General features: G+C 33.9%; 28 protein-coding genes (1 of these 28 running past the window's edge). All 28 read right to left on the minus strand.

From position 1 onward, the window contains the following. Positions 1–327 precede the first annotated feature (327 nt). Complete coding sequence (locus HNP35_RS22650; RefSeq protein WP_184167813.1) at positions 328–2,262, minus strand: family 43 glycosylhydrolase; 1,935 nt, start codon at positions 2,260–2,262, stop codon at positions 328–330. Between the two features lie 49 nt (positions 2,263–2,311). Then, positions 2,312–4,870, minus strand: coding sequence for an alpha-L-arabinofuranosidase C-terminal domain-containing protein (locus HNP35_RS22655; protein ID WP_184167815.1), 2,559 nt, complete (start codon positions 4,868–4,870; stop codon positions 2,312–2,314). Then, positions 4,870–6,240, minus strand: coding sequence for a glycoside hydrolase family 27 protein (locus HNP35_RS22660; RefSeq protein WP_184167817.1), 1,371 nt, complete (start codon positions 6,238–6,240; stop codon positions 4,870–4,872). The genes HNP35_RS22655 and HNP35_RS22660 overlap by 1 nt, the downstream gene beginning before the upstream one ends. A 179-nt stretch (positions 6,241–6,419) precedes the next feature. Beyond that, positions 6,420–8,888, minus strand: coding sequence for a glycoside hydrolase family 95 protein (locus HNP35_RS22665; RefSeq protein ID WP_184167819.1), 2,469 nt, complete (start codon positions 8,886–8,888; stop codon positions 6,420–6,422). Positions 8,889–8,902: 14 nt separating this feature from the next. After that, positions 8,903–10,882 (minus strand): alpha-L-arabinofuranosidase C-terminal domain-containing protein, encoded by a 1,980-nt coding sequence (locus tag HNP35_RS22670; protein WP_184167821.1) that lies wholly within the window; start codon positions 10,880–10,882, stop codon positions 8,903–8,905. A 127-nt stretch (positions 10,883–11,009) separates the two neighbouring features. Continuing rightward, positions 11,010–12,449, minus strand: coding sequence for a glycoside hydrolase family 28 protein (locus HNP35_RS22675; RefSeq protein ID WP_184167823.1), 1,440 nt, complete (start codon positions 12,447–12,449; stop codon positions 11,010–11,012). A 202-nt stretch (positions 12,450–12,651) separates the two neighbouring features. Beyond that, positions 12,652–14,181: a glycoside hydrolase family 28 protein gene (locus HNP35_RS22680; protein ID WP_184167825.1), complete on the minus strand. Its 1,530-nt coding sequence runs from the start codon at positions 14,179–14,181 to the stop codon at positions 12,652–12,654. A 139-nt stretch (positions 14,182–14,320) separates the two neighbouring features. Next, positions 14,321–15,958 carry a sodium/sugar symporter gene (locus HNP35_RS22685; protein ID WP_184167827.1) on the minus strand — a complete coding sequence of 546 codons (1,638 nt, stop codon included), beginning with the start codon at positions 15,956–15,958 and terminating at the stop codon, positions 14,321–14,323. A 57-nt stretch (positions 15,959–16,015) separates the two neighbouring features. Next, complete coding sequence (locus tag HNP35_RS22690) at positions 16,016–17,158, minus strand: acyltransferase family protein (RefSeq protein ID WP_184167829.1); 1,143 nt, start codon at positions 17,156–17,158, stop codon at positions 16,016–16,018. Positions 17,159–17,369: 211 nt separating this feature from the next. Next, positions 17,370–20,510: a glycoside hydrolase family 2 TIM barrel-domain containing protein gene (locus tag HNP35_RS22695; RefSeq protein ID WP_184167831.1), complete on the minus strand. Its 3,141-nt coding sequence runs from the start codon at positions 20,508–20,510 to the stop codon at positions 17,370–17,372. A gap of 182 nt (positions 20,511–20,692) precedes the next feature. Then, complete coding sequence (locus HNP35_RS22700) at positions 20,693–21,580, minus strand: inositol oxygenase family protein (RefSeq protein WP_184167833.1); 888 nt, start codon at positions 21,578–21,580, stop codon at positions 20,693–20,695. 461 nt (positions 21,581–22,041) lie between these two features. Beyond that, positions 22,042–26,076, minus strand: coding sequence for a hybrid sensor histidine kinase/response regulator transcription factor (locus HNP35_RS22705; protein ID WP_184167835.1), 4,035 nt, complete (start codon positions 26,074–26,076; stop codon positions 22,042–22,044). A gap of 52 nt (positions 26,077–26,128) precedes the next feature. Next, positions 26,129–27,958 carry a metallophosphoesterase family protein gene (locus HNP35_RS22710; RefSeq protein WP_184167837.1) on the minus strand — a complete coding sequence of 610 codons (1,830 nt, stop codon included), beginning with the start codon at positions 27,956–27,958 and terminating at the stop codon, positions 26,129–26,131. A 223-nt stretch (positions 27,959–28,181) separates the two neighbouring features. After that, positions 28,182–29,033: a DUF4861 family protein gene (locus HNP35_RS22715; RefSeq protein ID WP_184167839.1), complete on the minus strand. Its 852-nt coding sequence runs from the start codon at positions 29,031–29,033 to the stop codon at positions 28,182–28,184. 322 nt (positions 29,034–29,355) lie between these two features. Further along, on the minus strand, positions 29,356–29,919 hold the full coding sequence (locus tag HNP35_RS22720) for a hypothetical protein (protein ID WP_184167841.1): 564 nt from the start codon (positions 29,917–29,919) through the stop codon (positions 29,356–29,358). A gap of 13 nt (positions 29,920–29,932) precedes the next feature. Continuing rightward, positions 29,933–32,206 carry a GH92 family glycosyl hydrolase gene (locus tag HNP35_RS22725; RefSeq protein ID WP_184167843.1) on the minus strand — a complete coding sequence of 758 codons (2,274 nt, stop codon included), beginning with the start codon at positions 32,204–32,206 and terminating at the stop codon, positions 29,933–29,935. Positions 32,207–32,225: 19 nt separating this feature from the next. Continuing rightward, complete coding sequence (locus HNP35_RS22730; protein WP_184167845.1) at positions 32,226–34,538, minus strand: GH92 family glycosyl hydrolase; 2,313 nt, start codon at positions 34,536–34,538, stop codon at positions 32,226–32,228. 334 nt (positions 34,539–34,872) lie between these two features. Beyond that, positions 34,873–36,480: a RagB/SusD family nutrient uptake outer membrane protein gene (locus HNP35_RS22735; RefSeq protein WP_184167847.1), complete on the minus strand. Its 1,608-nt coding sequence runs from the start codon at positions 36,478–36,480 to the stop codon at positions 34,873–34,875. Positions 36,481–36,498: 18 nt separating this feature from the next. Next, entirely contained in the window at positions 36,499–39,510 is a 3,012-nt protein-coding gene (locus tag HNP35_RS22740; RefSeq protein ID WP_184167849.1) for a SusC/RagA family TonB-linked outer membrane protein, read from the minus strand. A gap of 278 nt (positions 39,511–39,788) precedes the next feature. Beyond that, on the minus strand, positions 39,789–41,915 hold the full coding sequence (locus tag HNP35_RS22745) for an alpha-N-acetylglucosaminidase (protein WP_246453655.1): 2,127 nt from the start codon (positions 41,913–41,915) through the stop codon (positions 39,789–39,791). 443 nt (positions 41,916–42,358) lie between these two features. Next, a complete protein-coding gene (locus HNP35_RS22750) occupies positions 42,359–43,009 on the minus strand; it encodes a hypothetical protein (protein WP_184167853.1) in 651 nt (216 codons plus the stop codon). A 78-nt stretch (positions 43,010–43,087) separates the two neighbouring features. After that, a complete protein-coding gene (locus tag HNP35_RS22755) occupies positions 43,088–50,374 on the minus strand; it encodes a pectinesterase family protein (RefSeq protein ID WP_184167855.1) in 7,287 nt (2,428 codons plus the stop codon). Between the two features lie 86 nt (positions 50,375–50,460). Continuing rightward, positions 50,461–51,258: a rhamnogalacturonan acetylesterase gene (locus HNP35_RS22760; RefSeq protein ID WP_184167857.1), complete on the minus strand. Its 798-nt coding sequence runs from the start codon at positions 51,256–51,258 to the stop codon at positions 50,461–50,463. After that, a complete protein-coding gene (locus HNP35_RS22765) occupies positions 51,255–52,253 on the minus strand; it encodes an alpha/beta hydrolase (protein ID WP_246453657.1) in 999 nt (332 codons plus the stop codon). The genes HNP35_RS22760 and HNP35_RS22765 overlap by 4 nt, the downstream gene beginning before the upstream one ends. 168 nt (positions 52,254–52,421) lie before the next feature. Continuing rightward, positions 52,422–53,420 carry a pectinesterase family protein gene (locus tag HNP35_RS22770; protein WP_221433489.1) on the minus strand — a complete coding sequence of 333 codons (999 nt, stop codon included), beginning with the start codon at positions 53,418–53,420 and terminating at the stop codon, positions 52,422–52,424. Between the two features lie 11 nt (positions 53,421–53,431). After that, entirely contained in the window at positions 53,432–55,126 is a 1,695-nt protein-coding gene (locus HNP35_RS22775; protein ID WP_184167859.1) for a glycoside hydrolase family 28 protein, read from the minus strand. 21 nt (positions 55,127–55,147) lie between these two features. Next, on the minus strand, positions 55,148–56,350 hold the full coding sequence (locus HNP35_RS22780) for a glycoside hydrolase family 88/105 protein (protein WP_184167861.1): 1,203 nt from the start codon (positions 56,348–56,350) through the stop codon (positions 55,148–55,150). 6 nt (positions 56,351–56,356) lie between these two features. After that, positions 56,357–57,671, minus strand: the 3' portion of a protein-coding gene (locus HNP35_RS22785; RefSeq protein ID WP_184167863.1) for a glycoside hydrolase family 43 protein. The gene runs 329 nt beyond the window's last position; the window shows 1,315 of its 1,644 coding nt (coding positions 330–1,644); its start codon lies beyond the right edge, outside the window; its stop codon occupies positions 56,357–56,359.

A 57,671-nucleotide genomic window follows, 5' to 3' on the forward strand; every position in this document is an offset into this window, starting at 1 on the left:
TTTCTTCTTCTCTATTTCCTGCCCAAACCTGCCTGCTTCCCAGAATTTCTTCTGAAAACCGGTGCCCTAGCCCCGATAGGAGCGGAAATCCTTTTGCTTTTTTCTTTAAAAAGCAAAAGATTGGAGCGGATAGCGGGATAAAGCTCCTTAATAAGATTACAAATTTAAATAATAGCCTACATCATGCGCATAAGACGCACTGCGCTGCGCCTCTACAGACAAATTAGATTTTAACTGCATACTATTATATATATGTATAAAAAACAAACCCGACAGGTTTTGAAATCTGTCGGGTTTTATACTATTATATATATGTGTAATTATTGCTTACTTTATTGCTTTTATTCCTTCGAGAGTTGGAACAACTTGTTTTATCGTACCGTCGGAATTGAATTCTAATTTATCGATACAAACTTCTCGATGAAAACCGCCTGCATTTCCCATTTTAATTCCAGTCGGATATGAAAAACGGTGATAGGTAATATACCATTCATCTTTATTTGGAATTTGCAAAACAGAATTATGTCCAGTTGCATAAATACCAAGTTCCGGTTTTCCTTGAATAACTATATTGTTTTCTGGTATTTCTAATGGTCCAGTTGGTGAATTTGATATTCCGTATCTGACTTTATAGTTTGGACTTCTGGTATCGTCTTCACTCCAAAAGAAATAATATTTTCCATTTCTGTAAATTACGTAGGTTCCTTCACGAAAAGATGGATTTACAGCTATAATTTTCTGGGTATTTGGTTTTAAAGAAATCATATCTGAATTTAATTCGGCTACAGCCATATACATATTTCCCCAATACAAATAGCTTTTACCTGTTTTAGGATCTGTAAAAACATCTGGATCAATTTCCTGTCCGTCGTTAATGCCTTCTGGTCTTTGGGCTACAATTGCTTTTCCACTATCTTTAAAAGGACCTGTCGGATTATCTGAAACTGCTACTCCTATTTTTTGTGCTGCTGTAAAATAGTAGAAATATTTATATTTTCCTTTTATCTTTTTTTCTACAATACAAGGTGCCCAAGCATTTCTAGTTCCCCATGGCACATCTTTCTTAAGATCTAAAATAATACCTTCGTCTTTCCAATCTACTAGGTTATCTGAAGAGAATGTTTTGAAATAATATCCAGACCAATCGTTAAATCCGTCACTAGTTGGATAAATGTAATATTTCTTAGTTTTATTGGAATACAGAATTTCAGGATCTGCATAATATCCCTCTAAAACTGGATTATGATTTACTTTTGAAAATTTCTCTGGCGTTCCCCATTTGTCTGTTATTCTCTTTAATTCAGAACGTGTAATTGGCAAAATGGTTCCGTGACGCGGGTTAAAATCCATAGAGATGTCGTTATCTATGACTTTAAAGTTTTCTAAATCTTTTGTTTTAGTAAACTGATATTTTCCTTTTGAATAGACATCATACATTAAAATATAATCTTCTGAATTATTAAGCTTGAAAATACTTGATCCTTCCACTTTTTCTTTGGTCTGCTGTAAATAATTGTCGTTTTCTTTCCAATTTCCAGAAGTCAAATCAGTTGTCGTTGCAGTTTTTATTCCAGCAGTTTCGGATTCGGTTTTATAGAAAAGATGATAAACTCCATCTTTTTGAATTATATCACCATCAATACAAGCTCCTTTAGATTTTGGGACAAATAATAATTTCGGATTGCTTTCTAAACCTGTAAAATCTTTATTCGCATAAGCGTAATAAATTTTATCTGGTTCTGGACCATGCTGCATACTAAAGTAAATCATGTATTTTCCTGCTTTGGCATCATAAATAGTTTGAGGCGCCCAAACTCTTTTTAAATTTTCATTACCAGGAAATGTAGTTTGGATATTTACAACTGTACTTTTCCAGTTAACTAAATCTGTACTTTTAAGTAAGATCATTGCACGATTGCTGTCCCAGCCTTTTGAAGAAGTCATGTCTGTTAAAACCATATAAAAAGTTTTACCATCCTCTCCACGCAATATATGTGGATCACGAACTCCTCCAGTTGAACTGATAATTTTACTATCGATAACCGGTTTGTTTCCATTAAGGCTATAGTAATGATAACCATCTTGGCTTACGGCATAATTTACGGCTTCTTCTTCGACTTTATTTCCAATAAAATAAACGAATAGATAGGCAGTTAAATCTTTGTCTGCAACTGTTGGCGGAATCCCATTTGTTTTATCCTGCGCTTGTAAAAAAGTTGAAATTAACAATAATATTACAAGACTGATTTTTGTTTTTTTCATTTTATAATAAATTAAATCCTGCTGCATATTTTTAAAACAATGAAACAGCTTATTTTTTAGTTTTAATACGAATCACAGTAAAAGAATAAGGTGGCAATTCTTTAGAAATTGCTTCTTTTAAAGTAATATTTTGAGTTATTGGTCTGGCATCTGTTTTTTCTGGATTTCCGCTTAATACAGTGTAACTCGTATTTTCTGTGGTTGCCAAATTAGCTATTTCAATTGATGGCATAACGCTTACGGGAAGCACATTGACCAATTTTACAATCAAATCTCCCGAAATGCTTTCTTTTACAGCAGAAACTCCAATTCGTTTATTTACATCGCTATTATCCGAAGCTTTGACACTTCTCTCTATATAAATATCTCCTGGATTTTGACCGTAAAGTTTTTGAACAAAATAATTTACTGTCGGTTTTACTTCATTTCCATTAAAATAAATAAGATCTGGATTCCATTGTGTATGTTTTTCTCTTGCCAATAAAGGCGCGTAAGAAGCCATTGAAACTACATCGCCATTTCGTTCAACTCCTGTAAGATATAATGCCTCCGCTAAAGCATTGTAAAACATATTGCCCCACGATGCATATTCTCCCAGATAAACTTTAGACTTTGAACGATCATAGCTATCATAAAAATCGTGATTATTAATAAACCAGCCCGGAGATTGGTAATAATGTTCATCTACAAGTGGAAGTTTCAAATCATCGGCTATTTTCCAGCCTTCTCTATAATCGGTTCCTTCAAAAAAAGGTCCTACCGTACCAATAATTTTAATCTCTGGATGTTTTTGCTGTATTGCTTTAACAATCATTCGGTAACGTTCTTCAAAAACATCGCTGATTAAATCTTCATTTCCAATTCCAATATATTTTAAATTGAAAGGCTTTGGATGTCCTGCTTCAGCTCGTTTTTTGCCCCAAACTGTATTAATGCTTCCGTTGGCATATTCAATTAAATCTAAAACATCTTGAACATATTCGTCCATATCTTCCATCGGAATTCCGAATTGCTGTCCGGAACCTCCATCAGAAGAATTTTGACAAGGAACTCCAGCAGCTAAAACTGGAACAGCTTCTGCCCCTAAATCTTCACAAAACTGGAAATATTCAAAATAACCCAATCCCATTGATTGATGATATCCCCAAATATTTCTTGATCCAATTCGGCTTTCAAGTGGACCGATTGTATTTTTCCATTTGTAAATATTATGCAATCCATCTCCATGAGCTACACATCCGCCAGGAAAACGAACAAATTTTGGATGCATGTCGGCAATCGTTTCTGCTAAATCTGCACGAAGTCCGTTTTTACGATTTTTAAATGTTTTCTGCGGAAAAAGCGAAACCATATCAACAGCGGTTTCTCCGTTGGTGCTAATTTCCAAATGAGCATCATTTACTGTTTTAGAAGATTTTAAAACCAAATTAAACTTCTTCCATGTATTTGACGGAGTAAATTCCGCTTCCGCTAAAGTTTCTCCGCTTGCTGTTTTCAGACGAACAATTGCTTTTGTTCCTTTAGCAAAAACACTAAAATCGTATTTTTCATTCGCTTTAAGCGCAATTCCTTCAAAACCAGAATTCGAAATACTTCCGTTTTTGATTACGGCATAATTTGGATTATTAGCGTGAATTGGATTTACATTTTCAATTTTAAAATCACCGCTCCAAGCCATTGACGAATTCCATTTTTCGTCACTTCCTTTTCTATCATGAAGAGTATATTCGAAATCACGATTCTGAATCAATTCTCCATACAAGCCACCATCAGCCGCATAATTGATGTCTTCAAAGAAAACACCCGTAAGCATATTGCTTATCTTTTTTGAATTCTGACCGTTTATTTTAATTGTAACATTAATAGGCTTTAAACCCAAAAACAACAAACTATCACTTTTTGGAGAAGTATTATTCTGTTTATCTCTAAACTTAACCGACTCCATATTTTTAATCATGTTTTCGACTAAACTCCAATCAACTTTATGCATTGTTCCTTGTAAAATCTCATCTTGCAGTTGAATTTCGCTTCTTAATTTTAATGCAGAAGCATTCGCATCAATTATTGTTGAAGTGTACTGTTTAAAATCTTTTGTAGCACAGGAATAATTATTACCGCTTTCGCTAAAGTGAATCAGATATTGTCCCTCATTTTTACTGACCTGAACATTTAAAATGATCGATTTATCTTGCTCTTTTCCAACAAAATTTTTCATTCCCTGAATATAATTTTGCCTTCCCCAATTGACCAAATCTTTACTTTCTGAATGCGCAAAAACGTTGTCTCTCACGCTCCAAAAGCAATGAAAAATTCCACTATTATCTTGAATCAGAAAAACTTCAGACATACTTTTTCCCGTTGGTCCCCAGCTTCCAAAATCTGATTTCAGAAAACTGAACTCTGGACCAATCGCAAACCAGTTTTTCTGATCTGTACTCCAAGCAAAATGAAGTCCGTTTTTGCCATTATTTTTTAAAGTGGAATAGGCGAACAAATATACCTTTCCAGGATTCTCTTCTTTTATTTTGATACTAAATCCCGATAATCCAAAAAGAATTGAGAAAACTAAAAACAGCTTTAAAGTATTTCGAAGCAAAAAAACTTTCATTATTTTTTACTTTTTAATTGATATAGAACAGAACTGTGCGGTTTTAAGTCTGCTCCGATTTCTTTTGAAGTTATTTTTGATTTTTCGCCAGTCCACATATTTAAAATTTCGGCAGAACTAGAAATACCAAGATCTGAAAGATTTACTGAAACTTTCTGTGAATCTTTATCTGAAATATTAAACAAAGCCAGATAAATACTTCCGTCTTTAGCATTTTTTGAAGTCACTGCAATCTTTCCGTCTTTTTGAAAAAGCTGTTTTACAGCTGTACTTTCGTTATGCATTTTTACAACATCTTTATTTGTCAACAATGATAAAGTAAAAGCATCATTACTTGGCAAATCTCCTCCAAAAAACAATGGCGATTTAAAAATGTTAAAAAATGTAATTAAAGTATATTGCTCGTCTTTTGTTAAACGAGTCATTCTGTCGTTGCCACGTTCACCTCTTATTGAAATACGTCCTAACGGAATCATATCACAATCTGGCCATGTTCCTGGAGCAATGTGCGGATACCACTTTTGAGCAACATCCATTAAATGTGTAATATGCGGCCAAGTATCCCAAACATCATCAACCATACGCCACATATTAGCGTGTGAAGTAACGTGAGAAGCAGCTGAAATTGGTGTTTCTCCAGGCGAAGTGCTTAAAACAATTTTACGACCGCATTTATCAATCGCATTTCTTATCAAATTGATTTCTCCTTCGTGATATGGTCTTGATAAATCATCAATTTTAATAAAATCTACTCCCCATTGTGCATAGAGTTCAAATATAGAATCGTAATATTCCTGCGCTCCCGGTTTATCTGCCAAAATCGTATAGTTATCTCTTAACCATTCGCATTGTAAAGCTGTTGTATAAATTTGATCTGCCGTAATTCCTTTAGTTCCTTTAATCGGCATTTTGTCTTCAACCGCTTTTTTAGGAATACCACGCATGATATGAATTCCGAATTTTAATCCTTTATTATGAATATAATCTGCTAATGGTTTAAAACCTTTACCATCTTTTGCTGAAGGAAATCTATTTACAGCAGGCAAATATCTTCCGTACTGATCTATAACATAACGCGGGTCTGTTTGGTTGTAACCTCCTGCTTTATCATTTTCAACAAACCATCTGATATCAACAACTATATATTCCCAACCGAACTTTTTGAGTTCTTTTGCCATATAGTCAGCATTGGCTTTTACTTCATGTTCTTCTACAGTTGGACCATAACAATCCCAGCTGTTCCAACCCATTGGAGGTGTTTGCGCCCATTGTTTAAATTCTTCTTTTTGAAATGTTTTGGTTTGTGCATTGGATAAGACAGATATAAAAAATGTTCCTATCACAATAGTAAGTAAGTTTGTTTTTTTCATTGTGGTTAATTTTATGTGTAAAATTTACATTTAAAAATAATAAAAAAAAATCCCTTCCCTATATTTTTTTAAATTAATAGTCTTACATGATGGGATTTAATATATTATCAAGTTTTTTTCTCGATAATCCGATATAACATTTGTATGCTATATCTGGTTTAAACTATGATTTCTATCCTTTATAAAGATTGAACAACATAAGAAGTTCCTTTTTTCGTTTCAAATTCTGCAACATAACCTATTGAAGATTTTTTGCTTTCAATGTTTAATTTTTGAACTCTAAATGGTTTTTCTGATCTAATTTGACACTTTCCGCCTAGATTAGATACAATTTTACTTTGAGTCATTTTACCGTCTTTCCATTCTATATCTACAGTAAAATTTCCTTTTGCACTAAGCCCTTTAATTTCCCCATCTTTCCAAGCGTCTGGAAGAGCGGGAAGCAAATGAATTTCTTTATTCTGGCTTTGCATTAACATCTCGATTACGCCGGCAGTTCCCGCAAAATTTCCATCAATTTGAAAAGGCGGATGCGCATCGAAAAGATTTGGATAGCAGCCTCCATGCCCGCTGTATTCTGTATTGTTATCTTTGGTTAATCTTAATTGGTTCTTGAATAATTGATAAGCGTGATTTCCATCCAAAAGTCTTGCCCACATGTTTACTTTCCATGCTAAACTCCAACCAGTTCCATCGTCGCCTCTTAATTCTAAAGTTTTCTTTGCTGCATTAGCTAATTCTGGAGTTTTAAGCGGTGAAATTAAATTGGCAGGATGCAACGCATAAAGATGTGAAGTATGCCTGTGATGCGGATCTTCTTCTTCAAATTCTTTATACCATTCTAATAATTGTCCTTTACTTCCAATTTGAAAAGGTAGCAATTCGTTTGCTGCTTTATTTACTTTTTCTCTGAAATCTGAATCGGTATGTAAAATTTTAGAAGCTTCGGCAGTATTTTCAAACAAATCTTTTATGATTCCAATATCCATTGTAGAAGCAGTTGTAACAGTACCTTGCTTTTTCCCATCATAGAAATATTTATTTTCTGGAGAAGTCGAAGGCATTGTAACCAAATAACCATTTTTATCTTTCTGAAGCCAGTCTAAACTAAATTCTGCCGCTCCTTTTATAATTGGATACACTTTCTTTAAATAGGCAACATCTCCTGTATATTCGTAATGTTCCCATAAATGTCTGCTCAGCCAGTTAGCTCCCATATACCAGTTGGCCCACATAGGATCTCCTTTTCCAAAATCGCCTACAGGATTTGTCATTGCCCAGATATCAGAGTTATGATGCAACACCCATCCGTTGGCATGATAATAGCTTTTGGCTGTTTCCGCTCCCGTTACCGAAACATTTTTAATGAATTCGTCAAGCGGAAAAAATAACTCAGACAAACTAGCTGATTCAACCGGCCAGTAATTCATCTGTAAATTGATATTTGTGGTGTAATTACTGCTCCAAGGTGCGCGAAGTTTGTTGTTCCAAATTCCTTGCAAATTAGCTGGCGCATTATGAGTTCGTGACGAAGAAATCAATAAATAACGACCGTACTGAAAAAATAAAGCTTCAAGTCCAGAATCTTTTTCTCCTTTTGCATATTTTTCTAATCTTAAATCTGTCGGTATATTTGATTTATCACTTTCTTTTTCATTCAGTTTGAATGAAACTCGCTTGAAGAAATTTTGAAAATCTGCAATATGTTCTTTTAATAAACTATCATAATTTTTAGAGGTAACTTTTTTAATTGGAGCTTCAGCCAATTTATGTTCGTCTTTTCCTTCACTATCAGGACATTTATTAAATCCGTTGAAACTAGTTGCTGCCGAAACAAAGAGTAAAATCTCCGATGCATTTTTAATGACTAATTTATTTCCTTCAGAAGTTATTTCTCCATCTTTTACGATTGGTTTAATAATCAATTCAAAACGCATTCCTCTACAACCAGTTGCGTCTTCATAAACGATTGGTTCTTTGTTGTAATCAATATAGTTTGGATCTGAATGTGATGGCGCTTTTCCTTTTAAAACTAAAGACTGATTCTGTATTGTTTTTTCATTTTTTAAAAGACTCGCCGCATCAAGTGATATAGAAAGTTTCTTTGATTGATCTGCCGAAAGTTTGATTACAATACATTGCGCAGGTGCCGAAGCAAATATTTCTCTTTTGTAATTTACGCCGCCAACGCTAAAATTAGTCAACGCTAATCCAGTTTGTATATCAAGACTTCTATTGTAAGAATCAGGTTTTAACCCATTAAAATCTTGTTTCAAAATAAGATCTCCCAAAGGCATAAAACTTTCGCTGTATGGTCCCTGCATATTTTTAGTCAGCTTGTAAGCTTTCTCGAAATCTTCTTTTGATAGTGCTTCTCTGATAAGAGCTAAATTTTGAAAAGCATCTGGATTTACATTTTTCTTAACTGGTCCACCGCTCCACAAAGTAGCTTCATTAAGCTGAATCAATTCAGAATCCACTCTTCCAAAAACCATTGCTCCAAGCGTACCATTCCCTATTGGCAGCGCTTCTGTCCATTCGACAGCAGGCTGTTTGTAATGCAGTTTTAAATCTTGTTGTGCAAAAACAGAAAATCCTGTCAAGGTTAGCAATAATAAAAGGCTTTTTTGAAGAGAATGATACGGCATGTATTTATTTTTATTTAAATCGTTTTTAATTTCAAAACAGTAACAGAATAGGCAGGAAGACTCAATTGTTGTTTTCCTTTTGTTACTTTATATTCACTTTGTTTTGGAGTAATTTTTTTAGGATCTGCAAAAGTGTTTTCATCTTGCAAATTGGCGCTTACTAAACTAATTATACTTCCTTTTGATCCTAGTTTTGCTCCTTTCAAATCAATACTTACATCTGATGCTGTTGCGGCTGTATTTACCAATTTCACAATAATTTCTTTACTGTTTGCATCTTTTACAGCCGATGCATATAAATTATTCTGTCCAATTAAAGCTTTTCCATCTTGGGTAATATTCAACAAATCTGTTCCTTTATTGGTTGAAAATAATTGTTGAACGTAATAATTAGCAGAACCATAAGATTGTAAGTTATTAAACCAAATCATATCTGGTGTCCATTGCCAAGCATCTTCGTGAGCCATTAAAGGTGCGTACGAAGTCAAATGAACAACTTCTGCATTTCTTTCTAAACCAGTCATAAATGCGGCTTCAGAGAAAGCACATTCCCAGTTGTTTCTATTATTTGGGTTAGCTCCCGAAACACTCTGCGCTGCATATTCTCCTGCAAATATTTTAGGTCCTTTTCGGTCATAATTATCATAGCGTCCTGCATTTTCTCTAAACCATTGCGGACTTCTGTAATAATGCTCGTCTACCAATTCTGCGTTTAGTTTTTTAAGTTCTTTCATTGCATAATCAAAATGCTCACCATCTGGCGAAGGACCGGCTCCAGAAACAATAATAATATTTGGATATTTTGCTTTTATGGCTTTTTCAAAAACTTTAAATCTTTCAATATAATCTTGTCCCCATTGCTCATTTCCCACTCCAATAAATTTTAGATTGAATGGTTTTGGATGTCCCATATCAGAACGGATTTTCCCCCAAGTCGTTGTAACTGCTCCATTCGCAAATTCAATTAAATCTAAAGCATCTTGTACATAAGGATCTAATTCGTCCATTGAAGCTAATTCTCCTGTATTGTATTGACACGCCATTCCACAGCTTAAAATTGGAAGAGGTTCTGCACCAATATCTTCTGAAAGCAGGAAATATTCAAAAAATCCTAAACCAAAACTTTGAAAATAATCTGGTGTTAATTTGTGATTGAATTCCACGTTCCATCTGTTCATCATCGTTTTTCTATCCTCAACATTTCCAACCGATTTTTTCCATTGATAACGATCTGATAAAGTTCTTCCTTCAACAATACAACCACCAGGAAAACGTAAAAATCCTGGTTTAACATCGTATAAAAGCTGTACTAAATCTTTACGAAGTCCGTTCTTTCTATTCTTCCACGTGTCTTCAGGAAATAGCGAAATCATATCCAAATCGATTGTTCCTGTTCCTTCAAAAGTGATTTTCAATTTAGCCTTAGCTTCGGTTTGAGTCCCCATAATCTGTGACACGTAAGTAGTCCATTGCTTTGATTTTGGAACAATACTCGTTTCACCAATTACTTTTTGGTCTTTATCAATAAATTGGAAAATAATTTTCTTAACGTCTCCATTATGATTAAAAGCCTTTAATGAAAGATTGTATTTTGCATCTTTCTTTACTCCCATTCCTCTAAATCCTTCATTTATTAGGGAATAACCTTTATCATTATTGATTTCAACTCTGCAAAAATTAGTGTTATTTGCCGCAACGTTTACAGGAAGTGCCATTCCAGATTCTTTATTCATAGAAGATCTGTTTGTTTTCGGCTGTTCCCATCCCATTAAAGGTTTTTCAAATTCAAAAGATCTGTTTTTAATCATTTCCGCATATAATCCTCCGTCTGCAGCAAAATTGATATCTTCGAAAAATAACCCAAACATAGTTGGTTCTATTTTAGTAATGGATTTGGAAGCATCAACTTCTAAAACTGCTTTTTGTGCATTTCCAGAAATACTGCTAAATAGCAAACTTCCTATGAATAATGTTGAAATTACGTTTATTTTCATTGTATTATTTTTATATTAAGAATATACTTGCAATATATTAATTAATCTTTTTAAAGTCTATAGAAAGTATCACGCTAGAAAGATTTATTGTGACTTTTACACTTATATTTTTACTAAAAAGAATAAATTACTTTTTAACTGCTTCATACTTATTTGGAAAAGCTGCTTCTCCATCTAAATTCACCACTTTCAAAACATCCACATTTTTACTTTCTACAGCATGTTTAAAATACTCAGGTTTGTTTTTTCCCCATTGAACTGTACAATTTTGAACTTTTATGCTTTCGGCAGTATCAAAATAAAATCCTGAAGTACTTCCTTTTACAAAACCTTCTACATTTGCTGGACGTCTATCATATAATCCGCCAGGAAAAGAAGTAGTTTTGTCCATAAAGACACTCACATTCTCAAAAACAATATTCTTGATTTTATCTTTGGATTCTCCGCTTACAAAAACACCGTTTTCTCCTGTACATTGAATATTTGTAAAATAAATATTTTTGATTTCTCCCACTTTTCCTTCTGTCGCTCCTTTTGGAAAACGCCAGTTCGCATCTTTATGATTCCCTTTTGCTCTACTAAAAGCCGTTACATAAATTGGCTCTGCTTTCCCCCACCAAGTGTCGGTGTTTAATTTACTTTCGATAATGATATTGGAGAAAATAACATCGCTCACCGTTCCTTCATCGCGATTCTGAATTCCTAAAGCGCGATTGCTATTTTTGATAATACAATTATTGAACACCACTTGTCGAATAGCATCCATATTTTCTGAACCAATTTTAATGGCACAGCTGCTGCTTGTCATCGTGCAATTGGTCACTGTAATATTTTCACAAGCACCAAATTCTTCGAACTCTCTTCTGTTTTTCAAGCAGATACAATCGTCTCCACTTTCTATATAACAATCACTGATTCTCACATTTTTAGAATGATCTAAATCGATTCCGTCACTGTTACGAACTTTTAAGCTATTTAATAAAGTAATTCCGCTGATTACAACATCATTACAACCAATCAAATGCACTGTCCAATAGGCCGAATTTCCAATGTGAACATCTTTAATTCTAATGTTTTTTCCGCCAATAATTGTCAATACATGAGGTCTTGGATCTAATACATTAAATGGTTTTAAAATATAAGCGTCTTCCTCTTCTGCTCCCATAAAAGAAATTCCGTTTCCATCTATTTTTCCGCTTCCGCTAATGGTAAAATCTTCTATATTTTCTCCTCCAATCCAAATTGTCCCTTCTCCCGGATTGGTTCTGAAAGCGCTTTTAGTATACAGTTTTTCATCTGGACTTGCTAATAATTTAGCACCAGCTTCAATATGTAAATCAACTTTTGATTTTACATCTATTGGCCCAGCCAAAAAGGTAAAAGGCGCAGGGATTAGAACCCTTCCACCAGTTTTACTGCATTCATCAATTGCTTTTTGAATGGCTGCCGCATCATTGGTTTTTCCGTCTCCTTTTGCTCCGTATTTTTTAATGTCGTAAATCTTTTGTGCATTAGTCATCAGGGAAATACAGAAAATTAGGATTGCGATTATAGATTTCTTTTTCATGTTTTTTATTTTTTTTATGCCGCAAAGGCTCAAAGACACTAAGTTTTTTTGTTTCACGCAGATCTGGCAGATTTAGGCAGATTTTATTAGATTTTTTTTTTGATATCTGCAGAATCTGCTTAAATCTTTTTAAATCTGCGTGAAACAAAATTTTACAATCGAGTTAAAAAACTTTGCGCCTTTGCAGCTTTGTGGCCAACCATTAATGTGCTGGTAATTCAAATTTATTTTGCTCTGGTTCTATTTTTCTTTTTGCAGCTTCGCTATCCAAATTACTTGATGGAACATCTTTAAAAATAATTTGATTGATTTTATCTGATGGAATATCAATAGTTTTCATCGTCAGATTTTTTACATCATCAAAAACAAAGGCTGGACGAAAATCTTCTTTATCCAAAACCAATTTTATGTTTTTCATTTCGATTCCGTTTACGTGACGAACGTAAAATCCCCAAGAAGGCAATTCTCCAAACATGGTAAATTCAGGATATCCGTTGATATTTTCTTTTACATCTTTTAATCGGCTTAACGGATGATACGCCATTCCTTTTGAAGCTCTTCCCGGATAAACGATTTCTATGTTTTCTAAAGTTACATTCTCGATTGAATGCCCCGGAATTCCAGCAATTGAAGATGGAAACGGATTATGGAAATAATCAACTTCCGGGCCTCTCATATCGTAATCAATATCAGGACGACCAAACGGAATCTGCGCTTTTACATTTTTAACTGATACGTTTTTGATGTAACCTGGTTTATCACCATTTCTGTGACCTAAACGAATCAAGATTGCATTTCCAGTATTCACAGCCGTAATATCAGAAACTTTGATGTTCTCAATTTCAGCTCCATCAACAGATTCAATGGCAACCGCTGATCTGAATGTATCAAAAACTTTAATATTTTCGATTGTTACGTTTTTAAAACTTCCATAAGAACCCGTTCCGAATTTTACAGCATTCGCACTTGATCTAATCGTACAATTTCCAATGTAAATATTGTTATTATGCAATCCTGGTATTTCCGATTTTAAACAGATTCCGTCATCGGCAGCGTTTACATTGCAATTCGTAATTCGGGCATTTTCACAGCCGTCAAGATCAATTCCGTCATTATTCCAATATGCACGGCTTTCTACTTTCATAAAATCAATTACAATGTTTTTGCATGCTCTGAAACACATTGTCCAGCCCGGACTGTTTTTCAAGGTAATTTGAGTCATGGTAATCGAATCACATTTTACAAACGAAATCAGTTTTCCTCTTCCGTCTTCAGGACGCATTCTTCTGTAATTGTATTTTGGATCAATTCGAACTCCTGTATGATGCAGAGAATCTATTGCCAAAGCCAATTCTCTTCCTTGCCCGTCTATAATTCCTTTTCCGTTTACAGCAATATTTTTCGATTCATTTGCAATAATAAAAGCTCTAATTCCTTCGTATTTTGGATAATCATCTGGATTAGTACTTCCTAATAATGTTGCACCTTCTTCAAAAAATAATTCTACATCATTTTTCAAAATAATACTTCCAGATAAAAATGTTCCTTTAGAAAAAACAACTTTCCCGCCTTTATTTTTGTTTGCTGCATCAATTGCTTTCTGGATTGCTTTTGTATTCAACGTTTTTCCGTCTCCAACAGCGCCGTATTTTTTGACATCAAATACTTTCTGTGCCGAAACAGTTATGGAAATACAAAAAATAAAAAGTACGATTACTAAATTTCTTTTCATTTCTTTTCTTTTTTTGCCACAAAGACACTAAGTCGCAAAGTTCTTTATAAACTTTGCGCTTTTGCGTCTTTGCGAGCAATTTTAAATTCAATCTTTTAAATAAACTTTGAGCCTTAGCGCCTTCGTGGCAAAATAAAATTTACCAGAAAACAGTATACAAAGCCACTAATATTCCACTGATTATAAATGAGCCAACAATAAATTCTGATGATACTTTAAACATCGATTTATCTACCGTTATTTCATGATTTTTAGATTCTTCTTCTGAAACTGGACTTGCCAAACTAATTCCGATCATTATAAATACAATTATAAAGAAAACAATAGTCATTCTGTCTAAGAAAGGATAATCTGGGAAAGCGCCTTCTGTCCACATTGGCAAAAATTTCAGTATTGCAGCCAATGGCACAGTTAATAAAGCTCCCGCAAGTCCCGCTGCTGGAGTTGTTTTTTTCCAGAACATTCCCAATAAGAAAATGGCTAGAACTCCCGGAGAAAAGAAACCAACATATTCCTGAATAAATTGATATGCTTGATCTAATGATTTTAAAGCTGGAGCTACAAAAGCCGCAATAATCATACAAACCACAACGCACCATCTTCCTGTACGAACCAATTTCTTTTCTGATGCTTGAGAATTGAAATATTTTTTATAAATATCTAAAGAAAAAATGGTCGAAATACTATTGGCTTTTCCTGCCAAAGAAGCCACAATTGCTGCCGTTAAAGCTGCCAAAGCTACACCTTTTAATCCTGCAGGAAGTAAATTCATTAAAGTCGGATACGCATGATCTGGTTTTAAAACTCCTGCTGCATCCACCATTTCTTGTTGAAACATACCATTTTCGTGCATTACAAACATGGCAATACCCGGAAGAACAGCAATAATTGGAACTAATAATTTCAAGAAAGCCGCAAATAAAATTCCTTTACGTGCAGTTTTTAAATCGGCTCCTAAAGCTCTTTGAACAATATATTGATTACAACCCCAATAAGCTAAATTGTTGATTAACATTCCGCCCACTAAAACTGACATACCTGGCAATTCATTATAATGTGGATTGGATTCGTCTAAAATCATATGTAAATGTCCGGGCGCTTCTTGAGCAATTATTGAAAGTCCTTTTAGAATATCATTTCCAAATCCGAATTGATCTGAAAGCAATGTCAAAGCCAAATAAGTTGTTACTAATCCTCCTAAAATTAGCACAATAACCTGAAACATATCTGTATATCCGATTACTTTCATTCCTCCTAAAGTTACAATTACAGAGAACAAACTCAACCCAATTACACAAAACTGAAAACTTATCGGTGCTATCGAAGAAATAGCCAGAGCACCTAAATAAATAATTGAAGTAAGGTTAACAAATACATAGATTAACAGCCAAATAATAGCCATAATTGTACTTACAGTTCCGCTATATCTTTTAGCTAAAAACTGTGGCATTGTGAATATTTTGTTCTTTAAATAAACTGGCAAAATAAACATTGCGACAATGATCAATGTTGCGGCCGACATCCATTCGTAAGATGCAATGGCTAGACCGATTGCAAAGCCCGAACCGCTCATGCCGATAAAGTGTTCCGCCGAAATATTAGACGCAATTAATGACGCTCCAATTGCCCACCAAGTAAGCGATCCTTCGGCCAAAAAATATTCGTTGGAACTAGTTGCTGCAGTTTTTTTGCTTCTATAAATATACATTCCATAGCTGGTAACTATGACAAAGTAGATAAAGAAAACAATATAATCTGCGGTTTGTAATACATTCATAATAGTGTGGTTATTGTGTGGTTAGATAGTAAGATGTATTTTAAAATTTAATCGATGCTAAATTTTAAGAAACCATTTCTTTTTATAGAGAAAATAAAGCAATAAAAGCTGAATTATCGTAACAGATAGAGCGGCAAAAAACGGTTGCCATATTAAAGGCGTAAAATTTATAAGTCCGCCAAAAACGTAATCTGCAGTATGTTTAAAATCGACTAAACCTTCTGCGGCAATGTAAATTAAAATCGAATTTGAACCGATTAAGATTAACGGAAAAGCCCATTTTTGAAAACCGAAATAATCAATTATTAAATAGAAAAAGACAAAAAATAAAATGCTAAATCCGCCAACAAAACATACAAAAGAACTTGTCCATAAATGTTTGTTTATTGGAAAATTTATATCCCAAATTAAACCTGCAATTATCAGAACTATAGCCGTTAAAGCCATCAAAAGCAATTTTACTTTTATTGAAAATGGGCATTTTGCTTTTAAAAATGTTCCTATAAAAACTCCTAATAAAGCAGTTGCAATGGCTGGTATCGTAGAAAATATTCCTTCTGGATCGTATACCGTACTGTGCAATCTTCCAGGCAAAAGCAATCTATCAATATAGCCTTCCAGCGAACCTTCTTTGGTTAAAACTCCTTCTCCAAATCCGGGAACGGGAATCCATTTCATCGCAATGTAATAGCCAATCAAAATACCAAAGAACCAGATTAATTGCTTTTTAAAATCAAAATTCAAATAAAGAACTCCAGCAAAAAACCACGCTAATCCAATTCTGCCTAAAACACTTGCAAAACGTGTCTGATCGAAACCATCAAATCGCAATAATCCATTTACAACAAATCCTAAAACCAGTAAAATACAGGTTCTTTTTAGCATTGATAAATATATTTTTCGCTTTTCACTTGTAGGCAAATCTTTTGGCGATTTCACTCCAGCCTGTTGCATTTTCTTTTCAAAAGAAAAAGGCATCGAAACTCCAGCAACAAATAAAAAGACAGGAAAAATCATATCATAGAATGTAATTCCATTCCATTCCGCATGATGCAATTGCGATGACATCCAAATAAAAATCGGAATTGGAGCTGCTTTGGCTAGAGCATGAACGATGTGTTCTCCGCTCATAATCCAAAACATAACAAATCCTCGAAGCACATCTAAAGAGATTAGTCTTCCATTTGTAGGGTTACTCATTTTTTTAATGTTCAGTGGTCGGTTGATAGTTTTTTTTAGAATTCTTTTCAGTATTCAGTTACAGTCGCAGTTTTCAGTGCTAATTGCGACTGAAAACCGAGACTGAAAACTGAAACCGAACTTATTTAAGTTAAAGTGGTTTAATAATAAATTTTTAATTTTCAGTCGCAGTCTCAGTATTCAGTGTAAACTGAGACTGCAAACTGAAAACTTATTCAATTGGTTTAATAATAAATCCGTAGCTGTATTCGCTTTTTGTTAATAGATACTGTTCATGTGGCGGTGCGCCCCAACTGTTGTCACCTCCTACACCACGCTGCGTTAAGTCTACACAAACTACTACTTCGTTTCTTGGAGTGATATCGCTAGAATGAATATTCTTTTTAGAAATTCCTCCATCAAAATCACTCGGATAATTGTTCAAAGTACTTATACCTAAAGGTTGCAGACCTTTTATTTCCAAGCCATTTCCTTTATTGCTTGACAATTTAAACCAGCGTATATCTGTCTTGTATCCATTTTCTTGTGGGCGTGTATAAGGCACATATTGGTCTGCAACTTTACTAGTATAAATTCCTTTGAATGATGCTGTTTTTCTATCTGGATAATTTTCTAATGGACCTCTTCCATAATAATCCAAGTTTTCTAAGCTATTTTTTAAAGTGAAAATCATTCCGAAACGCGGTAATTCTGGCAACGGATTATTTCCTTTTTTATAAGCAACTTGAATTTCTAAAGATCCATCATTTCCTAATCCATACTTAATTGTATAATCAGAAGCAACATCGTTTAATTTTAATTTCGCAACGATATATTTTTTTCCGTTTTCTTCAGTTTGCTGAAGGCTTTCTAACGAAGTATTTTTTCCTGCCGTTCTCCAAACATTCGTTCTAATCTGCATTTTGTTTCCGATGTCATTATCGGTTGGAGCTCTCCAGAAATTTGGCTCTGGATATTGTTTGAAATATTCTTCTCCTTTTAAACTATAGTATGAAATTAATCCTGACGATTTACTGATTTTGACCGTAACATTATCAGAAGTCAACACAAACTGATCTTTTTCGTCTTGAACTTTTGAAGAACTTGCTTTTTCAGATTTTTCGAAATATTTACCATCTTCAATCACAAATTGTTCTTTTGCAATTTCAAAATTGTCAGGTAATAATTCAGAACTTGTTTTGGTGTAAGCAAAAACATTTAATAAATATTCTGTTCCTTCTTTAGATTCTATTTTTGGTAAATCAAGCTTAAATTGCTTTTTTGTTTTTGAATCTAAAGCGACACTAAAAGTTCCTTCTTTTATTACTTTTCCATTTTCTAAAACCTCGTATCTAAAGCCATATTTATTCAGATTGGTAAATCCAAAATCATTATTAATTTCGATTACACCATTTTTAATATCTACCGCTTTGAACAAAATATCTTGATATACTTTTTTTACTTCGAATGCTCCTACGTGCGGTGTTCTATCTGGATAAACTAATCCGTTATGTGAGAAATTCTCATCATTCAGATAATTTTGGCTTCCCATATCACCTCCATAAGTCCAGTATTTACGACCTACTTCATCAATACCCTCAAAACCTTGATCTACCCAATCCCAGATAAATCCGCCTTGCATATTTTTGCTTCCTCGAATAATGTCCCAATATTCTTGAAAATTTCCGCTGCTGTTTCCCATCGCATGCGAATACTCACACATGATGAACGGGCGACTCACTTCTTTTCTTGCCGCATATTCTTTCATGTATTCAATTGATGGATACATCGGACAAACGATATCAGTATTTTCGTTTTCTTTTGCCTGTTCAAACTGAACCAAGCGCGAATTATCTCTTTTTTTAATCCATTTGTATGCCTCATGAAATACAGGTCCGTTGGCACTTTCATTACCTAAAGACCAGATAATTACCGATGGAGCGTTTTTATCTCTTTCAACAAGACTATAAATTCGATCTAAATGAGCTTCTCTCCATTCTGGAAGATGTCCCGGATTCGTTTTTGGATTCATCCACATTAAAGGCTGTCCTTCCACTCCCATTCCGTGACTTTCAATATTGGCTTCATCTACCAAAAACAAACCGTATTTATTACAAAGTTTTACCCACAAAATATTGTTCGGATAATGACTGCAACGAACTGAATTAATATTCAGCTGTTTCATCATTTTAATATCTTTCATCATCGTAGCTTCATCCTGATAATGCCCTGTTTTTGCATTATGTTCATGAATGTTTACGCCATGAACCATTAATCGAACTCCGTTTACCAATAATTGCCCGCCTTTCACTTCTACTTTTCTGAATCCGATTTGAGTAGAAACCGTTTCTATAATATCACCTTTCGTATTTTTCAAGGTTAAAACTAAAGTGTATAAATTTGGTGTTTCACTGCTCCATAATTTAGGACTTGAAACACTTTGAGAAAAATTAACGTTCTGAATTTTTGAAGCTTCAAAATTTACATTAAACTCTTTACTGAAAACATTCTTTCCAGAGGCATCAACTAATTTTGCCACTAGCTTCTGATTATTTACAGCCTTTGATGTCAGATTTTTTAAACTCACATCAACATTTAAACTTCCGTTTTTATATTTCGTATCTAAATCTGGTTTTGCAAAGAAATCAGAAATACGAACATCATTTGTACTATATAAATACACATTTCTGTCAATTCCAGAAAGCCTCCACATATCTTGATCTTCTAGATAGGAACCATCACTCCATCTGTACACTTCTACAGCCAGATTATTTTTTCCAGGTTTTAAATATTTAGAAATATCAAATTCTGCTGGGCTTTTGGTGTTTTCGGTGTAACCGACTTTTTCACCATTCACCCAAATATACATAGCCGATGTTCCTGCTTCAAAATGAAGAAAAACATGTCGGTTTTTCCAATTTTCAGGCAACACAAAATCTTTTTTATAAGACCCAACTGGATTATCCCAATGATTAATAAACGGCGGATTTTTCTCAAACGGATACGTAATATTGGTATAAATTGGCACACCATATCCGTTCAATTCCCAATTGGAAGGCACTTGAAGATCTTTCCAATGAAGAGTGCTAAAATCTGTTTTATAAAAATCTTTCGGACGTTGATCTGGAGTTGGTGACCAAGAAAATTTCCATTTACCATTTAAAGAAAAATACCAAGGTGAGTTTTCATATTTATCGATTATCGCAGAATTTTCATCTGCATACGGAAGAAAAGCAGCGCGAGCTGGTTCTCTATTAATTTGAAAAACTTGAGGATTTTCCCAATCGTTATGGTCTTTTTCCTGAGCCAAAACAATGGTTCCGCAAAGCAGTAATAGGCTTAATAAAAATATTTTGGTTTTGATTTTCTGCATTATTTTGGTTTTAGATAGCTGGCAGTTATTTTTTTTAACACATAGAAACATAGTTTTTCTTTGTACAAAAAGGCATTTCATTTATTACAAAAAACATAGCTATGTGTGGAAAACTAGTTTCTTTTAATTAGTACTCTTAAATTCAAATAAAAATCTATGTTTCTATGTGTTTATGTAAACTTTTAAAACTTCAATTTCTCTGGCAAATATTTAGCAACTAATTCTTTATAATAAGGAAGCAAAGCTTTTACATCTGGCTTAACTGGCGCTTTTGTATACAAATCATACGGATTGAACTTTCTTACCCAGTCAAACATTTCAATGTCTTTTTCATTCATTAAATGCGAATAAGCATTTTCTTTATGCTGAGAATAAAAAGAATGGTAACGAATCATATATAAAGCTGGATCTGGAAGATAATCTTTCATAATCTGATACAGATATTCGTCGTGACCCCAACTCATTTTTACATTTTCTAATCCGCAGTTTTCTGTGTAGACACCAAATTTGGTATTGAATCTTTCGTCTGTGTAATCTGGATTTTCTTTGAAAAATTCAGAATAAACAATTTTATCCGAATACGCACAACCGACAGGAAATGTATCTCCAACAACTGCCCATTGTGGTTCTCCAAACAAACATAAAACTTTACCTAAATCATGAATAAAACCTGTCAGTACAAACCAATCTGGATGACCGTCGGCACGAATGGCTTCCGAAGTTTGCAAAAGGTGTTGTGTCTGATCTAAGTCAATATCTGGGTCGCTGTCGTCTACAAGCGTGTTTAAAAACTCAACAGCTTCCCAGATTGACATTTCTTTTCTATTAAATTGCAGAAAATCTTGTTCTTTACTGCATACGAAGTCATAAGTTTGATAGGTGTGGTTAATCCTGTAAAACTCTTTAACTGTTTCTACTCTTTCCGAATCGACATAATTTCTGAACTCTTCTTTCTGCTTTTCTTTTACTTCTTCATTTTCTTCAGAAGGATCAGGATATCGCATTAACAAATCATCTTCCCACTCATCTAAATTATTCAACGGATTGTCTGTGTCTATATGCTTTTTCATAATGATAAATAGTTAATAGTTATAAGACAAAAATAGAATTACATATACGTTTCAAAATGGATTAATACATCAAAAACATGGATAATTTCGAATATCGTAAGATTTTTACCTTAAAAACGGAATAAAAAAGCTTTTTTTGTCATTTCGACCGAAGGGAGAAATCACATTAGAATTTTCACAAAGTTAATCACCAATCTTTGTCGATTCTCGAGTGTGATTTCTCCCTTCGGTCGAAATGACAAAACAGTGTATGTAAAACATAGCCCGTGGTTTCAAACACGGGGACATGATGGAAAAATACAGCAGAAAAATTAGATTGTCGACAATCTTTGCGATCCCGTGGTTGAAACCACGGGCTATGTTTACTAAAAACGTAAAAAATCTTTGTCAAAGTTTTAAACTTTGACAAAGACTAATCTCATATAAATTCGCGAAAATTAGTGCAATTCGTGGCAAAAAAACTAATTAATCAGTTTACTTGGTGGGAAACCAAACTGTTTTTTAAAGCATCGGCTAAAATATAACGGATCATTAAACCCAACTAAATTGGTTACTTCAGAAACATTGTATTTCTTCGTTTTGAGCAATTCAGCCGATTTTTTCAAACGGATTGTTCTAATGAATTCGTTCGGAGCCAAATCTGTCAATTCTTTGATTTTTCTGTATAATTTAGAAGAACTTACTCCCAATTTATCGCATAAAAAATCTGTAGAAAGATCTACTTCGCTCAAATTATCATTAATCAGATTGGTGATTTTCTCCATAAATTCCTCATCAATAGGCGAATGTGTCAGCATACTAATTTTACTTTCAACTTCTCCAGAGAACTTTTGTTTGAGCTCTAATCGTGATTTGATAATATTTTCAATAACCGTTTTTAATAATAAAGGTTCAAAAGGTTTTGCCAAATAGCCATCTGCGCCCATTTCATAACCTTTGACTTTGTCATTATTCTCACCAAGTGCTGTTAACATAACAACCGGAATATGACTGATAAACTCATCATTTTTAAGTTCATGAACAAATTCTAAGCCATCCATAACCGGCATCATAACATCGGCAACACAAAGAATTGGTTTGATTTGACGGCAGATTCTCAGACCTTCTTCTCCATTTTCTGCATCATAAACTTTGTAATAATCAGACAGATAATCAACTAAATATTTTCTAAGTTCGCTATTATCCTCAATAACCAATATTTTTTCTTTCATATCGGTATTCTGAATAATTTTCTTAGCTGCTTTTTCTGGAATAAGCATACTTAAATTATCATTTTTCAGAGCATATTCGAACACTTCTTTATGTTCATAAGCAGAACGGTCAATCGGAATTTCAACTCTAAAAGTACTTCCTTTTCCTGCAATACTTTCTACAGAAATAGTTCCTTTATGAATTGCAACCAATGATTTTACCAATGATAAACCAATTCCAGATCCAGTATTATTGTCTTTACTATTTGAAGCCTGATAAAAACGTTTGAAGATTTTATCCATACTTTTTAACGGAATACCAATTCCATCATCCGTTACTTCAATCACTAAGACATCTTCAACAGTATCTTTCAATCTAATAAACAAATCGACATTACCATTTTTATTGGTAAACTTTAAAGCATTGGATAAAAGATTATAAAGAATTTTATCGTATTTGTCATTATCCAACCAACCGTTTATTTCATCATCTTCAACAATAAAATTGAGCTTAATCTTTTTGTTGTAAGCCATTTCTTTAAACGAATCGAAAATATTTTTAGAATACGATAAAACATCGGTTTTAGTCACTTTTAGTTTCAACTCGCCCGATTGTGCTTTTCTAAAATCTAATACCTGATTTACTAGATTTAATAATCTACTGGCATTTTGATATATTAAATTGTATCTGCTTTTCTCGTAATCTGTTGCATGGCTATTTTCGTCTAATAACTGTTTTGCTGGACCTAAAATAAGCGTTAATGGTGTTCTTAATTCGTGTGAAATATTAGTAAAGAAACGTAGTTTTTCATTGTTTAATTTAACATCGTGCTCTCTATTAACTTTCTCTGTAAGAAGCTCTTGTTTCAAACGAATACGGTTTTTTATTTCTTTTCTAATGAAGTAGAAAATTCCAAACAAAAGAGCAAAAAACAATAAAAATGAAGTTGGAGTTAACCAAAATGGAGGCAGAATTTTTATCTTATAAGAAACCGTTTTACTCCAATATCCGTCACTATTGCTTGATCTGATTTTAAATGTATAATTTCCTGGATAAAGGTTTGTGTACTGAACAATTCTAGAAGTACTATTGGCTGTAATCCAATGTTTATCAAAACCTTCCAGCATGTATTGAAACTTATTCAATTTTTCATTTGCGAAAGATGGAGCCGAGAACTGAATTGAAAAGTTGCGATTTTTATGTGTTAATTCAATTTCTTTTCCATAATTCAAATCTGTTGAAAGCGGAATTTCTCCATTGATTTCCATTTCTGGAAAAACTTCTTCGTTCTGAATTTTAAACTCAGAAATCACAGGCAATGGCGACCAATTATTTCTTTTCATTGCTGGAGGCGAAAAAGAGATAATTCCGTTCTTACCTCCTAGAAAAATATTAGAATTATTAAAATAGAAGAAACCGCTCGAGCTAAAAACGTCTAATCTGTTTCCGCTATTAACATGATAAATGCTAATGTCTTTCAAATTTGACTTAACAAAAGCAATATTATTATTGTTGATATTCAGCCAAAGATTTCCGTTTGCATCAGACAAAATATCGGTAATCCATTTTCCAGAAAGTTCTTTTAGATTTTTAACGGGGTCAAATTCATTCTTTTTCGGATTGTACAAACACAATCCAAAACGTGTTGAAGCCCAAATTTTACCTTTAACATCTACTAAAACATCACTCACATTTTCATCGTGAGGCACTCCTTTTTCTTTTATAAAAAGTGACGAATAAGTCTCTATTTTTCCTGAAGCAATATTGTATTTTACGACTCCTGTTTCGGTCGCAAACCAAACATTATTTTTAGCATCTCTTTCGATAGCATTGATCTGAAAACCAGGTAAAAGTTCACTTGAAGTCTGTACTTGCAATGTTTTCGTATTTAAAATAACGGCACCTTCACCAAAAGAACCAACAATCATCAAATCATTTCCAATTTTACTGAAAGCAAAAACTGGAGATTTTTCAAATCCAACTTTGATTTCTCTTGAAGAATTTGTGCTGTAATTATAGACCAAAACATTTCCATCCCAAAGACCGCAATAAAAAATTCTTCCATCATCAGAATAAATACTCGCAATATCTTTTCCAGTATTATGCAACGGAGTTGAACCTTTTGTATTAGAAATAAAAAGTCCGTTATGATAAGTCGCAACAATTATTTTTTCATCGTAGGTTTTGGCAAAACCTCTAATTCGAGGCGCTTGATTGCCAATAGAACGCGAAATATCTTTGTTTAAAGTAAACTGATTTTCGAACGGATCGTATTTATCCAATCCATCTTCTGTACCAATCCATAAAACCCCAGATTTATCAAAATAAAGTGAAGAAATTAAGTTATCGACAAGCGAAGTATCATCAGATAAAATAGAATAATACCATTTGTAATTTCCTTTCTGAATGTCTTCTAATTGATCACAAACCAATAATCCGCCCAAAGTTCCAACCCAATATTTACCGTCTGGAGCACGTGCAACCGATAAGAAATATGGACCTAAAGCTCCTCTAACCTGTTTATTTTCAACATATAAATTAACAAATTGATTGCTTGCTTTATCTAGTTTGTACAGGCCTTCACGAGTTCCTACGAAAATATCTTGTTTGGCATCTTCATAAATAAAATTGATGTACGGATTTTTTACATTTGAATTCGGAACAGAAAGTGTATAATTGTTGATTCTAACAATCGCTCCTTTTGCATCCATCGTAATTTTTGCAACACCCGATTTCTCGTAACTTCCAATCCAGACATTTCCTTTTTTATCTTCAAAAATCTCTTTTACGTACTCAAATCCTTTCAACGGAATTTTTTCGAATCGGTTTTCTTTCAAAAAGAATAAATAAATTCCCTTTGTTTTTGTACCAACCCAAACTCTTTTAAATTTATCTACATAAACCGCACGAACTTCATCATCTGGCAAACTGTTTGGATCTTCTTTTTTATGAAAAAAAGTAGTAAAAACATGCGTATCCATTTTAAAAAGAGTCAGACCTTTTCTTGTACCGATCCACAAATGGTTAGAATCTTCATCTAGTTCTAAAGCAGTAATATCATCATTGTATAGCTTATTTTTCCCAGGAGTAGAACTCATGTAATTTTTGAACTGATAACCGTCAAAACGATTTAATCCAGAGAATGTTCCAAACCACATGAAACCTTTTTTATCCTGTACAATATGGCGTACCGAATTATGAGACAATCCGTTATTGTCATTATAATGCGCAAATTTTATATTCTGTGAATAAGAACTACAAAAAGCAACAAACAATAAGTATAGTAAAAGGAATTTTGGTCTCATGGAAATAAATTATAACTGCAATTTAAACTTTTTGATTTAATAAATACCGAAATTATTTAACAGATAAATTATCAATTTTGTTATTTTTTAAATCAATTTTAAAATGGTCGGAAGGTTCACCATTCATTGTTTTCCAAAATATTTCTGCCCACAAAACCAACTTTGGATCATTTGATTTTTTAAAGTACTTACAGATCAATTCATATTGTTTTAATCTCTCTTTTCCTATTTCAGAAAAAGCGAGTTCGTCGGCACTTTTTAGGCGATAAAAATCGAAAATCATATCAAAACCAGTCCAAGATTCAAAATCAGAAAGAGTCAAAGAGTTTGCTTTTAAATCTTTATTGATTTCAGATGTATTTTTATTCAATTCTAATAAATCTTTCCCTGAAATTTTTTCAATTGATTTTAATAAATCTGCTGGAAAATCTTCAGGTAAAAATCTCAAACGAACCAATTCTTTTAAATGCCAATTTGTAAATTCTTTGTAATTTTTAGCATTTAAAATTTCTTTATTCCAAATATGATCATCTTTAATACTTTGTAAATAAGCATATTCTTCTTCGTAAAAAGGAAATAAACTATCAAATTTATCAACTTTACCAATTACAATAGTTTCTACTTCAAATTCAGAATTAGAATGAATCGTCAATATTTTGTACGCTGGCATATATGCGGCAAGTGAAGGAGTTTGAATATTAAACAAAGTATTTCCTTTTGCCGTTGTTCTTACGCCTGTATCGTTAATATGCATATGTCCTCCAAAATGAATCTGAATTCCGGCATCTGCAAATTGCTGAGCTACTTCTTCATCTGGAACTCGCTGTAATTGCATTTTGTTTGCTCCAAAAAGCTGTTTTAATTCTGGCGAAGCGTCATCATTAAATTCAACCATCGGATAATGGCTAAAAGCAATTAGAATTTTTCCTTTTTGTTTCGCTTCCGCGGAAACTTTCTTAACCCAATTTATCAAATGGCTTTTATAAATCAGAACGTTATTATAACCTGTATTGGCTCCAGAAAAATCATGCGGATTATTAGGTTCTCCAGATAATTTTTCGTTTGGAACATAAGCATTCGCATCTATTGCCAAAAGCCAAATTCCTTTTACAGGTTCAACTAAATAACTGGCATCTGGAAGATACAAATTCGTGTTTTTAATTACATACGTTCTTTTTTCTAAATCAGATTCTTTTTGCGCTTTTTCAAAATTATATTGTTCGTAAGTGTAGTTTGAAAAAGGTGTTTCCCAATATAAATCAGTTTTTTTCGGAAAAAAACCAAAATCGCGCATTTCGTTAATGGTTTCTTTGTAACCCCAATTTTTTATATCTGTAGTAATAATGGGTTCTAAATCACTTTTGACTTTGTTCAAATTATTTTTAGAACTGCTTATAATTTGCTCTTTTCCTCCTTTTCCTAAAAAATCAGTTTTGGCAGCATCTTGAGAAAACGGTCTTACAACATCATGATTTCCTGTAGTTACGTAAAATGAAAGTCCGTATTTTTTTGAATATTCGTTAAGTATTTTTTTCAGTCCTCGAACATGAACTGGCTGTCCGTCATCGCTAAAATCGCCAGGAAGAACAACTTGCTTGATATTTCTTTTTACGATGTCATTTAGAGCTTCTAAAAAAGCAAAATAATTTTCATTGAAGATTCTGGTCGAATGTAATTGCGCATTCATTGTTCTTATATTAGCATATTCTCCCGTTTTCGGATTTTCGATTCCTTTGTAATCGTTATCCTCAAATTTGGCAAAAATATCCTGTAAATGAACATCGGCTATAAAAGCAATCTGAACTTCTTTTTTTGCAATCTGCTGTGATTTACAAGAATTTAAAGAAAGTAATAGTACTATTATAGCCGATATTCTAAACATATATTTTATTATTCTTTTTATGATTATCTCTTATTTGTCCCATTTTTAAAAATAGAAAACCTATAAAATCAGACGCGGATTAAACAGATTCGCTAACGCGAAGACGCGGATAAAAACGGATTTTTTTAATCTTTTAAAAGCTATAAATAGATTATCCGTTATAATCCGCGTCTTTACGAAGTAAATCCGTTCAATCCGCGTGCTCGCTTAAAGGATAATTAAGTTATTTTTTAACGAAAGCTTCTAATTTATCTAAAGTATTCAATTCTGATTCTCTCGCACTAGAAGATATAATCGTTGTTTCTAAAGTTTTAGCAGGTTTTGAAATCAACAAATATTGTGTTCCATCATCTGTAGTTTTTTCATAATCTTTTGGATTGTACTTAATTGCAGCTCCAACTTCTACAATTTCAGCCGCAACGTCTTCTGGATGTTTTCCCCAAACTGCGATATAATTTGTTCCTTTCTTCGTTGCACAATCTTTAAAGTAATTTACTCCTGTTGCAAATTGTACTTTTTCTCCAGTTAAAGAAACAGCTTCTACTTTTGCTTCTCTTTTTCCAGAAAATACTGTTACACGAACCAAAATATCTACTTTTTTTCCTTTGTAAGGCACTCCTCTAGAAATCATTTCCATCCAAGAAGTGGTGTCTGTTTTTCCTACACGAGCCAAACGGTTTGTTACAGGATTTAATGGTACAAGTTTGTCTCCGTCCCAAAGCTTCACACCTCCTAAACCAACAGTTGATGCAACTTTATAATAATCTGCCCCCCATCCTTCTTTTTGCTGTTGCGGTGTTGGGTACCAGTTTGCTTTTCTTAATTCTAAACCTGGTTTTGCTTTAGAATAAACATCAATCGCTACTTTATCGCTGAAATAAATTCTCAAAGCCATCCATTCATTTTCAACGGCTGGACCGTGATGTCCGATTGTTTTATATAAATCTCCTGTTTCTGAACCAATATCTGTTAAGTACGTAATTTTATCAGACTTCATATACAAACTGGTGTCTGTATTATTCTGTCCAAAACAAATGCAGCAAAAAAGTAAAGAGGTTACGATAGATAATTTCATAATTTAAATATTATAGTTTAAGTGTAATTCCTGTAAATTTAAAAACAACTTTCAACAATTTACTAAGAATTCCGCCTAATGTTCAGAAATTATCAATTTATACTTAAAATGTGAAAAATCTTCAATCGATATTCTATCTCTTTTTTTACTTGCTAATGTTTTCAATTAATTTTAAACACATAGAAACATAGATTCTAATGCTTGTTAAAAAGCGTTTCACTTGTATGAACAAACATAGCTATGCATGAGAAACTAGTTTCTTTTGTCTTCTTTTTGCGCAATCAAAACTATGTTTCTATGTGTTTATAATAAAACCGCCTTGTTAATCCACAACTTTTACTAAAATTGGATTAATGCCTAACGGATTCTTGATTATTTTACAGATTAAAGGAAACTCTGGATTTTTTACAATCCACATTTCGGTTTCGTCTATTTGTGCAATTACATGCAATGCATCTACTAATTTACCGTCAATTGAAATTCCGTTTTTGTCTTCTGTTTTATCTAAAACATAAGTTGTATTATTATAAACGAATGAATTGTTTTTTAGTAAATCTTGATACGCCGATCTTGAAATCATAAAAAAAGTTTCTGTTGGTTTTAAGTTTAAAACTGGCGCATATTCTCCTTGATTAAAACTTAATTCTGTTCCGTTTTTTATTGCTTCTGGCAACATTACAATAGTACTTTTTACGCCTCTGGTTTCTAGTTTAAATGCTAAACCATTTCCATTTGTTTGTGCTTTAAGCGATAATGTTCTGGTTTGTCCGTGCAGTTTGCAGACGTAATTCAGTTCGGTATTATTTTTTATTGTCGGAATGTAATTCTGTGCGATTCCTTTCTGATAAACAATGCAGAAAAGAATCATTAAAAATATATTTTTCATCTTGCTTATCATTTTATTTTGCTGGCGGTAAAATTGTTGCTCCCCATTTTGAAGGTTTTGAATCCATTTCTAGAACAAGTTCTCCACCGTTATTAATATCTTCATGTAAAATCCAAGCTTGATTAAATGGTTTTCCGTTTAAGAAAGCGGCTTTTATATATCTGTTTTTATCACTCATTTTTTTAGTTGTGATTTTAAAACTTTTACCGTTTTCTAATTTCACAACCGTTTCTTTAATCAGTGGTGTATTAATCAAATAATAAGGCTGTCCCGCATTCGGATACAATCCCATCATGTGGAAAGCCAACCACGAAGACATTGCGCCAGAATCATCATTTCCAGGCAAACCTTCTCTTGAGGTATTGAAACTGTTTTTTATAATAGTTCTGATTCTGTCGCTGCTCAAATACGGTTTTCCGATCCAATGATATAAACATGGTGTTAAGAATGACGGTTCGTTTGCAACATTAAATAAATCATTGTCAAAAAAAGTATTCAATCGATTTTCAAATGCTTTTTCTCCACCAGATTTTTTTACTAATTCAGGAATATCGTGCGGAAGGCTGAATGAATATTCCCAAGAAGTTCCTTCGTAAAAGAAAACGCACCAATGACAAACATACCAAGGCGATTCGATAATTACAGGTGTATATTTAAAAGTCGGTTTTTGGATTTTAGATTCACCAAAAACAACATCGTCTAGCCAATTTCCGTCTTTGTCTTTAGGCATAATAAAACCTTTTGCACCATTATTTTCATAATCTGCACGCCATAAATTTTGCCAGTTTTTAGATTGCTTCATGTACTGATTGTACAAGTTAGTTTTTCCTAATCCTTTTGCAACAACAGCAATATTATAATCATTGTATGCATAATCAATAGTTCGATTTCCAGCACGATCTGTGCCGTACGGAACGTAACCTAATGTCAAATAATCGATCAATCCACCTCTTCCTTCTTTCTCTTCATTGCCTCCTGGCGGAACTGTAGCATCTTTAAGCATTGCTTGAAGTGCTAATTCATAATCAATTCCTTTTAAGTTTTTTACAAAGGCATCAGCTATCACAACTTCACCATTAGAACCTCCTTGTGTTCTTCCGTTATCATTTCCGCTTCTTCCTTCTGGCAAATAACCTTCGCGTTTGTAGATATTCAACATGGCGTTGATAATATCTACTTTACGTTTCGAATCAATCAAAGTAATCAGCGGACTCGAAGTTCTAAATGTATCCCAAATAGTATAAAAATCATCGTAATAAGGTTCGTCATTTGTCCATAACGGATTTTCTCCCGTACGATCAACAGGCATAATCATAGTATGATACAAACCGGTGTAGAACATTTTTTTATATTCTTCTGAAGTATCTGCAGAAAGCTGAATTCTGCTCAATAAGTTTTCCCATTTATTTTCTAATGCGGTCAAAACATTGTTGAAATTCCAATGCGGAATTTCGACTTCAATATTGTTTTTTGCTTTTAATTCGCTTAAGAAAGAAATTCCGATTTTTACATTTAATTCTTCTTTTCCAGAATTTCCAAAAGAAAGTAACGCTGCTGTTTTCTTTCCAGAATCAAATTGCGCTTTTTGATTGTTATAAAATTTACCGTCTTTAAACGTTACATATTTGGCAATTGGCTGATCGAAAGTAGCCCAAAAATAAACCGTATAAGCGCGTCCGTTATTCCAGCCGCCTCTAATTCTGCTGTAACCTCTCACTTCAGTATCTGAAACAATTTCGATTTGAGAACCTACAAATTGCTGTGCTTCTCTTGCATCAGGAATTTTTTCTTCACCTAGAAAAAATCCAGGATCTATTTTTAATTCTTTTGAAGTATTTTTTGGATAAGTAAATCGGTAAAAAGATACTTTTTCTCCAGTAGTTATTTCTGTTTTAATTTTGTTTTCCTTAAAAACAGTTTCATAATAACCTAGTTTAACATTTTCTTCTGCTCTAAATGAGGTTTGATCCATTTTATCCAATCCTCCAGTAAAAGGCATGATCTGAATATTTCCGTATTTTGGGCCTCCTCCTGTTCCGCTTACATGTACTTGACTAAAACCTGTAACTTCTTTTGGAATTGGCAACCAGCCGCTATTAGGGCTCGATGTGCAATCTGGACTTGGTTTTACCATTCCGTAAGGACAAGATGGACCGATAAAAACTCTTCCAACTCCTTCTGAGCCAATCATCGGGTCAACATATTGATGAACGTTTGATTGCGCATAATTTTCGATTGCAAAAAGAAAGCTTATCGCTAAGAAAATGATAGACTTTGGATTTTTCATTTAATGTTTTTCTTTAATATTAGGGGTTTGATGTATTTGACATTTCTAAAACTAATTCTCCGCCATTTGTAATTTCTTGATGCGAAAGAGTAAAATCTTTCACTTCTTTATTATTGAATTTGATATCTTTTATATAAACATTTTCAGCGCTATTATTCTGCGCTTTAATTATAAATGTTTTGCCTGAATAATATTTTGGATTCAAATCAATTGAGATTTTATTAAATATCGGACTTCCAATTTGATAAACAGCGTCTTTGTCTGTTCCTCCATTCATTTGAAACAAGCCAATTTTTAGTAAAACATTCAAACTTCCCATTAAACCTTGATCTTCATCACCATTATAACCCGTTGCTGGCGATAATCCGCTGAAGGTTTCTTTTACTACATTTCTTGTCCAATATTGCGTTAAATCGGGTCTTCCTAAAACCGTAAAAATATTTGAGGTTTGAATCGAAGGCTGATTTCCAAAATTGATCGGAATTCTGCTAAATTCTGGGTGTAATTCGGCATCGTGCGAAGTTCCCGAAGTAAATTTTTGGTTCTTAGCCGTTTCAAATTGTGTGTTTAATTTACTTATCGCCTTTTCTTTTCCTCCCATTAAATCTGCCAAACCGACAATATCATGCGGTACAAACCATGTTGACTGCGCTCCGTTAGATTCTATAAATCCGTTTTCGTATTGATACGGATCATAATTTTCTCTCCATTTTCCGTCTACATCTTTCGGACGCATCCAGCCAATTTTAGCATCAAAAACATTCTTGTAGTTTTCTGCTCTTTTCATGAAGTAATTATAATCTTCTTCATGATTTAGCTTTTTAGCCAATTGCGCCAACGTCCAATCTTGATAAGCATATTCTAAAGTCTGGCTTGCACCATCTTCATGGCTTCCAAAATTACCATCAGGAAGTGGGTATGGCACATAACCTTTTTCTAAATAATACTTTAATCCGCCGCCAATATTTGTATTGTGTTCATAACCCGCTTTAGACATAATTCCGTCAGTCATGTGCCCTTTTTTTAGCGCTACATAAATAGCTTCCAAATCATTTTTTACAATTCCTTTTTGAATCGCACTCACAATAAATGGCGTTGCAGAAGCTCCAGTCATTACATAAGTATCATTTCCACCTGAAGGACCACGCGGAATTGAACCTCCATCTTTATAATATTGCATTAGCGAATACACAAATTCTTCCATAATCTCAGGATAAACTAATCCCCAAAGATTATTAATCGTCCATTGTGCACCCCAAAAAGCATCCGAATTATAATGATTGAATTTTGGTTTTCCATCGGCATTTAAAGGTAAATGTCCCACCCTGAACGTGTCCCCCGTGTTATCAGGGTAGGATCCATTTGCGTCACTGATCTTTTTTCTTCCTTGCAAAGCATGCCATAAATCAGTGTAAAATCTTTTTTGATCGGTTGCTGTTCCTCCTTCAATTTTTATTCTTCCTAACAAATCGCTCCATTCCATTCTGGAATCAGCAACCGTTTGATCAAAATTCCAATGCGTTAATTCGGTTTCAATATTGTTATTTGCGTTTTCGATAGAAGTGTATGAAATACCAACTTTCATTAATACTTGTCCTTTTGTTTTTCCAAAATGAATCAAATAATTTCCTGTTTCTTTATCTCTTTCTAAAGAAGTAATTGGTTGATTGGTTTTAACTTTAAAAAATACCGTTAATGGTTTTGGACGCCTAAAATTGGTACTTAAAACTAAAGATCCTGAAAGTTCAAAATCGTTGTTTTTTTCTAATTTTCCATTGGTATTATCACATGGTCCTAAAACTGTATTCACATTAAAAAGAACTGCCTTTTGAGGATTAGCAGGAAAAGTATATTTATGAAAACCAACTCTTGTTGTACTGGTTATTTCTGCTGTTATTTGATATCTATCTAATTTTAGTGAATGATATCCAGGTGTTATAATTTCTGTTTGATGACTGAATTTCGAATAAAAATCTTTAAAAATACTAGCCTTATTTTTATTCGAAATTGTAACGGGCATTACCGAAACACCTGACATCTGCCATTCGTGAACGTGGCTAAAACCTTTAACGGTATCGGTTGTGTATTTATAACCGCCTCCCCAATCGCCTTTAATCTCGGTATCTGGACTTAAATTTACCATTCCAAATGGACGGCTTGCAGATGAGAAGTAAAACCATCTTGAATTTTCAGTGTCCAACAACGGGTAAACCAAATCTGAGATTTGTTTCTTTTTTAGAGAAACTGATTTTTGAGCGTTGCATGACACTAAAAAAATAAGAGTTAAACTTATTCCGATACGTCCTATTTTTAAGATTTTATTTAGTTCCATGTAGAATTAGGCAATATTAGTTTAAAAAGTTTTTTTGTATGTTTTCTTATCATTAAATCGAAAACACAAGGCATAAAAAATGCAAGAGAATTATTGACTTTAGCATAATCTCTAAATAATTAAAGAATGTGACAAAGCTTAATTTTTCAATCCTGTGACCAAAAACAGGATTCTATTAAGCTTTGTTCCATTCAAAGAAAAATAAACTGAACTGATTCTCACGAGCAACTGATTAAACCAGTTTTCTTTTGAAAAAAAGGAGAAGATTTTTGACTCTCCTCTCCTTTTTAAATTAAAATAGAATTACAATGTGTACTTAACTAAATTATTATTTTTAATATCCAGGATTTTGATCCAAAGCAGGATTTAGTACTCTTGCATAAGTTGGAACTGGAAAAATACGACGATATGTATCCGCATTTGTTTTGAATCCCCATTTTCCTTCATATTTACCAAAACGAATCATATCATTTCTATGCCATGCTTCCCAAGCAAATTCGCGACTTCTTTCTTGATAAATTTCTTCTAAAGTTACCCCAGTCCAAGCTGCAGATGTTGTACGGTTTGAACGAACCATATTAACCAATGCAACAGGAGTTTGTCCTAAAGTTGCGCTTCCTCCACGTAAGATCGCTTCAGCTTTCATCAAGATAACATCTGAATAACGTAAAAAAGGTACGTCGTTATTTTGATTACGGTTTGTTGATGTTGCATCTGGATAGAATTTTATGTTTCTGTAACCCATATTCCAAGCAATTTCATCATTTCCGCAATCAAATAAAGCTGGATTCTGACGAAGCACAACATCTGGCGTTAAGTTTACCTGATAAGTGTAAGCTGCACCACCATCTGAACCAGTATAGAATTGGTCATATCCTTTTTTTGTTGTTGTAACCATTACTGGAGTAACACCATCATTCATATATTGCAATCCAGTTAGCCACTGTCTGTTACGAATATCCGTAGCATCATTAAAATAAGCATAGAATTCTGGCAATGTACTTCTTGGTGCACTAGGAGTAAACGGAAGACCAAATTTTGCTCTTTCAGAACGAGGCACATCATAACGTGCATGATACATTTGCCCATTGAAGCCTACTGACGTAGCTGCAGGATCAAAAGGAACAGCAAAAATGAATTCTTTCATAGCTGGACCATTATTCGGATAAAACATCTGAAGGTAAGTGCTTCTAGATTCAATCGTATACAAACCTGAATTAATTACCGCATCACAAGCCGCAATACACTCGTTGTTACGCTGTGTTCCCGTGTATACTTCTGCGTTTAAGTATAATTTGGCAAGCATTGCATTAGCAGTTTGTTTATTTGGTCTACCATAAGTAGAAATTCCAGATGCGGGATTTAAATTAGGAACTGCACTTTTTAATTCTTTTTCTATGAAATTGAAAACTTCTATTCTGCTCGATCTTGGTTTAGAACTGAAATCTCCATATACTGTATCAAGTGGAACGCCCCCGTAACAATCCATCATCATAAAATAAGAAATGGCACGCATTGTTTTTAATTCAGCCATAATTGTCGATTTTTCTGCTCCAGTAGGCATAGCAGTATTTAAAATTGAGATGGTCTGATTAGTGGTTCCAATAACTTTCTCTGCCCAATCCCATGGACCAACTCCATTGTCTGGTGTCCAATCATGGTAATGCTGACAAGCATAACCTCTATTATCAAACCAGTTTCCACCACGTGCCGGCAAAATAGCTTCATCAGTAGTTAGCGACTGTGACCACCACCAAGAAAATGCAAAATCTCCACGAAAGGCTGCATAAACTGGTCCTGTTGTTTGAATATATTGTGTTGAATTCTGAGGAAAAACTTCCGGTGTTAATTGCGTTGTAATAGGCACTTCAAGATCGTCGCAAGACCATACTAAACCAGCCAAAAGAACTGGAAGACCTAAATATTTTAATATCTTTTTCATAATTTTTGAATTTAATTTTTAGAAGCTAACGTTTAAACCGAACATATACGTTCTAGTTTTTGGATAGAAGTTATTAGAATCTACACCTGGAGCTGTTCCTCCTTGTTCAACCTCTGGGTCAATTCCGGTGTATTTCGTAATAACGAACACATTGTTAATCGTTTGGTAAATACGTACACTGCTTATGTACCTTCCAACTTTACCAAAATTATATCCTAAAGTCATGTTGTCTAATCTTAAATAACTACCGTCTTCAATAAAACGATCAGAATATTTATAAGAGTTAAGGTCGTTTGGTGACTCGTTTCCTGCGTCAACTAAAATATTATTGGTCATTGCTGTACTCGGTCTGAATAAATCGGCACGAGTGGCATTGAAAATCTTGTTACCAAATACTCCTCTGAAGAAAATACTTAAATCAAATTTTTTGTATTGAAAGTTATTTCCCCATCCAAGTAATAATTTTGGCTGTGCGCTTCCTGCATAGTGGTAATCTACCCCAATTTGAGGTGTAGTTGTCAAATCACCATTTTTGTCATAATATTGAGAAACTCCATTAGCATTTTTTCCTGCATATTTCAATGTAAAGAATTGTCCTAAAGGTTTTCCTTCTTTGAAGATTTGTAAAGTACTTCCTGTTTGTCCGCCTCCATCTGGCTGTACACGACGAATAGAATCTCCTCCAACAAAGAATGGGCTAGTTAATTTTACGATTTCGTTCTTGTTATGAGCCAAGTTCAAATTTGTTGTCCAGCTGAAATCTGCTGTTTTAACAGGAGTTGTGCTCAAACTAAGTTCGATACCTTTGTTAGACATTGTTCCTCCGTTTGCTACAATTGTTCCTACTGGTACAAGCACAGGGTTAACATTGTAGTTAAAGATCATATCTGTTGTTTTCTTGTCGTACACATCAACAGAACCTGTTACTTTTCCTTTTAAGATTGAGAAATCAAGTCCGATGTTTGCCGTAGCTGTTTTTTCCCATTTCAAATCTGGGTTCGCAGCTTGGTTTGGTCCGTAAGCACCAATCTGTTGTCCGTTGTAGTAGAAAGTTCCTAAACTACCAGAAATAAATTGCGCTGTGTAAGCATTAAATCCAGAAGAGTTTCCTGTAACCCCCCAGCTTCCTCTTAGTTTCAAGTCACTAAAGAATTCTTGATTCTGCATGAAGCTTTCTTTGTCAATTCTCCAAGCACCACCCACAGATGGGAAATATCCCCATTGATTGTTAGCTCCAAACATAGATCCACCATCTCGTCTGATAGATCCTTGTAAAAGGTATTTATCTTTATAGTTATAGTTTAAACGAGCAAAATAAGCAATTAAACGTGTTTTTTGATATGCTTTACTATCTCCAAAATTTACCACATAACCATTAACAGAAGTATAGTTACTTAAAGCAAGGTTATTGTATCCTACATTATCAACTGGGAAATTTGTTGTAGTTGCTTGAAATCCGTCTCCCAATGTATTTTCTTGCCATGAATATCCTAAAACAGCTTTTATTTTATGAGATCCAAAAGTTCTATCCCAAGTAAAGAAACTCTCAATAATGTTATTTCTTGTTTCATAAGAATTTCTCAAAGCAGAACCATTTACCCCAAAGTTAACCAATGATTTTGTCAAAGGTGGATCTGGATTGTTGTAAAAGTTCGCACTATTGTATTGAGAATAATAGCTATCATAGAATTCTCCGTGAGAAGACGTTAATCTTTGGTGTGCTAAATTCAAGTTGTAAGTAATTCCGAATGGAAGTTTTACTTCAGCAGTAAGATTACCAACAAGGTTATTTGTTGTTGTTTCATCTGTTCCGTGTTCAATTAACGCAACTGGATTAAAATATCCTGGGCTTGTAAAGTTTTCGAAAAAACTTCCATCTGCATTTCTAACTGGAGAAACTGGTAAATAACTTGCTGCTTGCAGAAGAACCGTATTACGCTGTGGTACGTTTTGGTAATCTGTTTTTGAGTTCGTAACATTTAAACCAAATTTCACTTTATCATCAAAAGCAAATTGTTCTACAGACAAACGAGCAATGATACGAGAGAAATCACTTTTCTTCATTACCCCTTCTCTGCTAAGAGAAGTAATACTAGCAGTATAGCTTCCATGATCTCCACCACCGCTCATAGATAAGTTGTGGCTAGTAGACATTGCGCGACCTGGTCTCATAATTTCTTTTAACCAGTTTGTGTTTGCGCCTTTATCATTTTCTGGAGTAAAGCTCAAATTGTTTTTAGTTGTAAAAGCTCTTAATTGATCTGCATTCATCATATCCAGATTATTAGAAACTTCTTCAAAACCAACATATCCGTTGTAAGCAACTTGTGTTCTACCTTTACTTCCTTTTTTAGTTGTAACCATGATAACCCCATTTGCAGCACGGTTACCATAGATTGCAGTTGCAGCAGCATCTTTTAAAACATCAATAGATGCAATATCGTCTGGTGAAATAACAGAGATATCTACTCCAGGAATTCCATCAATTACATAAAATGGCCCTTGAGAACTATTTAATGTCGAAACTCCACGCATTACTACAGAAGCTGTTTTTGTCGGGTCACCGCTTGAAGAAATATTCAAACCAGAAACTTTACCTTGTAAAAGTTGTCCAACATCACTAATTGCTCCTTTATTCATCTCTTCTGCTTTTATGGAAGTTACAGAAGTAGTAAGGTTTTTTCGATTTCCTTTTCCGTATCCTACTACAACGACTTGTTCAAGATTGTTTGTAGTAGATTGTAATTTAATTGAATAATTAGATTTTGTTCCGTCTAATTTTAAAGTTTGATCATCAAATCCGATAAAAGAAACGACTAATACTGCATTTTTATTTGAAACTGAAAATTTAAATTTTCCATCAAAATCTGTTGTTACAGTATTTGTTGTACCATTTTCGATTATGTTCGCGGCTGGCAGAGGAATACCTTTGTCATCTAAAACCACACCGGACACTTCTGTTTTTTGTGCCCAAGTATTAATTGAGAAGCCAAAGAAAAAGGCTAATAATAAAAGTTTAAGTTTTTCCATTTTGATATTGGTTAATTGGTTAAATAGTATTGACGAAATTAGTGTTAAAGAAATGTTAGCAAATGGACATCTTATTCATAAACATGGATAATTTCTTTAAAGTCAATGACAGCAAGGCTTTTCAAGGTTATTTTTATGTAATTTTTTAATTAAAAATGTACTAATAAATCGTTTTCGTAAGTATTTCATTTCATAAAGTAAATGTTGTTTAAGGTTATAGTTTAAGTATTAAGTTAAATTTTGAATATATACGGATTAATTATCAGGGAAGTCTTTTTTTAATTGTTTTCTGTCCAATTTATTTCCCAATTTTTAATCAATTCTCTTTCTTTTGTTTCATCAAATGAAGTATTATTTACAGCTGATTTTTTTAAAACTTCTAAAAACATTTTCCATCTTGGCCAATAAAAACCTTTGTACATTCCGTGCCAAGATCTCGAAGCGTAATCATTCAAATGTCCTTCTCCGCCCCAAAGCGTAATTAAGGTTTTAGCATTTTTTGCATACAATTTAGAAACTGCTGGTGAGCTTGCATAATCTGAAGCCGATTTTACCCATTGGTCTAAACTATTTAATGGTTGCGCCGACATTAAGTTATCAATATCTAAAACTTGTTTTTCTATTTCTTTAAATAATTGATCACCTTTTGCAATATCTTTTTTCTGATATGCCGCTACGCATTCCATTAATTCTTCATCTATACATAAAGAATAATAATGTCTGTAAACATCAATTAAATCATATTGAATAAAGTTGTTTTTATTGTATTTCTTCGCTTCTTTAGCTAAAATATCCAAAGCTTCTTTTAGTTTTTTCTTATTTCCAGGATTTCCTTTAAATTCTGTAATAGTCGCTGTAGGTCTTTTAAACAATAAATACGCTCCAGCCCTATCATTCCACCAACGAGTTTCCCAATATTTTACATTATAAACAGATTCTAATAATAATTGCCAAGCTTGAAAAGTCGCTTTAGAAACTGTCTGTTCGTATCTGGCAGTTAAATATTTTGTCAGCCAATCTTTTACAGGCTGTTTTCCTTTGCTCCACGGAAGATCATAAATATACTCGTATACAATCGAGTTATTATTTAATCCTTCTGGCATTGCACCATAACCCACAACATTTCCTTTATTCGGATTTTTTAATAAACTCGTTAATTCATTTTTATAAAAACTCAAATCTCCATATACAGGATTTGATCCTCCATAATTATGTACATATCCATAAGTCCATTGTTTCCCATAAAATGCTTCCTGATTTTCCCAAACTTTATATCTGTCGTTAGCATAATCTTGAACCATCACTTTATCATTTGGAACTTTACTCAAAAATGCACTTGTCGCTTCTTTGGTCCAGAATTCTTTATTATCTCCAAAAAGCCATCCTTGCATTACCCAAGTTGCGTCAGGAGCGGCTTCATTTATGGTTTCATAAACTGCGCTTCCGTAATTTGCTAGTTCTTCATATTTATTATGTTCAGAAACTGGTGGTTCAATTTCGTTAAAAGAATCTGCTAAATAGAAATTAGATTTTCCATACATTTTCGTGTAAATTTCGATAAAACGTTTTCCAATTTTTTTAAATAACGGGTCTTTAGAATCAACTAGAAAAGTACTTTCAAAACCACCTCCTGACCAAGATTTTAATTCTGTTATTTTAGCTTCTGGATGTTTTTCGGCGAAAGCCTTAGGAACATAACCGCTAAAAGCTGGCACAACAGGATGCATGTCTAAAGCACGCATTCTTTCTAAAATTTTCTTTTGAAGTTCTTGTTTTTTAATAAACCATTCTTTTGGCAATGGTCCTTCCAAACTATTAATGTTTCCCATACGTTGCCATGGCAAATACGCTGGACCTGCAAAATGTGCTTCTAATTGACTTTCTGTTAAGCCATATTCTTTCCATAATTCCTGCCACGCAGCTTCCTGACCTTCCATTGCTGTTGGAAGATTGATACCGTGCAAAGCCATCCAATCTATTTCTTGTTCCCAACGTTTCCAGTCCCACCACGGCGTTGTATAGCCAAAAGTACAGGCGTTTAGATATTCTCTAAATTCAAATGGTGTATTTCCTTTTTTGGAATATTTTGGCCATGTTTTAGGCAAATTAACTTTATTCCCTTCCCAACTTGCAAGAGCGGCTCCAATATCTCTTAGAAAATTATAAGCAGCATAACAAATTGCTGTATTATTTGAACCTTTAATTTTTACAAGATTGTTTGTTGTTTCAACTTCAAACCAATCTTTATGTTCTGATTTTTTCTCAATAATAGTCAGTTCAAATTCATTAACACGATTACCAACAAGTCTTTCTATTACCGCAGCAGCACTTTTTGTTTTCTCATCGCTGTTACAATAACCTTTTATAGCACCAAAAAAGAACAGCGTAAAAACTAACGCAGCCATTTTTAAGGAATTGCAATTTTTGATTTCAAAATTCATTCTATTCATATTCTTATATTTAATAAATTATAGCATCTCTTTATAAAAAAAGGGAGATTAAGCCGAATTAATCTCCCTACTAATAAAAACTAACAAAATATTTACTAATCAACAACCTTCTACCTTTTGTTTTTATTACCAACTTTCTAAAAATATCTCTCCTATTAATGAAAAGTGAAGTAAAAGTAAATGGGTTTGAATTGAAGATAAAATTACTGCTAATATGTATGTTAATAATGGACAGATTAATCAAAAGAATAGACAATTTATCCATGATTCCTTAACTTTAAAGTTACAAACATCAATTTTGTATTTATTTAGAATGTTTAGTCTGATTTTACTGTAAAACAAAAAAAAGAGCCTGAAAAATTCAGACTCTTTGCTAGTAAATTTTATTATTTAAAAAATCAATTAAATATAACCGAATGATTTTTTTGTAATAATTCAGTCGAACTAATCTTTTTGGCTGTAAAAGTTTTGCCTTCAGATTTTTTTACATCTCCAAAATATTGCATACTGAAGGCAACATCATTTTGAGTTGAAGCAAGAACCCCATCTTTATAAAAACTGGCAGTTCCTTTTCCAGTAAAGCTAACTTTATATTTCTGACCATTTTCGCTAACTTTAAAAGTGCCACTCAAAGGTCTTATGCTTACTCCATTTGAAACAGACAAATCTCCTTTTCCTGGATTAATATTTTTTCCAAGAAGTGATTGTCCCCATTTTGTAAAAGTATATGCCGTTGCTTCAGAATATCCAGCGAAACTATAATCTCCTTTTGCTAAATTATTTTGAAGAGAAGAAAACAATTCAAAGTAGACAACTGCTCCGTCTTCTTTTTCAGAAATTGTTTTAGATCGCACCGAAAAATCAATATTATAAGCATTTCCACGAACGCCATAATTTTCAAGATAACCTTGTGATAATTCTACCGTTTGGCTACCGATTTTTAAAAAGCCTTTGTTTGAATTAGTATCCTGATTACTTTCATCATCACTTGAACAAGATGACAATAAAGTAATGAAAACCAGTACTAATAATTTTATACTATTATTCATATCTATGATGATTTAATTTTTAAACTGATTCAAGTTTATAAATTCGGAATGAACAGAAGCCCATTCCGAATCTTGAATTTATTTTACAATTATTCTTGTAGAATGTCCTGTTTTTAAACTCTTAACGAAATAACTTCCCGAAGCCAAATCAGAAACAGAAATCTCCATTTCGGTACCGATAAGATCAACTTGTTTCACCAAAAGTCCGCTCATACTGAAAATAGCCAGACGATCAAATTCTGTACTAGATTGCAAGGTTAATTTTCCAGTTGTAATCGTTGGAAAGACAAAGAATTCTCCCAGTTTTTTCCAACGTCCGTAAAGCGTGAAATTTTCAGTCTGTTTGTTCGTAAAACCTGTTATTTCTTTTCCGTATAAAGCATCAGCGTACCATCCCATAAAACGATATCCTGTAGATTGTGCCGCTTCTAATGTGTAAACAGTTCCTGTCTGCACACTAGTTTTATTTGGATTAGTAGCTCCTGGAGGCATATTCAAATAAGAAATAGTATAAAAAACCTTCTCATCTGGTTTATTGTTTCCTGCCGCACCCCAAAACGCATAAAATGTCTGATTTCCTGTTGCAGAAATTGCAATTTCTTTAATAGTATTTGGAGTTGTTGCAGAGGCTGACCATCCGTAAAAAGTATAATCTTTTAGGGTCGGAATTGGCAATGTTAACGCCGTTCCTTCTGTATATTCTAAAGGAGTTAAACCAGTAATAGCTTTTCCATCAATAGAATTCAAATACGAAACGCCCGATTTTACAATTGGTTTTGGGTCGGGTTTGTTGTTTCCGCCTTCTCCCCAAAAAGCATAAAAGGTTTGATCTCCAGTTGCTGTCGTAGCAATTGTTTTAATTAATCCTGGAGTTGTAGCAGAAGTAGACCAGCCAAAGAACGTATACCCTTCTAATTTTGGCGATTTCAAATTTGTTAAAGCTCCCTCCATGTATTCTGTTGGAGAAAGTGTAATGCTTTTTCCGTCAATACTATTTATATAGCTTATTTTAGAAAACTTGGCATCTGCTTTTAACCATCTTGGATCTCCTAAAACACTTCCTTCTAAAGAAGCTTTCGCTAAAGGAGAATCTTTTGAGAAGCTAAAATTTCCTTGAGTTGGATTTGGAAACACAAGCGCCGCCATTCCTAAGACTGTTAGCGTCTTAACATTGGTTTCAGTAACCGTAACTGTTCCTTTAACCACTTGAGAAGAAACACCAACTAGAAGATTATTTTCTAAAACTACTTTTCCGGCTCCGCTTGCATTATTAGAATTGAACAGATAAATAGGTTTAGCATTATCTCGTTCATCTTGTGCAATATTATTTTTGAAAGAATAAACGGAAGCACTATTGTATTGATTATCGACAAACACAAAACCATTTCCAGTCTGATTTCCTGAATTATAAATGGTGTTGCTCTCAAAAGTTATATTTAACGTTTCGTTTGCCGTATTTTTATTTTGAAGGGTTATGAAATTATTTCCTTTTTCATAATTAAAAATCGTTGATTTCTTAACTGAAATTGAATTGACAATTCGAGAATCTGCCAAAATAAAACTGCTTCCTGTAGCCGCAGTTCCATCAATAATACAATTTTCTAATGCAATTTTTGAAATAGCTTTTTCACTAACACCTTCTGTTAGCAATAAACTTTGTTTAATACCTTTAATAGAAGCATTTTTGATTTCAAAACTAGAAACGCTTGCTCCTTTTTTCAGTTGCAATACATTTCCTGCAGCATTTGTCAAATCAAAATCAACTCCATCAAAACTAAAGCTTCCAGAGAAAATTTCAGGGTTTTCTGAGTAGAAAGATCCAGCGAAAACTGGTTTCGCACTAGCATCTGGAACAAAAGTGTATTTATGATTTTTAACCGCTAAATCTGTAGCAGTTGTATAAATACCGCTTGCCATAATAAATTTTGAACCATTTTCAGCAGCATTGTATTTTTCTACAAAGTTTTGCGGATTTACATATACATCTAAACTTCCATTTTGGTTAGAAACAAGATTATCTACAATACTGTTAATGTATACTTCAACGTTTGTATACTTTCCGTCAATCGTTTTTAAATTACCATCGGCAGAACTCGCTGGGTTTAATCCTTTTTCTGTTTCCCATTTATCTGGCATACCGTCACCATCGGTATCAACAGGCGCTTCACCAGAAGGTAAAACTGGCCATCCTCCTGCTGCTGAAGGTGTATCGATATAACCATTTGTACTTCCGTTACCGCCATTCATGACACTAGCGATTCCAGCACGTGTATCATCTACAGCTCTTTTATCTACAGAATCTCTAAACAAATTAGCTCCAGCATTTTCTAAAACTAATTCATAAGCCTTTGTAGCACTATGTGTCGTAATTTCACCAAAAGCATGCGGTGCGCTAATTTTTATGGCAGCTTTATCTGCATCACTTACTGGAAGTTGGCTTCCATGAAACTGACTGTAAACTCCATATGTCCAGTTATCTTGAGTTGCTCTTTCTGATCCTACAACATAGTTTCCATCAACAAAATATTTACCCCAAATGCCGTATAAAGGCGAAGTTGTATCTAAACTTCTTCCTGTTGATAAAATACGTTCTTTGGTAGAATTTGATGTTCCAGGTCCTGGTTTCCAATAATTGTTTACCAAATTGACATTCATGGCATCTCCACCATAACAGCTATTTCCGCCCCAATTGTAAATGACATTATTACGAATATCAACTAAATCTGTTTTGGCAAAAATATCATTTGCGTATTCTCCCAATCTAGGATTACGGCTGTCATGATGCGCTAATAAATTATGATGGAAAGAAGCATTTTTACCTCCCCAAACACCTCCATAACCGTGGGCACCTTTTGCGTGAACCGAATTTCTAAGACTTTCAGAAATGATACACCATTGCATAGTGAAATTTTCATTTTGATAGAAAGAAACACACTCATCTGTTGACCAGCTCATCGAACAGTGATCGACAATGATATTCTTTTGGAAACGTCCGCCCAATGCATCATTTTCTACATCATAAGTATCACCCATTCTAAAACGTAAATAGCGTAGAATGATGTTATTTCCTCTCACTTTTACATTATAATCTCTTAAAGTAATTCCACCGCCTGGAGCTGTCTGTCCTGCGATTGTAATGTTATCCGTAATATTTAATTCGCTTTTCAGCTGAATATTTCCAGAAACTTTAAAAACCACAATTCTTGGTCCCGCCTGACCAATTGCATCACGAAGCGATCCTGTTCCGGAGTCATTTAAATTCGTTACATAAATCACTTTTCCGCCACGTCCACCTGTCACATATTTACCGTAACCTTCGGCACCTGGGAACGCAGGAACTGGATCACTATTACCGCTAGTCGCTTCTTTCTTTACTTCAATTTTTCCTTCACCATTAAAAAATTCTGGATTGGTAGTTTTATCATAAACTCCCTCTTTAAATTCTACTCCGTTAATTGTAAGTTTTTGAACATTTAAAACTGTATTTAAAGAAGCTTTTCCATTTTCTGTAATAGTTAAATTTAAATTTGAACCTGCAGCACGTTCGTGACTGAAAACAATATAATTATCTTGACCAATTTTAATTAGTCCTGAACCAAATGCATTTGCAGATGCACCTTCAATCACAGTTGGATAATTTAATGTTGGGAATTTGGTGCTTTTTTGAGTTAAATCCCAAGTTCCAATAAATTCGCTATTATCTCCTTTTAATAGAAGAGTTCCTGTATTAGCATTTACTCCTTGTCCCGTATTTAGCGGTGAAACTGTACCATTTCCAGAAATTGGACCGCTTAATGTCATTATCGTTTGATTAGCAATACCAGAAATCATTTCGAATTTTACATTCCCAGAAATAATAATTGGCGCTTCTAGAGTCATTCCCGCTCCACTAGTATTATAATACACTCGCGTTCCATCTTTAAATATTAAATTTCCTGTTGCTTTATGCGCACCTCTTAATCGAAGTGTTCCTGCACCAGAGAAAATAATATCAGCTGGAAACACAGTTGCCGTTGTTTCAATTTCTTTTGTGCTAGAAACCAATTTCCCTGCAACAGGCATAACTGCAGGATTAAAATTTGCAGCATTGTCCCAGTTTTTATTTACGGCAGCTGTAAACTCATAATCATAATCTGCTGGAGGCGCAACTTCATCAGGTTTATTATTTCCTGCAGTTCCCCAAAAAGCATATAATATCTGATTTCCTTTAGTTGTAGCAACAAGTTCTTTCAAAGAATTTGCAACTGTTGCAGAAGTTGACCATCCGAAAAAAGTATAACCTGCTAATGTTGGCACTGGCAATGTTAAAGCTGTACCTTCTGTATATTCTACTGGAGTTAATGTTGTTAAAGCTGTATTATCAATTGAATTAAAATAAGCAATTGTCGATTTAACATTTCCTCCATTAATCGCCATATTAATAGTGCTCACATCACTTAATCCGCCATATTCGTTTGCTGCTTGAATCGTATAAGCAAAAGTACCAGCAGTTGTAGCACTATCAACATAAGTAGCTTCTGTAGTAACGGCAAGAATTTTTCCATCTTTACTTATTACATAACACATTGCGTATGGATTTTCATCCCACTTTAATGTATTAGTTGCCGAAACAACAAGATTAGAAGGCTTAGTAACTTGTTCTACCACTCTACGCGGATCCCATTTATCTGTACCACTTAAGACATTTTCTATCGTAAATTCATCAGCTTGTGCTTTTGTCAAAACTGGATTGTAATTTCCTGTTTGCGCAATGCCATTTACAGTAAATGTATTGGTTCTATTATCGGTATTAACTGCAATTCCGTTTCCATTTACACTATTATATTCTGCAAAAAGTGCCGGTAAGGTTCCCATACTTGCCCAACCCAATGTATTAGGCTCGTTGATCATTTTTGTATTCAAATACACTGCTCTTGGTGCATTTTGCCAAGGACGGCCTAAGTAATAACTTGTTGAAGCTGTAATGGTATTGTTATTAAAAATATATCCATATTTTGTAGCCGTATCATGATTTGGAGCAACAATATATCCTGATGCAACAGAAACCAAATTACATTCTTCAAACCAGTGTGTTCCTCCACCGCAGATAAAATCTACATCTCCTTCAATAGTAGATTTATAGTAAAAACTTCTGTTTCCGCCTGTAACTTGTGTATCTTGTTTACTTCTTAGTCGAACTCCATTGTAAACATTTCGATCTCCCGCGGGATTTAATGCTGGTCGTTGTCCAGAAGTTGTTATTCCGTCTTTGTGTTCTATAGTTACATTTTCCATGTACAAATCGTTTGCTTCTATAGAAAGAACCGCATTTTTAATTCCCCAACCTGGATTTCCTTGCAGAATTACTTTGTCTTTTGATTGTGCAATCAATGAAACATTATTTTTTCCAGATGGAAGTTTCAACACAATATCTTGCGGATTTGTACCATCTCCTCCTAAATTATAAGTTCCGTTTGTAATTAAAACCAAAAATCTAGAAGCCGAATTATTTGGTGCCGCACTAAAAGCTTCTGCTATAGTTTTGACATATTTTTTTGAAGCAATCTGTTCATCTGTCGCATTGGCATCTACAATTAAATCAAAATTGCGTTTTACTGGAATTGGTTTTTCCATGGTTTTGAATGACAAACTAAGAGCAGGCCCATCATTACCAGAAAGATCTTTTACAAATCCCGCTGGTATCGTAAAAGTGTATTGTTTGTTATATTCTAATCCAAAATAACTAAACTTTACGGTTCTGTTTACAAACTCAGCAGTTAGATTTTTTCCGTTTAAAACTGCGTTGCCAGTTCCTAATTGAACTTGTTCGTTATAATTTAGAATAATATTTCCATTCGCTCCAACAGAACTTGCCGCTGCTGCCGGAAATGAAGATTCAAGAACTGGAGGAACTGTATCTGTAACTAGAACCTCATCGGCTTTAATCATTAAATTAGAAATAATAGTCGCGGTTACATCAACTGCTGATCCGTGTTTTGGACCGTTGATATTTGGAAACCATCTCAAGTATATTTTTTCTTTTCCTTCAGCTTCAGCTGGAAGAATTCCGCCAATACTCGTTATAGTATTTGTATTTATAGTTGTTAATGTAGAAACATTTACAAAGTTTATTCCGTCTAAAGAATATTGAAAAGTCCATTCGTCACAACCATAATAATAGCCCATTAAACCAGAAGCCACATTAATATTTTTGTAACCAACGGTAGAAAGTGTAGTCATAAAATAATAGAAGTTGCCTCTTTCGGTATTCCAAACACAGAAACCATTTTTTCCTCCTCTATTTTGAAGTCTTACATTTGGAGCAAACACATTGTCTGCAACATTATAAGCAAATAATTGTGGTTTATTTTCAATTTTTGAATACAATTCAGCCACTCTCGGATTGGCATATTGATCAGTCTTGAATGTCCAGCCCGCAATAAAATTCTGATTGGCATACGTTCCTGTAACCGTTTTGTTTTCATTCATTACCACAGAAGTGCTTAATGAAGTAGAACCATCAGACCAATTGCTGAATTTTATAATATCATTTTCTACGGCAGTAATCATAACGTTTGTTCCGCTTTCGTAAACCGAAAACGCACCATCTTTTCCTGCTGGCGAAATGGTATAATCGCCCAAACCAAATGCTCCGTTTACATTTACATTTAATGTGTAAGTTGGAACTGCCTCAAATTGCGCAATTAAAGTTGCATCTCCATTTGCAATATGAGTATACGGATTTGCAGTCGAAACCACAGCTCCTTTATCATCTACCCATTGCTTAAAATTATATCCAAAGTTTTTATTGGCTGTTAATTTCACTTCTGTTCCTTTCACGAAAGTTGTTCCGGCTGGATTAAGTGTAATCGTTCCAGAAGAAGCAGGACTAACACTCACCGCCAATTTTTGTGTAACCGCATTAGGATTATCGGTAACTTTTTCGAAATAATCAAGATTGAATAAATATCCTGTATTCGTTGGATGTTTAAAAAGTAATACCAAATCATACGTTCCCGTTGTAGGCTGAATAGCAGCAGAAAACTTCTTATAATCTGTAAAACTTGTGCTTCCTGAAACAGTTGCAGTTCCAATTAGCGTTCCTGTATCAGAACCTAATCTCAATTCGATAGTTCCTCCCGTTGCACCAGCCGCGGTAATATCAAAACGCGTAACAAATTCAGTAAAATTGACTGCATTAAATTTGATCCAAGTATTGTTTTTAATATATCCCACATTTCCTCCTCCCGAAAGAGAAGCATTGGTTTCTGCTCTTGCTCCCGAAGCCTGATTAAAACTTTCAGCTTCAATTTTCTCAATGGTCTGAGAAAACCCCATTACTGTAAACAGTATGAGGAATAGATGAATAAAAAATTGTTTTTTCATTTGGTTTAATATTGGTTTTAGTTAGTAATAGTTTTCAAAAGAGTTTTTTCTGTTTTTCAAACCCTTTTGATGTTTTATATAAATTTTTAGTTTAACTCTTTCATTCCTTCAAAAACTAATCTAGCTACTTCTATAGCGCCTTTAGTTTGAAAATGTGTATTGTCTTTTTGTCCGTCTGGATAAGCTTCATACAAACCCGCTGGAAAATTCATAAAGTAGTTTTCGCTCACATAAGGCTGTCCTTTTTTAGTAAAGAAGTCAATTGATTTTTGCGTCAAATCAATACACATTACATTTAATTCTTTCGCAACATCTTTTACAGCTTGCGGATATTGGCCATGAATATTTTGCAGTTTTCCGTCTTTCCAAGGAAAATTCCTGGCAACGGGCGTAATAAGAATTGGTTTTGCTCCCTTTGCTCTAGTTTGTTCAATGAATAATCTTAGAAACTCTTTGTAGCCTTCAAGATTTACATATCTTTCTGGACGGTCTTCGGCAGCATCGTTATGGCCAAACTGCATCAGAACCAAATCTCCTTTTTTTAGATTTTCATAAACCGAACGCCATCTTCCTTCCTGAAAAAAAGTACGTGTACTTCGTCCACCTCTTGCTCTATCGTCTACAAATGCGCTATCTGTCTTGATCAGTTTGTTTACTTTTTTAAGACTATCTGCAACTAAAAACTGCTGAAAAACTTGTCCCCAACCCGTAACTGGATATCGGGTTTTCTTATAATCTTTTCCTTCTTCGTAGTTATTGGCATAATCTGCCACAGTCGAATCTCCAATTAAATAAATTGTAGTTTTCGATTTTGGTTTAATAAAAGACATTATCAGAAATGCCAAAACCATACACATGAGAGAAATAATAAATTTTAATTTCATTTTTTAAATACTTTAGTTAAAAATGCATCTATGTACTGAATTGTAGGTTCAAACCAAGGGTTGAAAAGGCAAAATGTATGCGGTGAATTTCCAAATTCATGAACTTCAGAATAGATATTGTTTTCATTTAAAATCTTTCTAAAATCGTCTCTTCCTGCATGCATTCGCGCAATCGAACTATTAATAAATAATGTCGGAGGCGTTGAAGCATTTACATAAGAAAGCGGAGAAGCAGTTTCCCAAAGTTTTGGATTATCTTTTCTTGAATATCCAAACCAATAGGTTCCCGCCGAAATGTTTTTAGTATCATTTCCTTCACTACTTTCAGGATGAACAAAGGATAACGTTCCGTCAATATCAACTATCGCATTTACCTGAGATTTCGAATTAGAATTCGTTTCAATTCCTTCAAACAAAGGCATATTTCCAGTTACTCCCATAAAAACAGCCAATTCTCCACCAGCTGAAAATCCGAGTGTTACAATCTGATTGGGGTTGATATTATATTTTTCAGCATTACCTCTTACCCATCGAATAGCCGCTTTTAGATCGTAAATTGCCGCTGGAAAAAGTGCTTCTGTAGAAAGTCTGTATTCTGGTGTAAAACAAACATATCCCAAACTTGCTAACTTTTGTGCCATTTGATGATGCTGTTCTTTACTACCAGAACGCCATCCACCCCCATGAATAATGATAATTGCGGTCTGTTTCTCTTTTGTATTTTTATTGAAGAAAACATCCAATTTCATTTTACGTTTTCCGTAACTCTTATAAACAATATCATTTTTCTGCTGAATAAAATCGAAATGCATTTCAGGAACCAAAGTCGTATTTGAAAAATATTTCAGCGTTTTCTTAAAGGCACTTTTATTATTGAAAGAAGTATCTCTAACTTGTGTAAGTCCGTCTAAATATTGCGCATCCATCTTTTGCAGAAATAAGATGAAAACCCAAATAAATACTGCTTTTAATTTTCTGTTTTGAACTATTATCATTTCTACTGAATAAATATTGTTAGGCAATGTTTTTTTACCATTAAGAGATTAAGAGAGTTAAGCTAAGCTTTGGGTTAATTCTGTGCTGACTTAATTCCTTAATTGCAAGACGAAAACTAAGCTTTGTATTAAACCTTAATTACCTTAATCTCTTAATGGTAAAGAAGCTTACTCCGGTTTCCAATCTTTAAAAATTGCTTTCATCGAATACTCTTTTTTAAATTGTTCCGATGAAAGCTGATGCGACCAGTTTACTCTAGAATCTATTTTACCTCCAAGTCCACTAGATTGATATTCGGCATAGAAAGCAGTCTTTTCTGCTTCAGGTTTTCCCCAATTATGCCAACCTTGTGGTTTGATATGCGCATCCATTTCACATTTTACAAATACCGTTCGAGCATAATTTCTCCAAGGTCTTCCTAAGAAATAAGAATTATTTCCTGAATTGGTTGTGAGTTTACAATTCAGAAATACAAAACCATACAAATTAGATTCTGGCGTATTAGCAGCCGTAATATAAGAGCCTCCTTTTTTTGCGAAAATTTCACATTGATCAAAAACAACTGTCGAACCTCCAAAAATAAAATCTGTTGTTCCTTCGATATAACAATTTTTATAATATTGCCTGCTTGTTGCTTCTCTTGGATATAAAGTATCTTGAAATCCTAAAAATTTACAATTTTCAAAGATTATCCTGTCTCCATCAATTCTAACTGCAACTGCTTGTCCTACGGGACCTGATGAATTTTCAAATGTGATGTTTTGAGCTTTAAAACCATTTCCTGTAACAATGAAACTTGCAGAATTCGAAGTTCCAATTGTTCCGCCTGTTCCATTAGATTTAGAAGCATAATCATCATAAGTAAGAATTACATTTTCTTTGCTTTCTCCAATTAGAACAACATTATTTTTATTTAAAGCCAATTCGAGTTTTTCTCTATAAATACCATTTTTTACAAAGATTTTAGTTTTGGATGTTTTAAATAAAGGCACAGCGTTAAAAGCTTCCTGAACGGTTTTAAAATCTCCATTTCCACTCGCATCGACCAAAATATCATACGATTTGATCTTCTCTGGAAATTCCTTTGTCTGCGTTTTTATGGAATCATTTCTAAAAGAATAATTCATAAAAAAAACAGAAGCCGCAATAAATTTAAATAGTATCATTTTTACGTTCTTTAATCGACTACTTTCACCTCATCTCTAATAGATTCTAAGACTTTCACATCTTTATTCAGAATCATTTTCTTTCCATTTGTTTTTAAGGAAATGTCTTTTGTTTCTAAACCTCCAACCCAAAACATCTGGTTTTCTCCAGTAGATTTCAAACCGTCTAAACTCACATTCTGACTGTTCGAAAAACTCACTGCAATTCCCGGTTTATCTAATCTTAAATCAAGATTCTTGAAATCAATTTTACTGGCATAGTTTAACTGCACGCCAACATCTGATCGAATTATCATATTTTGAAATTCGATATTAGAAACTGGCATTTCTGGAATTCCCATAATTTTTAAAGCCTGAGCTGCACCGTTTACATAAATGTTCTTGAAATACATATTTTTAAAAGCAGGTGTTTCTTCAGAAATAGGCTCTTTTGCCACAGTTACTTCGCCAGTATTTTTATCTTCTGTCAAAGATTTTCCGAAATAATAAAGATTGAAGTTTATAGCATCTGTCGGAATGTTATTCATACGAATGTCTTCCATCCAGATATTTTCTACAACTCCTCCTCGACCGCGAACTGATTTAAAACGAAGTCCGCAATCTGTTCCGTTAAAAGTTAGGTTTTTGGCAAATATGTTTCTAACGCCTCCTGACATTTCGCTCCCAATGGTAAAACCACCATGCGCATGATAGACCACACAATCTGTAATTACAAAAAGTTCTGTAGGTTTTCCTCGATCTCTTCCTTCTTTGTCTTTTCCAGATTTAATGCAAATTGCATCGTCTCCAACATCAAAACGACAATTAGTAACGGTTCCGATTCTACAAGATTCTAAATCTAAACCGTCACCATTTTGAGAATACCAAGGATTGCGAATGGTTAAATTGCGTAACGTAAGATGTTCGCACATTAGTGGGTTTACATTCCATGCAGGAGAATTTTGAAATGTAACTCCGTCTAAAAGTAGTTTTTTACAATTTACAAGACTTACCATAACCGGACGAAGTGCTTCTTTATAAGGTTCCATATTTTCTATGGTTTCTTTTTTAGGAAGTTTATCTTTCTCTTCATTACCAATATAAGCGCCTTTTGAAGGATACCAGATTTTACCGTCTTTAGATAAAGTTCCTCCCGATTTGATCAATTCATCCCATTGTCCTGCAGTCATTTTACCGATTTTAACGGGTCTCCAAACAGCGCCATTTCCATCAAAAATACCTTGACCTGTAATGGCTATATTTTCTAAATCAATCCCCATAATCGGCGATTCGCATCGAATCACTTTACTTCCCTCAAAATAAGATTCAATGAGTTTATATTGTTTTAAATCGCTTGTAAAAGAGATAAAAGCACCGTTTTGTGTATGAAGATTTACATTGCTTTTCAATTTTATCGGACCTGTTGTCCATAAACCTGCCGGAATTACTACAACACCTCCGCCCGATTGAGAGCATTTTTCTATTGCAGTATTAATAGCATTTGTGCAAAGCTGTTCTGTATTAGGAACTGCTCCAAAATCGACAATATTTAAAGTATCGTTTTTAAACTTCGGAATCTGAACTTCAGGCATTTTAAATGGAAGCTTAATCTCTGAGTTTATCTTTTTCTCTCTAGAAATATTAGCTACTCCATCTTTTTTGTTTGCACAAGAAAAAATAGTAAATAGCATTACTGAAGAAAGAAATGTTGTTTTAATTTTTATCATAACCAATTGTAATTTGAAACATTATTTTTTGTCTAAATGTTTTTGCAATTCTATACCAGCCATTATATAGGGGCCAACTGCTTTTGCATCATTATCTCTGATGGGTTCTGAAATGTAATATTCAAATGAGCCGTTTCTATCTTCGGGATTTTTACCTCCCAAACCAGCAACAGCGCAACACTTCGTAATAGAAATAGTTCCATCTGAATTTTCTTTGATGAATTCTTTCTGAATTCCTTTAAATCCGTTTTGTGCCGACTTAAGAAACTTTTTATCTACATATCCTTTGTTGTATGCTTTTGTAAAAGAATAAACAAACATCGTTGAGCAAGTAGATTCTAAATAATTGCCTTTTCTTCCTGGCTGATCCATCACTTGCCACCATACGCCAGATTTAGCATCTTGAGCTTTGAGAACAGCTTTAAAAACCTTTTGAACAATCGCAATTAACTCTTTTCGTTTTGGATGATTTTCTGGAACAAAATCTAAAATATCCACCAAAGCCATACAGTACCAACCTTGCGCGCGTCCCCAAACATGTGAGGAAGTTCCTGTCTTTTTATTGGCCCAGAATTGTGCTCGCTTTTCATCATAACCGTGAAAATTTAGCCCTGTTTCTTCTTCAAAAGTGTGTTTCTGAATTAATTCTACTTGTAGAATAGCATCATCAATTGCTTTTGGAACATTAAACTCTAATCCATATTGGGCTGAAAAAGGATCTGCCATATAAACACCATCTAGCCACATTTGCCACGGATAGCTTTTTTTATGCCAATAACCACCATCTGAATTTCTTGGATGATTTTCTAATTGTTTATGCAATACATCCATTGCTATCTTATAGCGTTGATCGTTTGTTTTTTTATAAATTTCAAAAAGTATTTTTCCAGAATTTATCAAGTCTAGACTGTACTTTTCCAATTCGTAACCTCCTTGAATATTTCCGTCTTTATCAATAAGCTGTTCGGCATAAGCAACTCCGTAATCCCAATATTTTTGGTCTTTGGTATAATGATACAACTGCTGATTGGCAAGTGTAACCAGACCATTTGTGTAATTCCATTTTGGAAATTTTACTCCGTCTAAAAAAACGGGATTCGGAATACGTTTTTGATCCGAATCTGCCATTTTCTTAGCCCATTCAATTGGCGTTAATTGTGATTGTCCGAATGAAACCAAACCAACAAACAAAGCGAGAAAACAGTATTTAATTTTATGTATCATAGTTTCTTAGTTTTCTTCTATTCTAAACCAATCATAATCGGCATAACTGCTGTCGTTAATAGTTTTAGATCCCGTTGCAAAAAGTCCGATTTTGGCTCCCACCCATCTTCCTGCACTTGGCTTGAAAGATTCTCCTAGCTTTTTGAAATTCTTTCCGTCAATACTATAATAGAAAGTAACTTTAGCATCAAAAGGTTCTTTGTTCTGAACCATTTCTACTTTGGCACGCAAACTCACATCTTTTGTATTTACAGGAATCGATGCTGTTTCTTTTTCAAGTTCTTTAGAAGTTCTAGCATTTTTCAACACACGCTGAACCAAATTGAGATTCCCCATTTTATCCTGTTCAATAGCGATATATGCGTAGTCTTCTCCAAAAACAACCAAACCTGAACTGCTAATTCCAGCTTCTGGATTATTTTCAAAAGTCAGTTTTGTTGTAGCGGTAAAATTGGCACCTGGAAATTTTTGCAATAAAAGATTTGGCATCATCCACATTGATTTTATTCCTTCCTTTCTAGGAATGCAATTCAAGCGCATAAAACCAAGATTTGCAGAAGACCAACCCCAATGTTCAGCAGGATTTTGATTGGCTTGCCATTGCCATTGTAAACCTAGCTGATGGCTATTGAATTCATCTGAAGAAACAAGCGGTGTTGCAGGATAGGTTTTTCCAACATTTGGTTTTGTCCATTCCATAACAGGTTCTCCAATACCGTCTTTATTGGTATCTTTTCCCATAATTGGCCAACCGTCTTTCCAAGTTACAGGCTGAAGATGAACAACACGTCCATAAGCCCATCGGTCTTGAAAATGTAAAAACCAGCCTTCTCCGTTTGGAGTTTCAACATAACCACCTTGATGCGGTCCGTTAACTGGCGAATCTCCTTGATTCAAAACAATTTTAGATTCGTAAGGTCCCCAAATATTTTTAGAACGCATAGCCAATTGCCATCCCGGTTTTACACCTCCCGCAGGAGCCATAATCCAGTAATAACCATCGCGTTTGTACATTTTAGAACCTTCAACAGTTGTGTGACCTTTATGTCCATCAAAAACCAAAGCTGGATTTCCTAACAATTTAGTGCCGTCTGGAGCAAGTTCTGAAAGCATTAAAACCGTTTTGACATTAGCACGGCTTCCAGCAAAAGCATAAGACAGATACGCTTTTCCGTCTTCATCCCAAAACGGACAAGTATCAATAATTCCTTTCGCTTCTTTTACCAAAATTGGTTCTTCCCAAACACCTGCTGGATTTTTAGTTTTTACCATGAAGATTCCGAAATCTGGATCTCCCCAATAAATAAAATATTCTCCTTTA

The sequence above is a fragment of the Flavobacterium notoginsengisoli genome (assembly GCF_014207905.1).
GTDB lineage: Bacteria > Bacteroidota > Bacteroidia > Flavobacteriales > Flavobacteriaceae > Flavobacterium > Flavobacterium notoginsengisoli_A.

Excerpts from the sequence above, each read along its gene's own strand:
- HNP35_RS22650 (WP_184167813.1), bottom strand. The coding sequence starts at position 2,262 with ATGAAAAAAACAAAAATCAGTCTTGTAATATTATTGTTAATTTCAACT.
- HNP35_RS22655 (WP_184167815.1), bottom strand. The coding sequence starts at position 4,870 with ATGAAAGTTTTTTTGCTTCGAAATACTTTAAAGCTGTTTTTAGTTTTC.
- HNP35_RS22660 (WP_184167817.1), bottom strand. The coding sequence starts at position 6,240 with ATGAAAAAAACAAACTTACTTACTATTGTGATAGGAACATTTTTTATA.
- HNP35_RS22665 (WP_184167819.1), bottom strand. The coding sequence starts at position 8,888 with ATGCCGTATCATTCTCTTCAAAAAAGCCTTTTATTATTGCTAACCTTG.
- HNP35_RS22670 (WP_184167821.1), bottom strand. The coding sequence starts at position 10,882 with ATGAAAATAAACGTAATTTCAACATTATTCATAGGAAGTTTGCTATTT.
- HNP35_RS22675 (WP_184167823.1), bottom strand. The coding sequence starts at position 12,449 with ATGAAAAAGAAATCTATAATCGCAATCCTAATTTTCTGTATTTCCCTG.
- HNP35_RS22680 (WP_184167825.1), bottom strand. The coding sequence starts at position 14,181 with ATGAAAAGAAATTTAGTAATCGTACTTTTTATTTTTTGTATTTCCATA.
- HNP35_RS22685 (WP_184167827.1), bottom strand. The coding sequence starts at position 15,958 with ATGAATGTATTACAAACCGCAGATTATATTGTTTTCTTTATCTACTTT.
- HNP35_RS22690 (WP_184167829.1), bottom strand. The coding sequence starts at position 17,158 with ATGAGTAACCCTACAAATGGAAGACTAATCTCTTTAGATGTGCTTCGA.
- HNP35_RS22695 (WP_184167831.1), bottom strand. The coding sequence starts at position 20,510 with ATGCAGAAAATCAAAACCAAAATATTTTTATTAAGCCTATTACTGCTT.
- HNP35_RS22700 (WP_184167833.1), bottom strand. The coding sequence starts at position 21,580 with ATGAAAAAGCATATAGACACAGACAATCCGTTGAATAATTTAGATGAG.
- HNP35_RS22705 (WP_184167835.1), bottom strand. The coding sequence starts at position 26,076 with ATGAGACCAAAATTCCTTTTACTATACTTATTGTTTGTTGCTTTTTGT.
- HNP35_RS22710 (WP_184167837.1), bottom strand. The coding sequence starts at position 27,958 with ATGTTTAGAATATCGGCTATAATAGTACTATTACTTTCTTTAAATTCT.
- HNP35_RS22715 (WP_184167839.1), bottom strand. The coding sequence starts at position 29,033 with ATGAAATTATCTATCGTAACCTCTTTACTTTTTTGCTGCATTTGTTTT.
- HNP35_RS22720 (WP_184167841.1), bottom strand. The coding sequence starts at position 29,919 with ATGAAAAATATATTTTTAATGATTCTTTTCTGCATTGTTTATCAGAAA.
- HNP35_RS22725 (WP_184167843.1), bottom strand. The coding sequence starts at position 32,206 with ATGAAAAATCCAAAGTCTATCATTTTCTTAGCGATAAGCTTTCTTTTT.
- HNP35_RS22730 (WP_184167845.1), bottom strand. The coding sequence starts at position 34,538 with ATGGAACTAAATAAAATCTTAAAAATAGGACGTATCGGAATAAGTTTA.
- HNP35_RS22735 (WP_184167847.1), bottom strand. The coding sequence starts at position 36,480 with ATGAAAAAGATATTAAAATATTTAGGTCTTCCAGTTCTTTTGGCTGGT.
- HNP35_RS22740 (WP_184167849.1), bottom strand. The coding sequence starts at position 39,510 with ATGGAAAAACTTAAACTTTTATTATTAGCCTTTTTCTTTGGCTTCTCA.
- HNP35_RS22745 (WP_246453655.1), bottom strand. The coding sequence starts at position 41,915 with ATGGCTGCGTTAGTTTTTACGCTGTTCTTTTTTGGTGCTATAAAAGGT.
- HNP35_RS22750 (WP_184167853.1), bottom strand. The coding sequence starts at position 43,009 with ATGAATAATAGTATAAAATTATTAGTACTGGTTTTCATTACTTTATTG.
- HNP35_RS22755 (WP_184167855.1), bottom strand. The coding sequence starts at position 50,374 with ATGAAAAAACAATTTTTTATTCATCTATTCCTCATACTGTTTACAGTA.
- HNP35_RS22760 (WP_184167857.1), bottom strand. The coding sequence starts at position 51,258 with ATGAAATTAAAATTTATTATTTCTCTCATGTGTATGGTTTTGGCATTT.
- HNP35_RS22765 (WP_246453657.1), bottom strand. The coding sequence starts at position 52,253 with ATGATAATAGTTCAAAACAGAAAATTAAAAGCAGTATTTATTTGGGTT.
- HNP35_RS22770 (WP_221433489.1), bottom strand. The coding sequence starts at position 53,420 with ATGATACTATTTAAATTTATTGCGGCTTCTGTTTTTTTTATGAATTAT.
- HNP35_RS22775 (WP_184167859.1), bottom strand. The coding sequence starts at position 55,126 with ATGATAAAAATTAAAACAACATTTCTTTCTTCAGTAATGCTATTTACT.
- HNP35_RS22780 (WP_184167861.1), bottom strand. The coding sequence starts at position 56,350 with ATGATACATAAAATTAAATACTGTTTTCTCGCTTTGTTTGTTGGTTTG.